This is a genomic window from Bacillus sp. MM2020_4 (genome assembly GCF_011250555.1).
In the GTDB taxonomy this organism is placed as follows: Bacteria; Bacillota; Bacilli; order Bacillales; family Cytobacillaceae; genus Neobacillus.
The window spans coordinates 115,344-173,014 of the sequence record NZ_JAANMZ010000003.1 but is presented as its reverse complement, the minus strand read 5'-3'; the positions used below and the strand labels follow the sequence as shown (position 1 = coordinate 173,014).

Annotated in this window: 58 protein-coding genes, 1 other RNA gene and 3 other annotated features (1 of these 62 only partly in view); of the genes, 13 read left to right on the top strand and 46 right to left on the bottom strand. The window is 40.0% G+C overall.

Features of this window, described 5'->3' with window-relative positions; genetic code table 11:
• Positions 1 to 107: 107 nt before the first annotated feature.
• Both rnhC and G6554_RS04595 read left to right on the top strand, forming a co-directional pair.
• Complete coding sequence (gene rnhC, locus G6554_RS04600) at positions 108 to 1,064, top strand: ribonuclease HIII (RefSeq protein WP_166239214.1); 957 nt, start codon at positions 108 to 110, stop codon at positions 1,062 to 1,064.
• A gap of 40 nt (positions 1,065 to 1,104) precedes the next feature.
• Positions 1,105 to 1,395, top strand: coding sequence for a 4a-hydroxytetrahydrobiopterin dehydratase (locus G6554_RS04595; RefSeq protein ID WP_166239212.1), 291 nt, complete (start codon positions 1,105 to 1,107; stop codon positions 1,393 to 1,395).
• A 256-nt stretch (positions 1,396 to 1,651) separates the two neighbouring features.
• Here the strand turns inward: G6554_RS04595 and pheT are convergent, their stop codons facing one another.
• The 3 genes from pheT to G6554_RS04580 all read right to left on the bottom strand — a co-directional run bounded on the left by pheT (position 1,652) and on the right by G6554_RS04580 (position 6,401).
• Positions 1,652 to 4,066 carry a phenylalanine--tRNA ligase subunit beta gene (gene pheT, locus G6554_RS04590; RefSeq protein WP_166239210.1) on the bottom strand — a complete coding sequence of 805 codons (2,415 nt, stop codon included), beginning with the start codon at positions 4,064 to 4,066 and terminating at the stop codon, positions 1,652 to 1,654.
• A 127-nt stretch (positions 4,067 to 4,193) separates the two neighbouring features.
• Entirely contained in the window at positions 4,194 to 5,231 is a 1,038-nt protein-coding gene (gene pheS, locus G6554_RS04585) for a phenylalanine--tRNA ligase subunit alpha (protein ID WP_166239208.1), read from the bottom strand.
• Positions 5,232 to 5,342: 111 nt separating this feature from the next.
• Positions 5,343 to 5,591 (bottom strand) — a binding site (T-box leader).
• A gap of 60 nt (positions 5,592 to 5,651) precedes the next feature.
• A complete protein-coding gene (locus tag G6554_RS04580; protein WP_166239206.1) occupies positions 5,652 to 6,401 on the bottom strand; it encodes a TrmH family RNA methyltransferase in 750 nt (249 codons plus the stop codon).
• A gap of 108 nt (positions 6,402 to 6,509) precedes the next feature.
• Between G6554_RS04580 and sspI the strand changes: the two genes are divergently transcribed.
• Positions 6,510 to 6,716 carry a small acid-soluble spore protein SspI gene (gene sspI / locus G6554_RS04575; protein WP_166239204.1) on the top strand — a complete coding sequence of 69 codons (207 nt, stop codon included), beginning with the start codon at positions 6,510 to 6,512 and terminating at the stop codon, positions 6,714 to 6,716.
• A gap of 91 nt (positions 6,717 to 6,807) precedes the next feature.
• On the opposite strand, the gene G6554_RS04570 is transcribed toward sspI, so the two are convergent.
• The gene (locus G6554_RS04570) at positions 6,808 to 7,893 is read right to left on the bottom strand and encodes a M42 family metallopeptidase (RefSeq protein ID WP_166239202.1); all 1,086 of its coding nucleotides are present in this window, start codon (positions 7,891 to 7,893) and stop codon (positions 6,808 to 6,810) included.
• Positions 7,894 to 7,965: 72 nt separating this feature from the next.
• A complete protein-coding gene (locus tag G6554_RS04565; protein WP_166239200.1) occupies positions 7,966 to 8,457 on the bottom strand; it encodes a dUTP diphosphatase in 492 nt (163 codons plus the stop codon).
• A 105-nt stretch (positions 8,458 to 8,562) separates the two neighbouring features.
• Between G6554_RS04565 and G6554_RS04560 the strand changes: the two genes are divergently transcribed.
• Positions 8,563 to 8,937: a sigma-w pathway protein ysdB gene (locus G6554_RS04560; protein WP_166239198.1), complete on the top strand. Its 375-nt coding sequence runs from the start codon at positions 8,563 to 8,565 to the stop codon at positions 8,935 to 8,937.
• 22 nt (positions 8,938 to 8,959) lie between these two features.
• On the opposite strand, the gene G6554_RS04555 is transcribed toward G6554_RS04560, so the two are convergent.
• From G6554_RS04555 to G6554_RS04470, 18 genes are all read right to left on the bottom strand, one after another.
• Positions 8,960 to 9,220, bottom strand: a complete 261-nt coding sequence (locus G6554_RS04555) for a DUF1294 domain-containing protein (RefSeq protein ID WP_166239196.1) — start codon at positions 9,218 to 9,220, stop codon at positions 8,960 to 8,962.
• A 61-nt stretch (positions 9,221 to 9,281) separates the two neighbouring features.
• Complete coding sequence (gene rplT, locus G6554_RS04550; protein WP_007087364.1) at positions 9,282 to 9,641, bottom strand: 50S ribosomal protein L20; 360 nt, start codon at positions 9,639 to 9,641, stop codon at positions 9,282 to 9,284.
• A gap of 33 nt (positions 9,642 to 9,674) precedes the next feature.
• Complete coding sequence (rpmI, locus tag G6554_RS04545) at positions 9,675 to 9,875, bottom strand: 50S ribosomal protein L35 (protein ID WP_007087365.1); 201 nt, start codon at positions 9,873 to 9,875, stop codon at positions 9,675 to 9,677.
• A 17-nt stretch (positions 9,876 to 9,892) separates the two neighbouring features.
• A complete protein-coding gene (gene infC / locus G6554_RS04540) occupies positions 9,893 to 10,411 on the bottom strand; it encodes a translation initiation factor IF-3 (RefSeq protein WP_347564277.1) in 519 nt (172 codons plus the stop codon).
• Between the two features lie 92 nt (positions 10,412 to 10,503).
• Positions 10,504 to 10,631, bottom strand: a sequence feature (ribosomal protein L20 leader region).
• A gap of 166 nt (positions 10,632 to 10,797) precedes the next feature.
• Complete coding sequence (thrS, locus tag G6554_RS04535) at positions 10,798 to 12,729, bottom strand: threonine--tRNA ligase (protein WP_166239194.1); 1,932 nt, start codon at positions 12,727 to 12,729, stop codon at positions 10,798 to 10,800.
• A gap of 87 nt (positions 12,730 to 12,816) precedes the next feature.
• Positions 12,817 to 13,067, bottom strand: a binding site (T-box leader).
• A gap of 88 nt (positions 13,068 to 13,155) precedes the next feature.
• Positions 13,156 to 14,037: a putative sporulation protein YtxC gene (locus G6554_RS04530; RefSeq protein WP_166239192.1), complete on the bottom strand. Its 882-nt coding sequence runs from the start codon at positions 14,035 to 14,037 to the stop codon at positions 13,156 to 13,158.
• 142 nt (positions 14,038 to 14,179) lie between these two features.
• Positions 14,180 to 15,106 (bottom strand): primosomal protein DnaI, encoded by a 927-nt coding sequence (gene dnaI / locus G6554_RS04525; protein ID WP_166239190.1) that lies wholly within the window; start codon positions 15,104 to 15,106, stop codon positions 14,180 to 14,182.
• Between the two features lie 12 nt (positions 15,107 to 15,118).
• Entirely contained in the window at positions 15,119 to 16,510 is a 1,392-nt protein-coding gene (locus G6554_RS04520) for a replication initiation and membrane attachment family protein (protein WP_166239188.1), read from the bottom strand.
• A gap of 59 nt (positions 16,511 to 16,569) precedes the next feature.
• A complete protein-coding gene (gene nrdR / locus G6554_RS04515; protein ID WP_088089213.1) occupies positions 16,570 to 17,031 on the bottom strand; it encodes a transcriptional regulator NrdR in 462 nt (153 codons plus the stop codon).
• A gap of 84 nt (positions 17,032 to 17,115) precedes the next feature.
• The gene (locus G6554_RS04510; protein ID WP_166239186.1) at positions 17,116 to 17,493 is read right to left on the bottom strand and encodes a hypothetical protein; all 378 of its coding nucleotides are present in this window, start codon (positions 17,491 to 17,493) and stop codon (positions 17,116 to 17,118) included.
• 112 nt (positions 17,494 to 17,605) lie between these two features.
• Positions 17,606 to 17,980, bottom strand: coding sequence for an adenosylmethionine decarboxylase (gene speD, locus G6554_RS04505; RefSeq protein ID WP_007087373.1), 375 nt, complete (start codon positions 17,978 to 17,980; stop codon positions 17,606 to 17,608).
• A gap of 359 nt (positions 17,981 to 18,339) precedes the next feature.
• Positions 18,340 to 19,371: a glyceraldehyde-3-phosphate dehydrogenase gene (locus G6554_RS04500; protein ID WP_166239184.1), complete on the bottom strand. Its 1,032-nt coding sequence runs from the start codon at positions 19,369 to 19,371 to the stop codon at positions 18,340 to 18,342.
• 174 nt (positions 19,372 to 19,545) lie between these two features.
• Entirely contained in the window at positions 19,546 to 20,151 is a 606-nt protein-coding gene (coaE, locus tag G6554_RS04495) for a dephospho-CoA kinase (protein ID WP_166239182.1), read from the bottom strand.
• Between the two features lie 20 nt (positions 20,152 to 20,171).
• On the bottom strand, positions 20,172 to 20,807 hold the full coding sequence (ytaF, locus tag G6554_RS04490; protein ID WP_166239180.1) for a sporulation membrane protein YtaF: 636 nt from the start codon (positions 20,805 to 20,807) through the stop codon (positions 20,172 to 20,174).
• 110 nt (positions 20,808 to 20,917) lie between these two features.
• Positions 20,918 to 21,745: a DNA-formamidopyrimidine glycosylase gene (gene mutM / locus G6554_RS04485; protein WP_166239178.1), complete on the bottom strand. Its 828-nt coding sequence runs from the start codon at positions 21,743 to 21,745 to the stop codon at positions 20,918 to 20,920.
• 23 nt (positions 21,746 to 21,768) lie between these two features.
• Positions 21,769 to 24,408: a DNA polymerase I gene (gene polA, locus G6554_RS04480; protein WP_166239176.1), complete on the bottom strand. Its 2,640-nt coding sequence runs from the start codon at positions 24,406 to 24,408 to the stop codon at positions 21,769 to 21,771.
• 17 nt (positions 24,409 to 24,425) lie between these two features.
• Positions 24,426 to 25,838, bottom strand: a complete 1,413-nt coding sequence (pnpS, locus tag G6554_RS04475) for a two-component system histidine kinase PnpS (protein ID WP_166239174.1) — start codon at positions 25,836 to 25,838, stop codon at positions 24,426 to 24,428.
• Entirely contained in the window at positions 25,835 to 26,551 is a 717-nt protein-coding gene (locus G6554_RS04470) for a response regulator transcription factor (protein WP_166239172.1), read from the bottom strand. The genes pnpS and G6554_RS04470 overlap by 4 nt, the downstream gene beginning before the upstream one ends.
• A 182-nt stretch (positions 26,552 to 26,733) precedes the next feature.
• On the opposite strand from G6554_RS04470, the gene G6554_RS04465 reads away from it, so the two are divergent.
• The gene (locus tag G6554_RS04465; RefSeq protein WP_166239170.1) at positions 26,734 to 27,651 is read left to right on the top strand and encodes a nuclease-related domain-containing protein; all 918 of its coding nucleotides are present in this window, start codon (positions 26,734 to 26,736) and stop codon (positions 27,649 to 27,651) included.
• A gap of 209 nt (positions 27,652 to 27,860) precedes the next feature.
• Here the strand turns inward: G6554_RS04465 and G6554_RS04460 are convergent, their stop codons facing one another.
• The 5 genes from G6554_RS04460 to G6554_RS04440 all read right to left on the bottom strand — a co-directional run bounded on the left by G6554_RS04460 (position 27,861) and on the right by G6554_RS04440 (position 32,759).
• Entirely contained in the window at positions 27,861 to 28,337 is a 477-nt protein-coding gene (locus G6554_RS04460; protein ID WP_166239168.1) for a MaoC/PaaZ C-terminal domain-containing protein, read from the bottom strand.
• A gap of 102 nt (positions 28,338 to 28,439) precedes the next feature.
• Positions 28,440 to 29,378: a malate dehydrogenase gene (mdh, locus tag G6554_RS04455; protein WP_166239166.1), complete on the bottom strand. Its 939-nt coding sequence runs from the start codon at positions 29,376 to 29,378 to the stop codon at positions 28,440 to 28,442.
• Positions 29,379 to 29,475: 97 nt separating this feature from the next.
• Positions 29,476 to 30,744 (bottom strand): NADP-dependent isocitrate dehydrogenase, encoded by a 1,269-nt coding sequence (icd, locus tag G6554_RS04450; RefSeq protein WP_166239164.1) that lies wholly within the window; start codon positions 30,742 to 30,744, stop codon positions 29,476 to 29,478.
• A 132-nt stretch (positions 30,745 to 30,876) separates the two neighbouring features.
• Complete coding sequence (gene citZ / locus G6554_RS04445; protein WP_166239162.1) at positions 30,877 to 31,995, bottom strand: citrate synthase; 1,119 nt, start codon at positions 31,993 to 31,995, stop codon at positions 30,877 to 30,879.
• Positions 31,996 to 32,285: 290 nt separating this feature from the next.
• Complete coding sequence (locus G6554_RS04440) at positions 32,286 to 32,759, bottom strand: DUF441 domain-containing protein (RefSeq protein WP_207342991.1); 474 nt, start codon at positions 32,757 to 32,759, stop codon at positions 32,286 to 32,288.
• A 181-nt stretch (positions 32,760 to 32,940) separates the two neighbouring features.
• Here G6554_RS04440 and ytvI point away from each other — a divergent pair, with 181 nt between their 5' ends.
• Positions 32,941 to 34,056, top strand: coding sequence for a sporulation integral membrane protein YtvI (ytvI, locus tag G6554_RS04435; protein WP_166239158.1), 1,116 nt, complete (start codon positions 32,941 to 32,943; stop codon positions 34,054 to 34,056).
• A 36-nt stretch (positions 34,057 to 34,092) separates the two neighbouring features.
• Here the strand turns inward: ytvI and pyk are convergent, their stop codons facing one another.
• From pyk to dnaE, 7 genes are all read right to left on the bottom strand, one after another.
• Positions 34,093 to 35,856: a pyruvate kinase gene (gene pyk / locus G6554_RS04430; RefSeq protein WP_166239156.1), complete on the bottom strand. Its 1,764-nt coding sequence runs from the start codon at positions 35,854 to 35,856 to the stop codon at positions 34,093 to 34,095.
• Positions 35,857 to 35,898: 42 nt separating this feature from the next.
• Entirely contained in the window at positions 35,899 to 36,858 is a 960-nt protein-coding gene (gene pfkA, locus G6554_RS04425; protein ID WP_166239154.1) for a 6-phosphofructokinase, read from the bottom strand.
• A gap of 285 nt (positions 36,859 to 37,143) precedes the next feature.
• Positions 37,144 to 38,121: an acetyl-CoA carboxylase carboxyl transferase subunit alpha gene (accA, locus tag G6554_RS04420; protein ID WP_166239152.1), complete on the bottom strand. Its 978-nt coding sequence runs from the start codon at positions 38,119 to 38,121 to the stop codon at positions 37,144 to 37,146.
• Entirely contained in the window at positions 38,106 to 38,993 is an 888-nt protein-coding gene (gene accD, locus G6554_RS04415) for an acetyl-CoA carboxylase, carboxyltransferase subunit beta (protein ID WP_166239149.1), read from the bottom strand. The genes accA and accD overlap by 16 nt, the downstream gene beginning before the upstream one ends.
• 198 nt (positions 38,994 to 39,191) lie before the next feature.
• The gene (locus tag G6554_RS04410) at positions 39,192 to 39,770 is read right to left on the bottom strand and encodes a FadR/GntR family transcriptional regulator (protein ID WP_207627519.1); all 579 of its coding nucleotides are present in this window, start codon (positions 39,768 to 39,770) and stop codon (positions 39,192 to 39,194) included.
• A 56-nt stretch (positions 39,771 to 39,826) separates the two neighbouring features.
• Positions 39,827 to 41,065, bottom strand: a complete 1,239-nt coding sequence (gene ystJ / locus G6554_RS04405; protein ID WP_166239145.1) for an NADP-dependent malic enzyme — start codon at positions 41,063 to 41,065, stop codon at positions 39,827 to 39,829.
• A 114-nt stretch (positions 41,066 to 41,179) separates the two neighbouring features.
• Positions 41,180 to 44,545 carry a DNA polymerase III subunit alpha gene (gene dnaE, locus G6554_RS04400; protein WP_166239143.1) on the bottom strand — a complete coding sequence of 1,122 codons (3,366 nt, stop codon included), beginning with the start codon at positions 44,543 to 44,545 and terminating at the stop codon, positions 41,180 to 41,182.
• A gap of 165 nt (positions 44,546 to 44,710) precedes the next feature.
• Between dnaE and ytrH the strand changes: the two genes are divergently transcribed.
• Positions 44,711 to 45,049, top strand: a complete 339-nt coding sequence (gene ytrH / locus G6554_RS04395; protein ID WP_166239141.1) for a sporulation membrane protein YtrH — start codon at positions 44,711 to 44,713, stop codon at positions 45,047 to 45,049.
• Complete coding sequence (gene ytrI / locus G6554_RS04390) at positions 45,046 to 45,546, top strand: sporulation membrane protein YtrI (protein WP_166239139.1); 501 nt, start codon at positions 45,046 to 45,048, stop codon at positions 45,544 to 45,546. The genes ytrH and ytrI overlap by 4 nt, the downstream gene beginning before the upstream one ends.
• 42 nt (positions 45,547 to 45,588) lie before the next feature.
• Here the strand turns inward: ytrI and G6554_RS04385 are convergent, their stop codons facing one another.
• The gene (locus G6554_RS04385; protein ID WP_166239137.1) at positions 45,589 to 46,533 is read right to left on the bottom strand and encodes a DHH family phosphoesterase; all 945 of its coding nucleotides are present in this window, start codon (positions 46,531 to 46,533) and stop codon (positions 45,589 to 45,591) included.
• Positions 46,534 to 46,623: 90 nt separating this feature from the next.
• Here G6554_RS04385 and G6554_RS04380 point away from each other — a divergent pair, with 90 nt between their 5' ends.
• Positions 46,624 to 46,935 carry a YtpI family protein gene (locus G6554_RS04380; RefSeq protein ID WP_166239135.1) on the top strand — a complete coding sequence of 104 codons (312 nt, stop codon included), beginning with the start codon at positions 46,624 to 46,626 and terminating at the stop codon, positions 46,933 to 46,935.
• 62 nt (positions 46,936 to 46,997) lie between these two features.
• Here the strand turns inward: G6554_RS04380 and G6554_RS04375 are convergent, their stop codons facing one another.
• The 3 genes from G6554_RS04375 to G6554_RS04365 form a co-directional block, all read right to left on the bottom strand.
• Positions 46,998 to 48,317: a CBS domain-containing protein gene (locus G6554_RS04375; protein WP_166239133.1), complete on the bottom strand. Its 1,320-nt coding sequence runs from the start codon at positions 48,315 to 48,317 to the stop codon at positions 46,998 to 47,000.
• Positions 48,318 to 48,442: 125 nt separating this feature from the next.
• Positions 48,443 to 48,676, bottom strand: a complete 234-nt coding sequence (locus G6554_RS04370) for a hypothetical protein (protein WP_166239131.1) — start codon at positions 48,674 to 48,676, stop codon at positions 48,443 to 48,445.
• A gap of 86 nt (positions 48,677 to 48,762) precedes the next feature.
• Positions 48,763 to 49,443 carry a metal-dependent hydrolase gene (locus G6554_RS04365; protein ID WP_166239305.1) on the bottom strand — a complete coding sequence of 227 codons (681 nt, stop codon included), beginning with the start codon at positions 49,441 to 49,443 and terminating at the stop codon, positions 48,763 to 48,765.
• A 181-nt stretch (positions 49,444 to 49,624) separates the two neighbouring features.
• Between G6554_RS04365 and G6554_RS04360 the strand changes: the two genes are divergently transcribed.
• The gene (locus G6554_RS04360) at positions 49,625 to 50,725 is read left to right on the top strand and encodes a M24 family metallopeptidase (protein WP_166239129.1); all 1,101 of its coding nucleotides are present in this window, start codon (positions 49,625 to 49,627) and stop codon (positions 50,723 to 50,725) included.
• Between the two features lie 51 nt (positions 50,726 to 50,776).
• Positions 50,777 to 50,972: non-coding RNA, 6S RNA (gene ssrS, locus G6554_RS04355), on the top strand.
• A 94-nt stretch (positions 50,973 to 51,066) separates the two neighbouring features.
• Here the strand turns inward: ssrS and ald are convergent.
• The 3 genes from ald to G6554_RS04340 form a co-directional block, all read right to left on the bottom strand.
• Positions 51,067 to 52,185: an alanine dehydrogenase gene (gene ald / locus G6554_RS04350; RefSeq protein ID WP_166239127.1), complete on the bottom strand. Its 1,119-nt coding sequence runs from the start codon at positions 52,183 to 52,185 to the stop codon at positions 51,067 to 51,069.
• A gap of 148 nt (positions 52,186 to 52,333) precedes the next feature.
• Positions 52,334 to 52,642, bottom strand: a complete 309-nt coding sequence (locus G6554_RS04345) for a hypothetical protein (RefSeq protein WP_207342990.1) — start codon at positions 52,640 to 52,642, stop codon at positions 52,334 to 52,336.
• A 197-nt stretch (positions 52,643 to 52,839) separates the two neighbouring features.
• A complete protein-coding gene (locus tag G6554_RS04340; protein WP_166239125.1) occupies positions 52,840 to 52,998 on the bottom strand; it encodes a hypothetical protein in 159 nt (52 codons plus the stop codon).
• Between the two features lie 104 nt (positions 52,999 to 53,102).
• On the opposite strand from G6554_RS04340, the gene G6554_RS04335 reads away from it, so the two are divergent.
• Both G6554_RS04335 and G6554_RS04330 read left to right on the top strand, forming a co-directional pair.
• Complete coding sequence (locus tag G6554_RS04335) at positions 53,103 to 53,561, top strand: universal stress protein (protein WP_166239123.1); 459 nt, start codon at positions 53,103 to 53,105, stop codon at positions 53,559 to 53,561.
• Positions 53,562 to 53,687: 126 nt separating this feature from the next.
• Entirely contained in the window at positions 53,688 to 53,999 is a 312-nt protein-coding gene (locus G6554_RS04330) for a hypothetical protein (protein ID WP_166239121.1), read from the top strand.
• Positions 54,000 to 54,032: 33 nt separating this feature from the next.
• On the opposite strand, the gene G6554_RS04325 is transcribed toward G6554_RS04330, so the two are convergent.
• The 4 genes from G6554_RS04325 to G6554_RS04310 all read right to left on the bottom strand — a co-directional run.
• Positions 54,033 to 54,545: a MogA/MoaB family molybdenum cofactor biosynthesis protein gene (locus G6554_RS04325; protein WP_166239119.1), complete on the bottom strand. Its 513-nt coding sequence runs from the start codon at positions 54,543 to 54,545 to the stop codon at positions 54,033 to 54,035.
• A gap of 2 nt (positions 54,546 to 54,547) precedes the next feature.
• Entirely contained in the window at positions 54,548 to 55,384 is an 837-nt protein-coding gene (locus G6554_RS04320) for an EcsC family protein (RefSeq protein WP_166239117.1), read from the bottom strand.
• A 104-nt stretch (positions 55,385 to 55,488) separates the two neighbouring features.
• Entirely contained in the window at positions 55,489 to 56,685 is a 1,197-nt protein-coding gene (locus tag G6554_RS04315; RefSeq protein WP_166239115.1) for an acetate kinase, read from the bottom strand.
• A 240-nt stretch (positions 56,686 to 56,925) separates the two neighbouring features.
• Positions 56,926 to 57,671: the 3' portion of a class I SAM-dependent methyltransferase gene (locus G6554_RS04310; RefSeq protein ID WP_166239113.1), read on the bottom strand. The gene runs 238 nt beyond the window's last position; only the last 746 of its 984 coding nucleotides appear in the window; the start codon falls outside the window, past its right edge; it ends in the stop codon at positions 56,926 to 56,928.

Here is a 57,671-nt window from a genome sequence, read left to right as displayed (position 1 = left end):
CTCCATTCCAGAATCCTACTCCATATCATAACACGAATTGATAGAAATCGAAAAGTCAAACAAATTCAAAATGGAAATCTATTTTTTAGAAATGTGGTGCATTTATAATGGGAAACGTAGTTCTGAATTTGGAAATGTCCAAAATAAGCGAAATGAAAAGCTATTATGGGAAGCAGCTATTAGATAAAAACATACCTGGAAGTGTGTTTGCAGTGAAAACTCCTTCATGCATGATCACAGCATATAAATCTGGGAAAGTCTTATTTCAGGGGAACAATAGCGAGAAAGAAGCCAGTAAGTGGAGTGCCGGTGTTTCTGTTAGTTCCCCCGGGAATAAGCCGGCTGCTGCTAAAGGAAAATCAGTGGCTAAGGGAGATCTACCAGTCGGAATAGGTGGAATGTCTGCCATCGGGTCAGATGAGGTTGGCACGGGCGATTTTTTTGGCCCCATTACCGTTGTAGCTGCCTATGTAAGAAAAGAAGATATCCCGTTATTAAAGGAATTAGGGGTGCGTGATTCCAAGGACTTAAATGATGAAAAAATTAGTGCGATTGCTAAAGTCATCAAAGATGTCATTCCATTTAGCCTAATGACATTGAAAAATGAAAAATACAATCAAGTGCAAAAGTCGGGAATGTCCCAAGGGAAGATGAAGGCGCTTCTCCATAACCAAGCGATTTTAAATGTGTTGGATAAAATTGCCCCTGTAAAACCAGAGGCGATTCTGATCGATCAATTCGTGCAGCCAAGTACCTATTTTCAGCATATTAAGGGGCAGAAAGCCATTGCCAAAGAAAATGTTTTTTTCAGTACGAAAGCGGAAGGTATTCATCTGGCAGTTGCTGCCGCCAGCATCCTTGCCCGGTACGCATTTATTCAATATATCGATAAGCTTAGCGAGGCAGCTGGTTTTAAAATCCCAAAAGGTGCCGGTGCACAGGTTGATATCGCAGCTGCCAAGCTGATTATGAGTAAAGGCCGCGATATTTTACCATCCTTTGTGAAGCTGCACTTTGCGAATACAGATAAAGCAATGGTGATTGTAAATAAAAAGCGGGGCTGAGGAATAAATATAAGTTAAATGGAGTTGGGGGGCGGTATGGGTGGTAAAAAGACTTACTTTAACAGAAATTGATGACTCTCTGGCTGAATTACCCGGCTGGAAACTGGACGGTAAATTCATTGTGAAAAAGTATCGCTTTCAGGAGTTTTTGAAAGGGATTGCCTTTGTAAATGAAATTGCAGCACTTTCGGAGGAAAAAAATCATCACCCGTTCATGGCGATTGACTATAAATTAGTAACGCTAAGGCTCACCTCCTGGAATGCGGGAGGTCTAACCGATTTAGACGTTGCCTTGGCGAAAAACTATGATGAAATTTATGGGAAAATGTAATTGAAAGAGGCTGCCCGAAGTTTTTGATTATGGAGCAGCCTTTTTTGTTATTCTTATGGAGGGTTTACATTAAATTGGCTGCCTTCCAACCAATTTGATTTGTCCTTTTGGGAAAAAATTTTTTTATTTGCGAAAGTTGATCATTTATTTGCGAAACAGGATAGTTATTTGCGAAAGAGGCCGTTTTATTTGCGAAACTGAAATCCTATCGAAAAAAAAACCTGCCCGAAAATCTTTCGAGCAAGCCTCAATAAAATTAACCTCTAAGAACCGCGCCTGCCTTGTCTTTCAAGGCACCCAACACACGCTCGTGAACCTTTGTAACTTCTTCGTCCGTCAACGTACGTTCCGGATTAGCATATTTAAGAGCGAAAGCAATTGACTTCTTACCTGCCTCCATCTTATCACCCTCATACAAATCAAACACCTGCGCCTCTTTTAACAAAGGTGCCCCAGCCTCAATGATAATGTTTTTCATGGTGCCTGACACCGTTTCACTGTTTACCACAAGGGCAATGTCTCTTGTGATCGATGGGAAGCGGGGAATGGCTTCGTATTGTAATATTGGTGTGTCCGCTTCAAGGACTGCTTTTAATGATAGTTCAAATACATAGGTATCCTTTAAATCAAGTTCTTTTTGGACGCTTGGGTGTACTTGACCGACGAAACCGATCTTTTCACCATTCAAGCGGATTTCTGCGGTACGGCCGGGGTGCATGCCGTCTACCTGCGCTTGGACATATTCAACTTGTTCAGAAAGCCCAATCTTAGCAAACATGCCTTCTAAGATTCCCTTCACAACATAGAAATCGACAGGCTTCTTCTCTCCTTGCCAGGAATGACTATGCCATAAGCCAGTAACTGCTGCAGCTAAATGCTCCTTTTCTTCCGGTAGCACTTCCACACCATTCGCTAAGAATACGGCACCCGTTTCATAAACGGCTAGGCTGTCATTTTGACGGGCACTATTGTATTTTACTACCTCTAAAAGTTGAGGCAAGATGCTAAGGCGAAGGATACTGCGCTCCTCACTCATTGGCATTGCAAGACGGATCGTATCCCGTTTTTCTAATGCAAATTGTGCTGCCTTCTCCTCACTTGTTAAGGAATAAGTCACAGCTTGGTACAACCCTGCTCCCTCAAGATACTGTCGAACTTCACGACGTTTCTTCTGGTATTCGGACAATTTCCCGGGTGTCGAAGACCCAATTGGAAGTGTTTTAGGAATATTGTCATATCCATAAAGACGGGCAACTTCTTCCACTAAATCTTCTTCGATTCTAATATCACCGCGGCGTGTTGGCGCCGTTACTGTAATCAAATCTCCTTCTATACTCACAGCAAATTGCAAGCGGTCGAAAATTTCTTTTACATCCTTCATATGCAACTCTGTGCCAAGGACACGATTAATTTTTTCCAAAGTAATCGAAACAACTGCCGGTTCAACAGTAAGTGTATCAGCTTCAGCAGCACCAATTAAAACTTCACCGCCTGCAAATTTTGCCATTAAATAGGCAGCACGTTCTCCTGCTGCACGAACGCGGTTAGGGTCGACACCTTTTTCAAAACGGGCACTTGCTTCACTTCGTAAACCATGATCCTTGGAAGCCTTCCTAACAGTTCCCCCGTTAAAATAAGCGGATTCCAGTAAAACCGCCGTTGTATCTGAAGTTACCTCTGAATTCGCTCCCCCCATCACACCTGCAAGGGCAACTGGTTCCACCCCATTTGTAATCACAAGATGGTCAACGCTTAATGTCCGTTCAACGTCGTCAAGTGTTACAAATTTTTCACCGTCAACCGCACGGCGAACAAGGATTTCTTTCGATCCTAAACGGTCGTAATCAAACGCATGTAGCGGCTGACCGTATTCTAATAAAATATAGTTCGTAATATCGACCACATTATTGTGCGGACGAATCCCCGCAGACATAAGACGTGCCTGCATCCAAAGCGGAGATGGTCCGATTTTTACATTTTTGATCATTTTTGCTACATATAATGGATTATCTTCTTTTGCCTCAACAGTAATTTTCACATAGTCTGAAGCCTTTTCTGCCCCAGGGTCTAGGTTTGTTTCCGGAAGTTTAACCTCTCTTCCAAGAATAGCCGCCACTTCATAGGCAACCCCAAGCATGCTCAAGCAATCGGCACGGTTTGGTGTCAAGCTTAGTTCTAAGACCTCATCGTCTCTGCCTAATAATGCAAGTGCGTCGGCACCAACTTCAGCAGCTGCTGGAAAAACAAAGATCCCTTCAGAATATTCTTTTGGAACGACCTTTCCTTCCAATCCTAACTCAGTAAGAGAACAAATCATTCCGTTCGATTCTTCGCCGCGAAGCTTAGCCCGTTTAATTTTAAAATTACCTGGTAAAACCGCACCTACTTTGGCCACGGCAACCTTTTGTCCTTGAGCTACATTCGGTGCGCCGCAAATAATTTGAATAGGCTGATCTTCACCAACATCGACAAGGCATTTGCTTAATTTATCGGCATTCGGATGCTGCTCACGCTCTAGTATGTGACCGATAACAACACCTTTAATACCTTCGTTTAAAACCTCAACACCTTCAACTTCGATACCGCTTTTGGTAATCTTTTCAGCTAATTCATCTGCTGTTACTCCAGTTAAATCGATATAATCTTCGAGCCATTTATATGAAACGAACATGTCGTCATCTCCTTCTATTATCCATTTTCAGCGCCTAGTAAGCCAATCCGGCAAAAAGGGTACAGAACAACCTTACTGCCGGCTGCTCGTCTTATGCCTGTCGCCCCATATCAAGGTGCATTTTGTTTTATTCATGTTTTGAAAATTGTTTTAAGAACCGAACATCATTTGTATAAAAATGTCTGATGTCATCGACACCGTATTTTAACATGGCAATCCGCTCAGGTCCCATACCGAAGGCAAATCCTGTGTATTTTTTAGAATCATACCCAGCCATCTCAAGAACGTTTGGATGAACCATGCCAGCACCAAGAATTTCAATCCAGCCTGTTTGTTTACACACACTGCAGCCTGAACCACCGCAGATTTTGCAGGATATATCCATTTCAACAGATGGCTCTGTAAATGGGAAGAAACTTGGTCTTAAGCGAATTTCACGGTCAGCTCCGAACATTTTTTTCGCAAAAACCTCTAACGTTCCTTTTAAATCACTCATGCGGATATTCTCGCCAACTACGAGGCCTTCAATTTGCATGAATTGGTGTGAGTGTGTCGCATCGTCATTGTCCCGGCGATAGACTTTACCCGGACAAATAATTTTGATCGGCCCCTTCCCTTGATGTTTCTCCATTGTCCTTGCTTGGACTGGTGATGTGTGAGTTCGCATCAAAATCTCTTCGGTGATATAGAACGAGTCTTGCATGTCGCGAGCAGGGTGACCTTTCGGTAAATTAAGTGCTTCGAAGTTATAGTAATCTTGCTCAACCTCTGGCCCTTCAGCAACTTGATAGCCCATGCCAATAAATAAGTCTTCAATTTCTTCAATGATTCTTGTTAACGGATGGTGATTTCCTTGCCTAACTGGGCTTCCAGGAAGTGTCACATCAATACTTTCAGATGCTAGCTTTTCAAGAACAGCAGCCTCTTCTAACCCCTTTTGTTTTGCCTCAATTTTTACCGCAATCGCTTCACGGACTTCATTCGCGAGTGCTCCCATCACTGGGCGCTCTTCAGCAGACAATTTGCCCATCCCGCGAAGTACTTCAGTGATTGGGCCCTTTTTCCCTAAATAGGCAACACGGATGTCATTTAATTCTTTTAAGCTTGCAGACTGCTCAATTTTTTGAATTGCCTCTTCCTGCAATTCCTTTAAACGTTCTTGCATGATCAATTCCTCCTTATTCATAGCCGGTAAGATTGGTGTCAGGCACCATTACTAATACGGTGATAGTACAAAGGGTGTCAGGCACCAAAAGACAAAAAAACCCCATCCCTGGTAAGGGACGAGGTTTGTTATTCGCGGTACCACCCTTGTAAACACGATATGTATAGAAACATTGTGTTCGCTTCATTCGGATAACGGCATATGCCGGTGCATCTTTACATTTTTTTCGCAAAAAATGGTCCCGATGCCAACTCGGGAGGTGAACTTCTCTTGTCCTGAACCATAAAAGTGCTTTCAGTCGAGGCACTTTCTCCCTACATGGTCAATTGACATGATACTTTTCTCCGTCATCGTTTTTATAATAATCAATTGTTCACTATTATATAATAATTTTCCTCAAAAGGTCAAACCAGTTTGCATCTATTTTTTCAAATAATAGAGCAGAATTCCTGTTGCGACCGCGACATTTAGCGACTCGCTTTTCCCGTATATCGGAATATAAAGATTGGCTGTGGTGCTTGAAAGAATATCTTTTCCGACACCGTTTCCCTCGTTGCCAACAATCAGCGCAAATGAATCTCCACTTGATATATCAGTGTATGCTGAAGCCCCTTCTAGTGCCGTTCCGTAAACTGGAATATTTTTTTCTTCAAGTTTGTTGATCCATTCATGCAAATCACCTCTAATAATCGGAAGATGAAAGTGGCTTCCTTGTGCAGATCTAAGTACCTTGGAGTTAAAAATATCAACACTGCCGCGACCGACAATAACTGCATCAATACCAGCGGCATCCGCTGTCCGAATCATCGTACCCAGATTTCCCGGGTCTTGGACAGCATCGATGAATAAAAAGGTTTTTGCCTCACCAGCTTCGGAAACAGTTTGTCGGCAAACGGCATAAATCCCTTGCGGTGCTTCAGTCTCGGATAACAAATTCGAAATCTCGTCTGTGACGAGTGTGACAGGTGTACCGGCGGGATCCCAACGGGGCGGTAAGTCCACTTTTTCCGAAACAATCACTTCTAAAATTTGCTCACCCTGCTTTAATGCCTCTTCCACTAAATGAAACCCTTCGATTAAAAATGTTCCCGACTTATCTCGCTCTTTTTTCGTTAAAAGTTTTTTCCATTGTTTTACCTTAGAATTATTGACAGATTCTATATATTTCAAAACTCGGTCTCCTTTAAAAAAACTCATGTAATGATAACAATAATACATAATTAAACCAAAAATAGAAAACATATTAAAGAAATACAGGATAAAAAGGAGTGTGTGGATATGAACCTAAATTTGCGTAATGCTATTATTCACAATGTTTCAGGCAACACACAAGATCAATTAGAGGATACAATCGTTGATGCGATTCAAAATGGGGAAGAAAAGATGCTCCCAGGACTAGGCGTTTTATTTGAAATCATTTGGAAAAACGCATCTGAAGAAGAGAAAAAGGAAATGCTTTCCGTCCTTGAGAGCGGACTAAAGTAACCCTCCTATCCAAGCTGCCATAATCACCCCAGGCAGCTTTTTTTATATAAAAAATCCTCGACCAAAACCTTCAGCCGAGGATCTAATACTTTTATTCAAATGTAATCTTATCAACCGTTTCACGGTCTAAGCGTTTAATCACTTCGACAATTAATTTAACCGCATTTTCATAATCGTCACGGTGAAGCATCGCTGCGTGTGAATGGATATAACGGGTAGCAATGGTAATGGCCAATGCCGGTACGCCATTGTGTGTCAAATGAATGGAGCCTGCATCAGTTCCACCACCAGGGATGGATTCGAATTGATATGGGATATTCAATTCATCCGCTGTATCCGTGACTAAATCACGCAAGCCTTTATGAGCGACCATCGAAGCATCATAGACAACTACCTGAGGTCCTTTACCCATTTTACTCATCGCTTCTTTTTCGGAAATCCCAGGTGTATCGCCAGCGATACCGACATCCACTGCAAAACCGATTTCTGGCTGGATTTTATACGTTGCCGTCTTGGCACCACGTAATCCAACCTCTTCTTGAACCGCCCCAACACCGTACACCTCATTAGGATGTTCGACGTCCTTTAATCGCTTCAAAACATCAATCGCAATTGCACAGCCAATCCGATTATCCCATGCCTTCGCCAACAGCATTTTCTCATTATTCATAACCGTAAATTCAAAATATGGGACAACCATATCCCCAGGACGGACGCCCCATTCTGAAGCTTCCTCACGGCTTGATGCACCGATATCAATAAACATATCTTTAATCTCAACCGGCTTTTTGCGGGCCTCAGCCGACAGAACATGCGGCGGCTTAGAGCCAATGATACCTGTTACATCACCCTTCCTCGTCACAATGGTTACCCGTTGTGCGAGCATAACCTGCCCCCACCAGCCACCGACCGGTTGGAAGCGCAGAAAGCCTTTATCATCAATTTGGGTGATCATGAAGCCAACTTCATCTAAGTGACCCGCCACCATAATCTTCGGTCCGCCGGCTTTCCCGACCTTTTTTGCGATTAAACTGCCAAGGCCATCCGTTGTTAATTCATCGGCAAATGGTTCTATGTATTTCTTCATCACATCGCGGACTTCGCGCTCGTTGCCGGCAATTCCTCTGGCATCCGTTAATTCTTTTAACATCGTTAATGTTGCGTCTAATTGCACCATTAATAAGCCCCCTTTATGTATGTACTACATTCTTTATTATACAGAAGGAATCTGCAAATTCACAATTTCCTGCTAATAGTTATTTTGTTGTCTTTGATAATTCACTTCGTTTTTATCAAAATATGCCTTTTCGATTTCCTCATCTTTGAAACCTAGCAACAAGGCCAGCCGCAAGTATGACTCGAATAAATATCTAAAGTCAGTCAAGTCTTTGCTTTTGTGAAAGATGGTGATCCTTTCATAAACACGAAGAAACTGCTCCGTTACATTCAAATTAGACTGACTGATATCTACTTCAACTCGCTGGCGGTCAAAGCCACACTCAATCCCGAGCGACAAAATAAAATGAACCCCATCGACAAACTCTTCTAAAATCACTTCTTTAGCGGAAGATGGTCTCACACTCCAAAACTTAAAACAGCGGGTTTCATTCGCCAATTCCCCGATTTCCACAAGCAAGGCAAGAATTTTCCTTTCGAATAAATCCTCTTCCTGTAAATTGTGCTTTTCCTCAATATGGGTATCCAACGCCGCTTGCATCTTAAACAGTTTTTCAAGTTGCATTCAACTCACACTCCTTATGGAAAAATTATAGCAAAGTGAGAAATAATTGAAACCTTTTTGCAGCTGAGTCGTAATACATAGAAAATAGGTGTAGGAGGCTTAGCCATGATTTGGTTACTGCGCTTCGTATTATTATTTTTCATCATTTTTGCGGTTTACATGGGGGTTAAATTACTATTTCAATCGTCCCGAAAGCTTGAATCGGCACGTAAACATAAACGGTTCTTACTACTTGATCATGATGATGTGAGAAGGAATTTTCACCTCACCTATAAAGGTGCTGTGTTTGCCGGTGAAAAATACATGGGAACTGCTAATAATACTTTTGATGTTGTGTCCATCTCCATTTGGCCGGAAAACACGGCTTCGTTAAAAGGGATGGTAAAAGATGATTTTTACTATATGGATAAAAAAATACGCGAGTACTATCCGAATGCCGAAATTAGTTGGAAAAGTCCGGTGAAGGAATTCTTACAATGACAGCCGCTATGTAAGCGGCTTTTTATAATAGTATTTTTATAAAAAGAACGAACTCTATAATAGCAAGGACAGGGAAGCCAACTTTAAACGAGGTATGCTTCGTTTTGTGGCGGTAAATCTGCATCCCTGCCGTCGTCCCAATTGCTCCCCCAAATAGAGCTACAAGCCACAAAGTCCGCTCCCTTATTCTATATTGATGTTTTCTCGCCCGCTTTTTATCCACTCCCATAATGAACAGACCAGCGATATTCATAACAACAAAGATTGCTAACATCATCGTCATCCTCTAAATCCCCCTTATAGAAAAAGCCATCCTCATCGATGAGAATGGCATTTATCAAAAATTATTTGTTGTTTTGTTGCTTAGCAACGTTAGCTAATTCAGCAAATGCGTTTGCATCGCTTACCGCTAATTCAGCAAGCATCTTGCGGTTTACTTCGATACCAGCAAGCTTTAAACCGTGCATTAAACGGCTATAAGAAAGACCGTTCATACGAGCTGCTGCATTGATACGAGTAATCCAAAGTTTGCGGAAGTCGCGCTTTTTCTGGCGACGGTCGCGGAATGCATACATTAATGATTTCATAACCTGTTGGTTAGCAACTTTATATAATGTATGTTTTGAACCGTAATAACCTTTTGCTAATTTAAGAACTTTTTTACGACGCTTGCGCGTAACTGTACCGCCTTTAACACGTGGCATGTAATTTCCCTCCTAGATATCGATCACTTGAGATTACTTCATGTAAGTTAATAATTGACGAATGCGTTTGAAATCGCCTTTAGAAACAAGAGTTCCTTTGCGAAGTTTACGCTTAGCTTTTGTAGATTTGTTCGCAAATAAGTGGCTTGTATAAGCATGGTCACGTTTTAATTGACCAGAACCTGTTTTCTTGAAACGCTTTGCAGCGCCGCGGTGAGTTTTCATTTTAGGCATTGTGATTGTCCTCCTTATTACTTCTCTTGTTTTGGTGCTAAAACTAGGAACATGCTTCGTCCATCCATTTTAGGATGTGATTCAATCGTTGCAACTTCCTTGCACGCTTCGGAAAAACGGTCTAACACACGTTGACCGATTTCTTTATGGGTAATCGCCCGGCCCTTGAATCGGATTGAAGCTTTTACCTTGTCGCCTTTTTCCAAAAACTTAATGGCATTGCGCAGCTTTGTATTAAAGTCATGCTCATCAATCGTTGGGCTGAGACGTACTTCTTTTGTCGTAATGATTTTTTGATTCTTTCGAGCTTCTTTTTCTTTCTTTTGATTCTCGAATTTAAATTTGCCATAGTCCATAATTCGGGCTACTGGAGGCTTCGCATTTGGTGCTACAAGTACCAAATCAAGATTCACTCTTCCAGCAATTTCTAACGCTTCAAACTTGGTTTTAATTCCTAATTGCTCGCCGTTTTGATCAATTAAACGAACCTCGCGAGCGCGAATGCCCTCATTTAACAACATGTCTTTGCTAATAATTAGCCACCTCCAAGGATTTATCAGAATACAACTTCCGGGTCAAGACACCTTACTTGAATCAACAGGTTTGAAAATCTTTTTATCAATGTTACACAAATAAAAAAGTGCGGATGAATACACCCACACTTTACGAAACAAATGTAATAAAAAAGTTCACGTAAAACCTGCCAACTGCCAAATGCGTCAATCAGGTGAGAAGCGGGTGCTTCTTCTTTTCCCCAAAATAAGTATTCAATTTTCACCTTAGTAACTATACCACAAACAAAGATATGATGTCAACGAACCATTTCCTTGATGACAACGAAATTTATTGTAGCAAGAAACTAAAAATTATTCAACATTTTTTTTAATAAAAAGGGAAGTCTCCCTCCCTTTTTTAAAAACTTTTATTTTTTCACTTCAGCATTAAGTGCTGTAAGAAAGTCCGCGAATGGCTTTGTTTCTGAGTTTTGTTCACCATATTTACGAACGTTGACTGCTTGATCCTCAACCTCTTTGTCACCAACAACAAGCATATATGGTATTTTTTGCATTTGCGCCTCACGGATTTTATAGCCGATTTTTTCATCACGGCCATCCAATTCAACACGGAAGCCCTCGTTTTGCAATTGCTCCTGAACCTTACGTGCGTAATCATAATGTGCGCCCGGCGATACAGGGATCACCTGAACCTGAACTGGCGCAAGCCATGTTGGGAAGGCTCCTTTGTATTCTTCAATTAAGAAGGCTACAAACCGTTCCATGGTTGACACGACACCGCGGTGGATGACGACTGGACGATGCTGTTTGCCGTCCTCACCCACATATGTTAAATCAAAGCGCTCTGGGAGTAAGAAGTCTAATTGGACAGTAGATAAAGTTTCCTCTTTACCTAAGGCCGTTTTCACTTGAACATCAAGCTTAGGACCGTAAAAAGCCGCTTCACCCTCTGCTTCATAATAATCAAGTCCAAGGTCATCCATTGCTTCTTTCAGCATACCCTGCGCTTTTTCCCACATCGCATCATCATCAAAATACTTTTCAGTATCCTGTGGGTCACGGTAAGAAAGACGGAATGAATAATCAGTAAGGTTAAAATCTTTATAGACCGCTAGAACGAGATTCACTACTCGTTTGAATTCATCCTTAATTTGATCTGGACGAACAAAAATGTGGGCGTCATTTAACGTCATGCCGCGAACACGCTGTAATCCAGATAAGGCACCGGACATTTCATAACGGTGCATTGTACCAAGTTCCGCAATCCGAATTGGCAGTTCACGATAACTGTGAATGCTGTTTTTATACACCATCATGTGATGCGGGCAATTCATTGGTCGAAGAACTAATTGCTCGTTGTCCATGTCCATGACCGGAAACATGTCTTCTTGATAATGATCCCAGTGGCCGGAAGTTTTATAAAGCTCAACACTTCCCATCACAGGAGTATATACATGGTCATAACCAAGACGAACTTCTTTATCAACGATATAGCGCTCAACAATACGGCGGATTGTTGCACCTTTAGGAAGCCATAACGGTAACCCTTGTCCAACTAATTGGGAATTAGTGAAAAGGCTCAATTCTTTCCCAATTTTGCGATGATCACGTTCTTTCGCTTCTTCAAGCAAGCGAAGGTGCTCTGCTAAATCCTCTTTTTTGAAAAAAGCAGTTCCATACACACGCTGCAGCATTTTATTGTCACTATTGCCGCGCCAATAAGCACCGGCAATACTTAATAATTTAAATTCTTTAATCTTCCCAGTAGAAGGAACATGGATACCACGGCAGAGGTCAACGAATTCACCCTGTTGATAAAGTGTTACTGTTTCCCCATCTGGAATCGCTTCGATTAATTCAAGCTTATAAGGATCATCCATTTCTGTAAAAAGCTGAACCGCCTCATCCCTGCTTACTTCTTTTCGAATGATTTCAAGATTTTCGTTAACAATTTTCATCATTTCCTTTTCAATCTTTGGAAGATCTTCAGGTGTTAAAGAAACCTCAAGATCCATATCGTAGTAAAATCCGCCTTCAATAACAGGTCCCACACCAAGATTTACATCAGGATAAAGGCGATTGACCGCTTGTGCCATTAAATGGGCAGTACTATGGCGTAAAACTTCAAGCGCATCACTTGATTCCGGTGTAACTATTTCTATAGATCCGTCTTCGATAATGGGACGGCGAAGATCAAATAGTTGGCCATTCCATTTGCCGGCAATGGCTTTTTTCTTTAAGCCCGGGCTGATGGAAGCAGCAATATCCTCCGTTGTTGTCCCCCGTGCAAACTCCTTTACTGCCCCGTCAGGAAACGAAATCTTTACAACATCTGACATATAAATTCCTCCCTTTAATTTAAAGTGTCCAGCTTCAGCACCTAGGCGCTGAAGCTTTTCTAATAAAACAAAAAAACCCGCCCCTGGAATAGGGACGAGTTTTGAAAACACGTGGTTCCACCCAATTTTTCATTTTCAGGTACATAACACTGAAAAATGACTTTGGTCAGGTAACGGCTGTAGACCGTCAACCATTACTTACTCCATAGAAAATGCAGTGTTCACAGTTGAAGTTTAAAGGTGGTAAGTATTTTTTTCGTGTTAGGAGATTTTCAGCCGGCGCTCTCCCTCTCTAAAAAACCGTAAAGAAATACTATTGTCCTTATCATTACTTTTAATAAATATAATTGCTATGTACGTTATTATAATCAGTACAAAATAAAAAATCAAGGTACGCAAAACTAACTATTCCCATAATATTATTTTTTATGCATGATTTTCGGAGGATTTCTCACCCACAGACAATTTCTTTACCTCTCGGAGTGCCGCAAAGGTTTTAATAGTTACCCGCTCTTCAAAGATATTTTTAATGGTTCTAACGAGTGGCTCGTTAGGGACGTTTGTATAAATAAAAATAGAAGTCGGTGCCAACGACAACAGCGGTGCAATGGAGGCAGAATCGACATATACAGGATGATTCACTAATAATTTACGGTCAATCATTTTTGTTAATTCCCCTCGTTTGATCTCCTTTAACTCTTCATTATAGAAAGTAATTTCCTCATCAAATAATACATGAAGAATGTCCATTTTCGGTTCCCGATTCATCAAAAAATCCCTAAGCATTTGCACAAACATTTGATATTCCTGCTCCATTTTATACTCATCAATAGCCAGCTCTACGTAACCCTCAAGCATTTGAAGATAGGGGCGCAAACGAAATTTATGGAACGAGTCAAATGATAAAGAAACATGATCTTGAAACACATGGCTGATGGCAGCCTTAATCATATCGAGCTCTTCACTTGTTTCTTTTAAGAAAACAGCTAAGTCGTCTCTCTGACCCTCAAGTACAGAATAAATGATTTCCATAATTTGCTGCTGCTCTTCTAAATCCTCATAATAAAATTGATTCTTAATAATCTCTCTAAACCAGTCATTTCGTTTTATTATTGTAATAAAATCAAAAAAAGCCGTTTTCAGTGCTTCAAAAATATCAACGGAACATTCGCTATCTAAAATTTTTACTATATGTCGATCTTCAAGTAGAAGAATAGTTTCTTTTTCCGGTTTATATGGAACATACTTTAGCAAGTGGGCATAAAATCTTTGTGCATCCAGCTTGCCTTGGAAGATGATTTCCGCCAACCAAATCCCCCCTTTTTGTCAAATCACTGTTTTAAATATATATGGGGGTCTTGGCCAAAATAGAAGTTAGCAGACCAAGGCTTTTTGTATTTAAATAAAAAAAGGATCGCCGTTTTAGTACGACAATCCTAAACACAGTTTATTATCTTCGATTTCTGCCATCTACAAGCACAGGTTCGCTCAAGGTTCGAATTCGTTCCATAATTCGCATGGCCTTCATCTTTTCTTCTTCACCGCGCTGGCTGTATGTTAAGTGATGCTCGAGCCCTTTAAAATCAAAATTCGAGGTGAAAAAGGTTGGAAGACTTTCGAGCATCCGGAATTGCAATATTGGCCCGAGAATTTCGTCCCGTGTCCAGCTTGACATGGCTTCAGCACCAATATCATCTAGCATTAAAATGGGTTCTTTCTTTAATGCTTCAATTTTTTCATTAAGTGTTGAGTCGGCTATGGAGCTTTTCATTTCCCTCAGTAATTCCGGAACATAAACAATCATTGATGAAATTTGTTTTCTTGCCAGCTCATTGGCAATGGCACCTAATATATACGACTTACCTACACCGAATTTCCCGTATAAATAGAGGCCTTTGGCTTTTTTACCTGCTTCATAATTCATTAAAAAAGTTGCCGCTTTATCGCCCGCATCAAGCCGGCCCGTATCCCCTTCGAAGTCCTCAAAGGTCGCCTCAAGGATATCCCTTGGTACATAGAGACTTTTAATAAGCTTTTCATTTTTCTTTTTCTCATCTGCTATGACCTTCAGCTTGCATCGCTTATAGACCACATCAATGGAGTTTCGTGATAGAACCAATTCAGGTTCATATCCCTTCATAAAGTTTATACATTTTTCAAGACTCTCACAGCGGTTGCAGTCCTGACTTTGGTTCGTGTATTCGTATAGTTTACTCATGCTCTTTTCAATCATTTCTTGGGTAATTTCATCTTCATGCTCAGATAAAAATACTTGAACTCCCCGATTTTGCAGGACTTTCTGACGCTGTTCTTGATAGCGCTTTTGAAAGTTCTGATTCGAGGCAAGCCGCTGTAAGGTTTTATTTATCTTTTCCATACGATTCACATCCTACTTCCTAAAGGCTTTTAATTTCTCTTCAATCGCCCGCTTTTTCTCTTCGTCTTCGGTTTTGTTTTCAAGGGAAGAATCTTTAACCGGTGTATTCGGACTTTCTTCAAACCAATCAGGGATTAACTCGGTTCGAATGGGCTTTTTATTCCCTCTTGTTCTAGCCTTTTTATTTTCATTCTGAGCCGTTTCATTATTTTTGGCGAGTTCCATTGCTTCTTTCACCGTTTTTATTTGCAATCGTGCCCACGTACTTGCGACCGCATCAACATAATTCTTGGAAAATTGCATCTTCGTTTTTCTCATGACAAAATCAATCAAAACATTTACCACACCGGGAGAAAGCTTATATTTTATCATCACTTCTTCTAAAACTTTTAAGTTAGCATCAGACGGTTCCACACCACCTGAGATCTCTTTAAAGACAGTTAGCGGTGGGGTTGTTTCATATGATCGAATCAAATTTTCTTCTGGTGTTTTCGGTTCGGTTAATTGGGTTTGAAGAGCGGCCGGTTGGATCCGATTAATCAGGCTTGGCAATTGGTCATAATTCTCAAATTGATACCAATCGCGCGCACCTTTTCTCAAGTCCTCAATATCAATTTCATCATTCGGATTGATCGCACCTAAGATAAAATTTTTCATTTCAATCGGGTCGATATTATATAAAAATGCAAGATTGCTAATTACATTCTTCACTTTAGATGTCAGTGCTTTTTTAGGAACTAAGGATTCATTCAGACCCGCTTCTAACAAAGCAAAATCGAACGAACCCGTATCAATTTGAATAGGATTTGATTCATTTCGGCCAATAAACTGATTATGGTCCCCTGACCATTCAATATCTTCTGAAACATCCTGAAGGTATTGCAGGCTTCCGGGAGCAGCCGATGCAAACACGTCCTGAAAAGCCCTCGTCACATCTTGGTATTCTTTTTCCCCCGGCTTTTGCTGGACAGTAAAGAAGCGTTTTAGTCTTGCAAAATGATTTTTGCCAATTTTTCTGTAAAGATAAATATTTAACATCCCATCTAAGAAGAATTGCTCAGGATTTAATGGGGGATACAGTTCGTAAATAAAGGAACGATCCTCGCCATTCGTTTTAACAAAGGTCTTTAATAAACCAATTCCCTCTAACTTTAATCGAGCCTCATATATATCATTTAAATTCATTTCCATTATGTTCATCAAAAGATGATGTGTGGAAGTTTCAGACCAAAGGCGGTTTTCCTCAAGCTCCATCCAGAGAGTCATATACAAACTAAAACAAGTTGATCCTATCAAAGGCTGATATAAAAACGTCAGCACTTTACGGTCATACTCATGTAAAAGCCCATTGGCCGCTACCATATACCGGTCGATAGGAAGAATTTCCTGCCAATGCTGCGCCATATCAATCCAACACTCCTTCGTTAGTGAAAAAAGAGCCAAAGATTGACCCTTTAGCTCAGTTAAGATTTTTCCTTTTTGATTAATTCTTTTAATTCATCGATAAATACATTGATATCTTTAAATTGGCGGTAAACAGAGGCGAATCTCACATATGCGACTTCATCGACATGCGCCAGCCTGTCCATCACCATTTCACCAATGGCATCACTTTTGATTTCTGAAATACCCTGACTGCGAAGATCCTTTTCAACACCATGAGTGATATCTTCTAACTCTTTTAAGGCTACAGGTCGTTTTTCGCACGCCTTAATCAAGCCCCGCAATATCTTATCACGGCTGAATTCTTCTCTCGTTCCTTCTTTTTTCACCACAATTAAGGGGATCTCTTCAATCTTCTCGAAAGTGGTAAATCGATATCCGCATTCTTCACATTCCCGCCTTCTCCGTGTTGCACGTCCTTCATCAACAGGCCGGGAATCCAGAACACGTGTACCATAATTTTGACATGAAGGGCATTTCATTGTTTAATCAGCTCCAAATCGACAAAATCCTTATCTTTATCTTATTAAATAGCAGCCCTTTGTACAAGTAGAAGTGTACGAGTTTTATTTCGTTCCAACAAGATTATGTAATTGGCCAATCCGCTTATAATAAGCAGTAATACGGGTTTTTAAAACGGGATTTATGCCTATTAATGAAAATCTTTCTGATGAAATATTAAAATCAACCGCTGTTTCCATCGGTTTTACCGAAACAATTGTGATAATCAAGAAACAAGGTATTGGTTTTTTGACTTCAACCGCAATCTCTCCATGGTCCTTAGATACGGTTATGACCTGACAATCGGCATCATCATGGAAAATTTTTTCGACTGATTGAAATAACTGATTAAAAGTGGCCTTATAATAATGCGTTTTCAAGGAATCATCCGTGTTTTGGTCTGAAGTTTCTATTTGCTTTTTAAACCGTGTAAAAATACCCATACTACCCCTCCAAATATCTACTCTTTAACTTAGTTTACAACATTTCCAGCAAAATATAAAAAGAGATGTACAAGTGGTACACCTCTAAGCTAATTGTTTTTATAAAGATTGATTATAGAACTTTCGCCTGTTTTACATGTACAGGCCCCATTCCGCGCGGAATTTCAATATTTTCACGCGTTTCGGCATTTAACGCTTCAGCAATATAGTCAGCTGCCACATTCGGGTTTAAATCACCGCATGTATACACATCAATGCTGGCATAGCCGTGCTCAGGGAAGCTGTGGATAGTAAGGTGTGATTCAGAAATAATGACTACACCGCTGACACCTTGTGGCGCAAATTTGTGAAATGCTACTTCACGAACTTCAGCACCGGATTTAAGAGCAGCTTCGACAAACGTGGTTTCAATAAAGTCCATATCATTTAATTTTTCAAAGTCGCAACCCCAAAGTTCTGAGATTACATGACGTCCCATTGTTTCCATATTCATTTTTCCCCCTTTTACCTTTTATGATGGTTTCTTGAAATCCTATTATTGACGGCATCTTCTAACTACCACGGGGGAAAGTTAGTCCAAAGAGGTCCTAACCCTTTAAGTAATTTATCGCTACCTGATTTCAAGAAGTTCACGATGACTAGTATACTTGGTTTATATTTTTTTTGCAACCTATCAAAATAAATTTTTTTCATGATTAATTTTCATAATAATGGCTACTGGTCATTTTTCATTATATCTGCGCATAAATGATTCTTTCGGTAAAACTATACTATGCGAAAAAGCCCGCAATGGTACAACCCAATCAAAAAAAAAAGCCGTCAAATGACAGCATTTTTTTATGATGATTATCCAACCTTTACCTTAGCGGCATTCGCAATTTCGTCTGCGACATATAAAGCTAGCTCAACAACTCGTGTTGAATAGCCCCACTCATTATCGTACCAGGCTAAAACTTTCACTTTCCTTTTGCCCATTACCATTGTAGAGAGGCCATCAATAATTGCTGAATGCTCGTTTGTATTAAAATCAACAGAAACCAATGGTTCCATAGTGAAATCCACAATACCCCGTAGCGATCCGGTAGATGCTTCAATAAAAGCGTGATTAATTTCATCAACGGTTACATCTTGGTTAAGGTCGACCACTAAGTCAACAAGCGAAACGTTCGGCGTAGGTACTCGAAGTGACATTCCATGTAATTTTCCCTTTAACTGCGGTAATACGAGTGACAACGCCTTTGCAGCTCCTGTTGTGGTAGGAATAATAGATTGTCCACATGCACGTGCTCTCCGTAAATCCTTATGCGGATTATCAATGTTCTTTTGATCATTTGTATAAGCATGGATGGTAGTCATTAACCCGCACTCAATTCCAAATTTTTCATCTAACACCTTTGCAACAGGTGCAAGGCAGTTGGTTGTACATGAGGCATTGGAAATAATATCATGCTTGGAAATATCCAGCATTCCGTCATTAACACCCATAACAATTGTTATATCTTCATTTTTTCCTGGTGCCGTCAAAAGTACCTTTTTGGCTCCAGCGTCTAAGTGCAGGGCAGCTTTATCTCTGTCATTAAATTTTCCTGTTGCCTCAATCACAATATCAATACCAAGCTCTTTCCATGGAAGTTCTTCAGGATTACGCTTATTTATTAGCTTAATTCTTTTCCCATTCACGACCAATTCATCGTCCAATGGAATGACATCGCCCTGGAATGGCCCATGGGTCGTGTCATATTTAAGTAAATGTGCTAAAGTTTCTGCTGGATAGCTCGCATTTATAGCTACAATCTCCATTTTATTTTCAAGTATTGCTTTTCGAAAGACCATCCTTCCAATTCTCCCAAATCCATTAATCGCAATTTTCGCCTTCATTTTACGGCCCCTTCCGTATTAATGTTATACTGTTAACTCGTATTATTGCAATTAGTATAACATATTTAGGTATAATTGTGATGAATAAATAGCGGATTTTTTAATGTTTTATAATTCTGATAATTATTAATTAAAAAAGAAGAGTTCCCTAAGGTAACCCTTCTCACATTTCGATTATTTCATTCCAATTCCCCATTCTGTTAAAACATTAATGAGCTGTTTCCTCGTATCAGAGATTGTTCCATTATTATTAATTACCGCATCTGCGAGGGTAACCTTGTCAGACAGCGGCATCTGAGAACGGATTCTTGCTTTGGCATCGTCAACGGAGAGGTCATTTCTCTCAATTAATCTTCGTAATTGCGTTTCATTATCCACAAATACCAAAATGGTTTTATCCACCATAAACGTTAGTTTACTTTCAAATAATAATGGGATATCAAGAACAACAACTTTTTCATTGTTCTTTGTTGCGTTATCTATTTGTTTCCTCATTCTTTTTCTTACTTCCGGGTGGGTAATTTCATTTAAGAGCTGTCTTTTCTCTGCTTGATGGAATATAATCGAGCCGAGCTTTGGACGATCGATTTCCCCGTCCTCCAATAATATTTCCGTGCCAAATTCGGCAATAATTTTAAGGTACGCAGGTTCTCCTTTTTTCACCGCCAGGCGGGCCTCGATATCTGCATCGACCACTGTGATATCCATTTCCTTAAACATAGTTGAAACTGTACTTTTTCCACTGGCGATTCCGCCTGTTAAACCAATAACTAGTGACATGGTTGTTTCCTTTCAATCGATTAAATTTTCCAAATACCTATTATTATTAATAAAATCCCTGGCAAAAAGGTAAACTTTTGAATCCATTCAAACTTATGAAAGAATGTTCCGCTTTTGATCCCAAAGAGAACAAATAACGAGCTCATGATCGCAACTGTTGCAGCTAGATAAAAGGGGGAGAAGCCAAGCATCGCTGCCCCAATTCCTGCTCCAAATGAGTCTAACGATAAGGCAAATCCCAGCATAAGCGCTTCAATTCCTGTAATTGTGCCTGATTGGTCAAAATCAGCAGACATTGGTTTTTTCAGGATATTAATGGCAATTCCAAGGGAGCGTATTTCAAAATTCACAATCGTCTTTTCGTGTTTTAAAATTTCCTTTTCTTTTTCAGGACGGAAAAATTGGTACACTACCCAGGCGCCAAGGGCAATTAGAATAAATCCACCAAGGCTTGCCGTAATAGCTGGCGAGAGTACTCTTTCTAGTCCATGTCCAATTGACACAGCTATCATTAAAGAGACAGCCGAGCATGTTGCAATAATCAAAATTGACTTAATCGGCATTACCATTTTCCTCAAACCATAGGTAAACCCAACACTAAAGCTGTCAAGACTGAGAGCAAATGCTAATACGAGTAGCGAGAACAAGTGAACCATATGATCTCTGACTCCTTCCTCCAAATCACTATGATAGTATATGGAAGGAGCCCATCCGATGTTAACAGAAAAGCGAAAGTGCCTTGGTTAAGGGCGACATTTCTTAAAATTTAAAGTTTTTGACAGGTAGGACAGTAATGCGTTCCTCTGCCACCTACAGTCGTTTTCTCAATAGGAGTGCCGCATTTTTTACAGGCCTCCCCTTTTCGGCCATACGCATATAATTCAAGTTGAAACATGCCGATCTCTCCCTGTGAATTCACATAGGAACGAATCGTGCTGCCGCCTTTTTTAACGGCCTCGCTTAATGTTGCAACAATTTCACGATGAAGGACAGTCATTTCCTTTTCATTAAGCGTATTCGCTAAACGTTCTGGATGGATTTCAGCTCGAAAAAGCGCCTCGTCTACATAAATGTTACCGAGCCCCACAAAAAGTTTTTGATCAAGTAAGGCAGGTTTAACTTTCCTGGTTGTCTTATTCAACTTCTCAGCCAAATATTCTACAGTAAATTCCTCTGAAAAAGGTTCCGGTCCGAGTTCAATCAACGGTGCCTTTAAAAATTCCTCCCCTTTCTTATATAGGTGCATCGTTCCAAATTTCCGTACATCCCGATACCTCAGTTCCGTACCATCGGTAAAACGGAAAATCACATGCGTATGTTTATCAAACGGCTCGTTCTTCGAGTGGAGTCCATATTTACCTTCCATTCGCAAATGCGAGACTAATGCATAATTACCCGTATAAATAATTAAAAATTTCCCTCGTCTGCCGACATCCATGACTGTTTCCCCTTTTAAGGCATCAACGAATTGCTCCACGTCGGCAGGGTTTTTTATGATTTTCGGCCAGTAAACGGTTATGTTTTCAATTGTTTTCGTAAGAACTAATTTCTTTAACGTCTTTCGTACCGTTTCAACTTCAGGAAGCTCTGGCATGTCCAGGATCCCCCTTTGCTCTTTTATTTCGCGTCAAACCATGTTGGACCATAAGCATAATCTACCTTTAACGGTACCTTCAATTCAAGTGCATTCTCCATCACGTCGGGGACTAATTTTTTTAGAATCTCCACTTCCTCTTCAGGAGCTTCAAAAATCAATTCATCGTGTACCTGGAGCAATAGTCGGGTTCTTAACCCTTTGTCCTTTAATGCTTCATCCATATCAATCATGGCTTTTTTTATGATATCAGCGGCGCTGCCTTGAATAGGCGTGTTCATCGCTGTTCTTTCAGCAAAACTTCTGATGTTAAAATTTCGGCTTGTTATTTCAGGGATGTATCTTCTCCTATGTAATAAGGTCGATACGTATCCTTTTTGTCTTGCAGAGTGAATGATGTCATCCATATATTCCTTTACACCAGGATAGCTATTAAGGTAACGATCAATGAATTGACCAGCCTCTTTTCTTGTGATTCCTAATGATTGAGAAAGACCGTAATCACTAATACCATATACAATCCCAAAATTTACTGCCTTGGCATGTCGTCTCATATTTGAAGTTATCTCTTCCTTATCAACGTGGAAGACTTCCATGGCTGTTTTCGTATGAATATCCATGTCATCCTTAAAGGCCTGTATCAGTTTTTCATCGCCGGCTATATCCGCAAGCACCCGAAGCTCAATTTGCGAATAATCCGCGGCAAAGATCACCCAGCCCTTTTCCGATGGAATAAATGCTTGGCGAATCTTCCGTCCTTCTTCAAGGCGGATTGGAATGTTTTGCAGATTCGGATCAATGGAGCTTAATCTTCCTGTTGCCGTTAAGGTCTGTTGGTACCTTGTATGAACCTTTCCAGTTTTAGGATCAATTACTTTTAACAAGCCCTCAATATAGGTTGACTGAAGCTTTCCAAGCTGTCTGTAGAGCAGAATATGTTCAATGATTTCGTGGTCATCGGCTAATTTTTCTAATACATCCGCAGATGTCGAATGGCCTGTTTTTGTTTTCTTAAAAGAATGCAGACCTAATTTTTCAAATAAAATAACGCCAAGCTGTTTTGGTGAGTTGATATTAAATTTTTCACCGGCTAATTCACATATTTTTTCTTCAATTTCGATGAGACGGTCATTCAGTTCTTTCCCCATCATCTGGAGACGTTCCTGCTCCACCATAATACCGCATGATTCCATATCGGCCAAAATAAGTGATAACGGCATTTCTAGCTCTGTAAACAATTCATATTGTTCATTTTTTCTTAATTCATCTTCCAGTTTCTCTCTCAGGTCAGACATCGCTAGGCTTTTACGAACAAGATGCTCGGCAAGCTTAGACGACTCTGGAACTTTCCGTTTGGCACCTTTGCCATAAAAGGATTCATCGGATTGGATATTGTGGATATCATATCTTTTTGCTATTGCTGCCAAATCCTCAATATTTTCTGATGGATTAATAAGATAAGATGCCATTAATATATCAAAGTTTGAGCCTTTTAAATGGATGTCCCGCCTTCTTAAGGAAACTTCAGAACGTTTAGCATCATAAACAATTTTCTTTTTTTCATCATCTTCCGCCCATTTTTTAAAAGCTGCTGATTGGATGGCTTGCTCCGTGGGCAAGTAATAGTGCCCATTTTCGTTTACGAGCGAAAAACCAATAATTTCGGCAAAATGATAATTATCATCGAGCATTTCCACATAAAAATAATTGATATCAGCGAAAATATCATCCGTTATTTCATTTGGAATGACATATTCAACCTCTTCTAGTGCTTGCTCCTCGATAACAGATGTATCTTCACCAAGCCTATCCAATAAGGAATGAAACCCTAATTCTTTAAAAAGAGCTACTAATTTTTCACGTGTAAAGCCCTCGTAGGAGATTGTTTCTAACGCAACTTTTACCGGCGCTTGCCGCTCAATGGTGGCAAGTTCCTTGCTCATTAAGGCCTGATCCTTGAATTCTTCTAGTTTTTCCTTCAATTTGTTTCCACTGACTTGATCAATTGATTTGAGTAGATTTTCTAGGGTTGAAAACTCTTTTAACAGCTTAATCGCTGTCTTTTCCCCCACACCAGGAACACCTGGAATATTGTCAGAGGGATCCCCCATTAAACCTTTCATATCAATAATTTGTTCTGGCGTTAACCCGTACTTTTCCGCAATATGTTCTGGTGTATATTCTTCAATATCAGTAATCCCTTTTCGAGTAATACCGACCGTTGTTGTTGGGGAGGAAAGCTGGGTTAAATCCTTGTCCCCAGATATTACTTTTACCTCATAACCATCCTTTTCCGCTGATAATGAAAGGGTCCCGATAATATCATCTGCCTCGTAGTTTTCAAGCTCGTATCTTGAAATGCTGTAAGCGTCTAATAATTCGCGAATAAACGGAAATTGCTCTGATAATTCAGGCGGTGTTTTTTGCCTGCCACCCTTGTATTCGGTAAAAGTTTTATGTCGAAAGGTGGTTTTTCCAGCATCAAAGGCAACAAGCATATGTGTCGGCTTTTCATCCTCCAAAATTTTCATCAGCATCATCGTAAAACCGTATACTGCGTTCGTATGAATCCCTTTATCATTATTAAGTAGGGGTAAGGCAAAAAACGCACGGTAAGCAATACTATTCCCGTCAATCAACACAAGTTTTTTCTTTTCCACCATCGTCACCATCCAAAAATTTAATTCTTTTGTAGTTCAATAATAAATTCACTGCCTTCGCCCACTGTACTTCTGACACTTATGTTCCCATGATGAGCTTCAATTAAATGTTTAACAATCGCTAAACCCAAACCAGTCCCGCCTGAATTCCGGCTTCTCGCACGGTCAACCCGGTAAAAACGCTCAAAAATCCGCGGTATTTCTTCCTCATCAATTCCCACACCCGAGTCTTTTACATGAATCCGCACATTCTTTTCATTTTCTAAGAGGATAATTTTCACATCCCCCTCAACTGGAGTATAGGTTATGGCATTGCCTATTAAGTTGATAAATACTTGTTTTAGGCGGTCTGTGTCACCATTCATGATCACTTGGTTCCGGTTGCAATAAAATTCGAGACGGATGTTCTTCTCCTCTGCTTTCCCGGAAAGGAGTGTGATCACATCTTCTAGAAGTGTACGCAACTCAAATTCTTGTAGATTTAATCGAAAGCCTTGCTGCTCTATTTTGGAAAGCTCCAGCAAGTCTTGAATAAGTGATTGAAGCCGATCGCTTTCTTTTAAAATGATCGAAAGGAATGCTTCTAATGTTTCATGATTGTTCATCGCCCCATCCAAAAGTGTCTCGGTAAACCCTTTTATGGAGGTAACGGGGGTTTTTAGTTCATGGGAAACATTAGCCACAAAATCCTTGCGCATTTGCTCAAGTCTTTTTAATTCGGTAATGTCGTGAAATACGAGCAATACCCCTTTCCAAACCTTATTAGTTCCAATAATCGGGACTCCGTAAACAACAAAATATCGACGCTCAATCAAAAATGAAAGGAGTAATTGTTTACTTGCATTTTGCTCAGTCCGGAATACTTCTTCAACTAATCGACAGATTTCCTCATTTTCTATGACCTCGTAATAAAGTTTATTTAAGTAATCTTTCGAATCTATATGAAAGATCTCAATATAGCCTTTATTGATTAGGTTTATGTACCCGCGACTATCGATTAACACTAACCCTGCTCCCATGTTCTCAATCAAAACACTTAGGCGGTCCTGTTGCATTTCATGTGACTTTGTGAGTTCTTGAAGGTTTTCCGCCAGCATATTAATCGACTTTCCAAGCATTCCCGCATCATCAAAACGATTCACCGTTGTTCTGGCACGGTAGTTTCCATGTGCAAGTTCAATTGCGACCTCTGTAGCCGCTTTTATTGGCTTGGTATACCTTGTGGTAATTCGGATGCCCAATATGATGATGACAACCACAGCAATTCCCAGACCACTAGTAAGGATCCACCATATTTCAACTTTTATCTGTTCATTAAGTGATTCTAAAAAGTCATATTTAAATAACTGCCCAAGCAGTATACCTAATCCGACTAAAACGAGAATCATTAAAAAGATTAAGATAATAAATATCCTTGTGCGGAACTTTGTCATTCTCCTTTAGGTTCCTCCAATTTGTAGCCAAGGCCGCGAATGGTTTTGATATATACAGGCTTTTTAGTTTCCTCTTCAATTTTTTCTCGAAGATGTGAAATATGTACATCCACAATTCTAGTATCGCCAGCAAAGTCATAATTCCAAACGGCGCTTAGTAATTGATCCCGAGTTAACACCCGGCCTTTATTTTGTGCAAGGTAGAGAAGTAATTCAAATTCCTTAAGTGTTAACTCAAGATGTTGATCTCTAAAGTATGCCTCGTATTTTTCGGGGAAGATGGTTATTTTCCCTATTTGAATTTGCTCTTCTGTAGTATCATTTTCCACCGTTATTTCTGTTTGTATTTGTGTTCTTCTTAAAATAGCTTTCACACGGGCGATAACTTCACGCGGGCTGAATGGTTTTACCATGTAATCGTCTGCCCCAAGCTCAAGGCCCAAAATTTTATCAAGTTCGTCATCTTTTGCCGTCAGCATTAAGATGGGAGTCATGATATTTTTTTTGCGAAGCTGCTTACATACTTCCATTCCATCTAACTTTGGCAGCATTAAATCCAAAACGATGATATCAGGTGTCTCTGTTTCAGCTAACTGTTTCCCCTCTATACCGTCCATTGCTGTTATAACTTCAAAGCCTGCTTGTTCTAAATTATATTGCAATAAGGTGACAATTGACTGTTCATCATCGACAACAAGTACTTTATTTTTCATATATTCCCCACCCTTGCCCTTCATAGCGTAGTTACCTTCATTATATAGGTAAGGAATAAAGATTATCTAGTTTTATGGGCTGAACGATTTTTATAAAAGTTAACAAGATTGACATGTTTCTGTTCGGATGATAAGTGCATTTTTTGTAAAATAAATTTAGATAGGTAGAAAGGAAGTGGAATATGGCCTACAAACCTCGCTTTGTCCCTATGGATTTATTAGCTCTTAGAATTTTAGACATACGAACGAAATTGTCTCAAGAGGAGCATAGGTATTATTTAAATAAGGAAAAGGGTTTTGAAGGTGAAGTTCAGTTTGACTTATTGACTGAGCAGCTTCAAAGTGATTGCCTCATTCTAAATGATTTGCTGCTTGAGGTTGACAACTCGTCTTTCCAGCTTGATACCACAATCATATACCAAGATACCATTTTCCCTTTTGAAGTAAAAAACTTTGAAGGAGATTTCATTTACAAACCTGACAGTCTGGAAGCAACTTATGGAAAGGAATATAAGAATCCTCTTGACCAATTAAAACGAAGCAAATTCTCGCTCGGCCAATTACTCATAAAGCTTGGCTATCATTTTGCCATTGAGGGATCCGTTGTGTTTATTAACTCCGAATTCACCTTATTCCAGGCACCCCCAAACGAACCCTTTATTTTCCCAACACAGTTAAATGCATTGATGAAAAAATTAAATGCCCGGCCATCAAAGCTTTCTAATAAGCACAAGATGCTTGCTGATAAGCTGGTATCATTACATCATACCAAATCATCATATACAAAGTTACCGGCTTATAATTATGGTAAATTGCGAAAAGGCTTCACATGTGCAAAGTGCAAATCGTTTAACGTTTCCAACCCGGATGGTGAAAGGAAGATTGTGTGTACTACATGCGGGAATGTGGAAAGTATTGAGGCTGTGGTATTGCGGAATGTAAAAGAGATTAAGCTATTGTTTCCGGATATGAAAATTACGATTACTTGTGTTCATGAGTGGTGTGGCGGGGGTGTTTCTATGAAGGCAATAAATAGGATACTTACAAAAAAATTTAGAAGAGTGGGTCATGGTAAATTTTCATACTATGTAAATGATTGATGAGGACGTTTTGGGTTTTTCATTAACAGTTTCTGTCCTCATGAATCTCTCATGAGGACACTTTTGCTTTTTTATTCATGGTTTCTGTCCTCATGAACCTCTCATGAGGACACTTTTGCTTTTTCATTCATGGTTTCCGCCCTCATGAACCTCTCATGAGGACACTTTTGCTTTCTCATTCATGGTTTCCGCCCTCATGAACCTCACTATTAAAAATTCTCCAAGGCCTTCCCATGAATTTCTTCTAATTTATGCGGCGGGCATACCTTGAATTTCCCACTAATGACGGTTTCCTTTTTTTCATTAGAACCTAAGACGCTCACCACAGCTGTATGCTCATAATGATCCACGTCAATCACTTCAAGCAATAGCTCGACCGTTCCGTAATGATAGACAGGTTTTGGAAACTCAATCTCTTGGCCTAAGACATGGCTTCCTGGCCCTGGTAAATATTTTGAAATGGCAGAAGTGATCATTCCTATTAGCATAATACTAGGAACAAGTGGTCTCTCGAACGGAGTTTGTGATGCATAGTCATGTTGAATATAGAGAGGGTTGGCATCATCGGTTAATCCCAGATAGAGAAGAAGATCCTTGTCTTCAATTTTCTCTGTTAGGACTAATTTTTCACCTACGGTTATTTCCTCAATTCTTCGCCCTAGTTTTCTCTTTTTTCCTAAAAGCATCAAATTTCACCTCTTTTATTGTAAGCGATTACAAAATAAATGATAGAGAAATTCGAGGGCGCCGTCTTGACGCCGCCCCCGAATTTCAGAAAAGTATAAGCATTACACCAATACTTGCATTACATTACGAACAGATTCAACAGACTTGTCTAATGCAGCTTTTTCGTCTGCTGTAAGATCTAATTCAATTATTTTTTCGATACCATTTCCACCGAGAATAGTTGGAACACCAAGGTAAATGCCTTCATAGCCAAACTCGCCCTCAAGGTATGCAATGGATGGTAATACACGACGTTGATCTTTAAGGATTGCTTCACACATCTCAACTAAAGAAGCTGCAGGGGCATAATAGGCACTTCCGTTACCAAGAAGGTTAACGATTTCGCCGCCGCCTTTACGAGTGCGCTCAACAATGGCCTCAAGACGATCTTTAGGAATTAAGGTTTCTAATGGAATTCCACCGGCATAGGAGTAACGCACAAGCGGTACCATATCATCGCCATGGCCGCCAAGAACAAAACCAGTTACATCTTTTACAGAAAGATTTAATTCTTGCGCAACAAATGTACGGAAACGAGCAGTATCAAGTACACCAGATTGACCAATTACCCGGTTTTTAGGGAAACCAGACTCTTTGAATACGGTGTAAGTCATCGCATCAACAGGGTTTGTTAAAACAATAATTGTACTGTTTGGAGAGTATTTCACAATCTCCTGTGTTACACTTTTCATTACCTTTTGGTTTGTTTGCACTAAATCATCACGGCTCATGCCTGGCTTGCGGGCAATTCCGGCAGTAATGACAACGATATCAGAATCGCGAGTATCTTCATAATTTGAAGTACCAGTGATATTCGCATCAAAGCCTTGAACTGGGCTAGCTTCAAGCATATCTAATGCTTTACCTTTTGTAGGGTTTTCCATTGGAGCGATATCAACTAAAACAACGTCTCCAAGTTCTTTTTGAGCAAGTAAAAATGCAGTTGTAGCACCAGTGAATCCGCCGCCGATTACAGAAACCTTTTTACGTTTTAATGACATTTTAAGCCCTCCCCTTATATGTAAAATGACTTGAGCTGTCTCCGAAAAAACAGCTCAAGTAAAGCCTCAGCGCGTGGCGCATCCGCTTTTTAATTTCTTATTTCATATTTTTGATTAATTCATTTGCAAATTCAGATGTTTTAACTTCTGTTGCACCTTCCATCAAGCGTGCGAAGTCATATGTGACAACCTTAGAAGCAATTGTGTCTTCAACTGATTTAATTACCATAGTAGCTGCTTCATTCCAGCCTAAGTGCTCAAGCAATAACACACCGGATAAAATGACAGATGATGGATTTACTTTGTCTAGACCTGCGTATTTAGGTGCAGTACCATGTGTTGCTTCAAAAATAGCATGTCCCGTTTCATAGTTAATATTTGCTCCAGGAGCAATGCCAATTCCACCAACTTGTGCTGCAAGTGCATCAGAAATGAAGTCGCCGTTTAGGTTCATTGTAGCCACAACATCAAACTCACGTGGACGAGTAAGGATTTGTTGTAAGAAAATGTCAGCAATCGCATCTTTTACGATGATTTTTCCAGCAGCCTCTGCATCGGCTTGTGCCTTGTTCGCAGCATCTGCTCCTTGCTCTTCCTTAATGCGATCATATTGAGCCCATGTAAAGACTTTATCGCCAAATTCCTTTTCTGCAAGCTCATAGCCCCAATTTTTAAACGCGCCTTCAGTAAATTTCATGATATTTCCTTTATGCACGAGTGTAACGGATTTACGGCCTTCTTTGATTGCATAATTAATGGCAGCACGCACAAGACGATTTGTACCTTCTTCAGAAACAGGCTTAATACCAATACCTGAAGTTTCAGGGAATCTGATTTTCTTAACACCCATCTCGTTCTGTAAGAAGTCAATTACCTTTTTAGCCGCTTCAGTGCCTTTTTCGTATTCAATACCGGCATAAATATCTTCAGTATTTTCACGGAAGATGACCATATCGGTATCTTGTGGACGCTTAACTGGGGATGGAACGCCTTCGAACCATCTTACAGGACGTAAGCAGACAAATAAATCTAATTCTTGGCGAAGTGCCACATTTAACGAACGAATACCGCCGCCAACAGGTGTTGTTAATGGACCTTTGATGGCAATCAAATATTCATTGATTACATCAAGAGTTTCAGAAGGAAGCCATTCACCCGTTTGGTTAAAAGCCTTTTCTCCCGCTAAAACCTCTTTCCATACTAATTTACGCTCACCTTTATAGGCTTTTTCAACTGCTGCATTTAAGACTCTTTCAGAAGCAGCCCAAATATCTGGTCCGATACCGTCCCCTTCAATAAATGGGATAATTGGATTGTTTGGTACGTTTAATACTCCGTCTTTAACCGTGATTTTTTCGCCTTGCATAGTTGTTCTCCCTCCTATTATGTAAAAAACTTGTTCGTGTTATTTCAAAAGACTGAATCAAAGGTTAGTGAGCAGTACCCCTAACCTTTACTCCTATCTTATTGAATCAATTTTTTGAATAAAAGTAAACTATTATCCTCTTTGCTCGATTGGAACATATTTTTGCATTCCAGGTCCAGTATATTCCGCACGCGGACGGATTAAACGATTATTTTCATATTGTTCTAAAATATGTGCAAGCCATCCAGAAACGCGGCTTATCGCAAAGATCGGTGTCATTAAGTCGTGATCAATTCCTAAGCTGTGATAAACAGAGGCGGAATAGAAATCTACATTTGGCGGTAGATTCTTTTCACCTGTTACGATGTCTTGAATCTTGACGGACATATCGTACCAATGCGGTTCACCAGTAAGCTCAGTTAACTTTTTAGACATTTCTTTTAAATGCTTGGCACGAGGGTCGCCTTTCCGATATACCCTGTGGCCAAAGCCCATAATTTTTTCTTTATGTTCAAGCTTACCGCGGATATATGGATCGACATTTTCAAGTGTGCCAATTTCAGACAGCATTTTCATAACTGCCTCGTTCGCACCACCATGTAGAGGTCCTTTTAATGCGCCAATAGCAGCTGTTACGCCAGAGTATACATCAGATAATGTTGCCACACATACACGTGCAGTAAATGTTGAAGCATTTAATTCATGATCTGCATGTAATACGAGCGCCTTGTTCATTGCTTCAACTGCAATGGAATCAGGTTCTTTACCAGTAAGCATGTATAAGAAATTAGCTGCAAAACTTAAATCTTGTCTTGGTGGGATTGGGTCCAGACCTTTTCTTACACGAGCAAAGGTTGTGACAATCGCTGGCATTTTTGCTTGAAGACGTACTGCTTTACGATAATTGGCTGCTTCGTCCATTAGGTCTGCTTCGTCATCATATAAGCCTAGTAAAGAAACTGCTGAGCGAAGTGCTGCCATTGGATGTACTTTTTGAATTGGGTACATCTTAAAGTGTTCAATCACTTCTTGTGGCAATGCATAGTTTTCAGCTAGTTGTTGTTTTAACTCAACTAATTGTTCAGCATTCGGTAATTTACGATGCCATAATAAGTAGATTACCTCTTCAAAGCTAGCATTTACAGCTAAATCATCAATATCATAGCCAACGTATGTTAGCGTATCATCAATAATTGAACTGATGGAGGAAGTTGTTGCCACTATTCCTTCTAGACCTTGTTTTACTGTCATAATAAATCTCTCCTTTACATTCTTATTTCCCCAATATTCTTTTTGCAATCAAGAAAATTGCATACTAGCGACATTCTTTTAATATTGACTGAGCGATTGCTCGGGATATCCACAAACATTGTGATTGCCTTTTCATTCATCAATAGAAAAGTTTTTACAAGTAATTAAGCATATATATACGGTTTATGTAAAAAAAGGATACGCTTACAAGCCTATTATAAACAATTATCAAATTTTTGTGAACGAAAAGGAGTGGAAAAATACAAAAAAAATATTATTTTACAAAAAATCTAGCTAAAAAAACTGAAAATTCTCATAGCAACGTATGCAATTCCGGCTCCAATTAAAGGACCAACCGCCACACCTTTAAAAATAGAAACAGAAAGAATAGTTCCAAGCACTAATGCCGTTGTAATTTGCGGATCATCGGCTAGTAATTTAACTCCACCCTTTGCAAGCATAGCGACTAACATCCCTGAGATGAGAGCTATCCATGCAAATGGTGTTTTAAATGCTCCGGATAAATCTTTAAACCCTATTTCTCCGCTGGCAATTGGAGCTAAAACAGCAATAGTGATCACGGTGACTCCCCAATTAATTCCCTTAGATTGTAGTAATGAAAAAAATTTTGTATCCAATCCACCGACTTTCAATACAAGCAATACTTCGATAGCAACTATTAATGAACTATTTTTAGCAATAAGGCCAATCGCAAATAGTAGTAATAGAAATAATATGGGCTGACTTGGCAATCCTTTCACCATCCTGTCAAAAAATTATCGTACCATAATAGTTTTTAACTAGGTAGAAAATACGTTTTTCCGTCTGTAGTTATGAAACTTCTACCCTGGTTATCCGTAATAATAATCTAATTGGAAAAATATGCGGTTTTATTCATAAAATGTTAAACTGAAACTATTAATTAAATGTAAAGGAGGGTTGCTTTTGGATCTTACGTACATATACCGGACCGTTCGATTCCTACTTGTGATTGGTGCTGTTGTTTTGACACTCTACCTATTTTATTTCTTATCAACCGTAACCTATCCATTTTTAATTGGTCTTATCATTGCCTTTATGATTAATCCGCTAGTAAACTTTCTTGAAAAAAAAGCGAAAATGCCGCGCGTGCTCTCAGTTCTTGTCACACTTATCATTATTTTTGCTTTATTTGCGGGGTTAGTGACTTTATTAGTCGCAGAAATTGTCTCCGGCGCTGCCTATTTGGCAAAAGTCGTCCCAGAACATCTTGATACATTAATTAATTATATCGAGGATTATTTTACGGCTCAAATCATCCCCTTATACAATCAATTAACAAGTGTATTTAATAAGCTTGATGCCGGTCAGAAGGATACCATCATCGGAAATATTCAAAACGTGGGAACAAGAGTTGGAACAACGATTGGAACGTTTATTAAGAATTTATTTGGGAATATCCCGAATATCTTATCTTGGTTCCCAAATGCTGCAACGGTTCTTATATTCTCGCTATTGGCCACCTTTTTTATTAGTAAGGATTGGTACCGCTTGTCGGCAATGGGAGGAAGACTCTTGCCTGAAAAGGCAAAAAGGAGCGGTAGAACCGTTTTTATCGACCTAAAAAAAGCATTATTCGGTTTTATTAAAGCACAAGTTACGCTCATTTCGATTACAACAGTAATCATTCTGATTGGTCTTTTAATTTTACGGGTTGATTATGCCATTACGATTGCATTAGCTACAGGTATTGTCGATATTATTCCTTACCTTGGTACCGGTGCTGTGTTTGTCCCTTGGATTATATATGCAGCGATTGGCGACAATACAGGTCTTGCCTTAGGTTTAGGTGTTCTATATATGATCGTCCTCGTCCAACGGCAAATCATGGAGCCGAAGATCCTTTCATCAAATATTGGTCTCGATCCATTAGCAACACTCATTTCCTTATTTGTCGGATTTAAATTAATCGGCTTTCTAGGATTAATTGTTGGGCCCGTCACACTCGTCATTATCAGCACCCTTTACCGTGCAAATGTATTTCATGATGTTTGGGCATTCATTAAAGGAAAAGAGACATAAAAAAACGTCAGCTCTCATACGGAGCTGACATTTTTCTTATAACACGCTGGCATGACCGTTATAAATAATTCCTCTAGCTGCGTCTACCGTTACTTCTTGACCCTCTTTAAACAATTCTAACGCATTGTCTACGCCAACAATGACGGGAATGCTGAGGCTTAGACCAACCACAGCTGCATGGCTTGTTAAGCCGCCTTCTTGGGTAATAAGGGCAGCGCATTTTTCAATTGCCGGTACCATATCACGGTCAGATCCGATTGTCACAAGAATCGATCCTGGTTTTACTTTTTCCAAGGCTTCTTTGGCATCATGGGCAATAACCACTTTTCCAAATGCTGATCTGCGGCCAATTCCCTGCGCCTTAGCGAGAATATCACCGACAACATGAATCTTCATTAAATTAGTTGTGCCCGCTTCACCGACAGGAACACCCGCTGTAATGACAACCAGGTCACCATGCTTCACAATCCCGCTATTTAAGCTTTCTTCTACGGCAATATCAAGCATTTCATCAGTGGTTGTACAAATTCTACCAAGCTGCGGATATACCCCCCAAACAAGCTGTAATCGGCGGCGGACATGTTCATTTGCTGTCACTGCCACAATCGATGCCTTTGGGCGATACTTGGAAATCATTCTTGCTGTATGACCGCTTTCTGTTGGTGTAATAATCGATTTCACTTCAAGATTTAATGCTGTGTGGGCAACAGATTGACCAATTGCATCTGTAAGATTATGTTCCGTATCTTTGCTGCGGCTTGATAAAATTTCCTTATGATCTAAGGCAGATTCTGCTCTCGAAGCTATATTATGCATCGTTTGCACAGCTTCTGCAGGATAAAGACCTGCAGCCGTTTCGCCAGAAAGCATGATCGCATCCGTGCCATCAAAAATAGCATTGGCGACATCGCTTGCCTCAGCACGAGTCGGTCTTGGATTACGCTGCATCGAATCAAGCATTTGTGTTGCCGTAATAACCGGTTTTCCAAGTGCATTACATTTCTTTATTAACATCTTTTGTACTAGTGGAACCTCTTCTGCCGGGATTTCCACGCCAAGATCCCCACGAGCAACCATCAGACCATCAGAAATTTCAAGGATTTCATCGATGTTATCTACGCCTTCTTGGTTTTCAATTTTGGGGATAATGTGGATATAGGTGGCATTGTTTTCTTCTAATAACTGGCGGATTTCTAAAACATCTTTGGCACGGCGGACAAATGAGGCGGCAATAAAGTCGACCCCCTGTTCAATACCAAACAGAATATCTTGTCTGTCCTTTTCGGTAATCCCCGGTAAGTTAACTGAAACACCTGGAACGTTCACACCTTTTTTATTTTTTAAGATGCCAGTATTTAATATTTTGGTGTGAATTTCATTAGCGGTCTTATCTATTTCCGTTACTTCAAGTCCAATTAATCCATCATCCAAAAGAATTCTAGAGCCTACATGGACATCATCAATTAACTCATTGTATGTAACAGAGAATTTCTGGGTGGTCCCTTCCACTTCTGTCATAGAGACAATCACGTTTTCTCCAGCCTGAAGCTCAATCGCACCATTTTGCATGTTATTTGTTCGAATTTCAGGACCTTTCGTATCGAGCAAGATGGCAACCGTTTTTCCCGTTTGCTTTGACGCCTCACGAATATTTTGAATCCGTGCACCATGCTCTTCAAAATCCCCATGGGAAAAATTCAAACGGGCAACGTTCATCCCCGAATTGATTAAATCAGTTAATTTTTCTATGCTTTCACTAGCAGGACCAATCGTACAAACGATTTTTGTTTTACGTAACATCCTTTTTTTCCTCCCATTTTAGAAAAGGCTAAACCTAATTTCTTATATTGATAATTCTTTGGATAGGTTGAATAGATCAAGATCTAACGTGTGTTTTCTTTCCAGGGCTTCGATAATGTCATAATCAACAAGCTTATTTTTTTCAATTCCCACGGCACGACCGCCTTTACCTTCGATTAAAAGCTCGACTGCCCTTGCTCCTAATCTACTGGCAAGCACCCTATCGGCTGCAGTTGGCGAGCCACCTCGCTGGATATGTCCTAAAACAGATACTCTCGTATCCATGTTCGTTGCTTCTTGCAGCAGACTGGCAAATTCGTATCCACTGCAAACACCTTCTGCGACAACAATGATACTATGCTTTTTCCCACGCTCTTGACCGCTGCGTAATCGATCGGCCACTTCATTCATATCATAATTTTCCTCTGGAATCAAAATGGTTTCCGCTCCGCCTGCAAGCCCTGCCCATAAAGCAATATCTCCGGCATCCCGGCCCATTACTTCAATCACAAATGTTCTTTCATGTGATGTAGCCGTGTCACGAATTTTATCGATTGCATCAATAACTGTATTTAAGGCCGTATCAAACCCAATTGTTTGTTCTGTTCCCGGAATATCATTATCAATCGTTCCAGGGACACCCACACACGGGAAACCTTGTTCTGTTAATGCCTTTGCACCTCGGTAAGAACCATCGCCGCCAATGACAACAAGCCCTTCTATTCCATGGGCTTTTAACTGCTCAATTCCAATTTGCTGAACTTCTTTCTTTTTAAATTCAGGACAGCGTGCTGAATGAAGCATCGTTCCGCCACGATGAATAATATCCCCAACAGAGCCAAGTTCAAGCTTTTTTATATTTCCGGCAATTAGTCCAGAATACCCACCATATATACCGTAAACTTCTATATTATGAAAAATCGCCTTCCGGACAACAGCCCGAATCGCTGGATTCATCCCCGGGGAGTCACCACCGCTTGTAAGTACTCCAATTTTTTTCATCCTATTCACCTCTATCATTGATTAAGAAAGTCTATGTACCTTTTCTAAAAAGTAAATAAAATCAACTGCAAGTAGCGCTTCTCTTATTATCTACATAAAACCTTTGAATATTAATAAAATAACATGAAGAAATGCCTATAACAACCGATTCAAATCAGTAATTAAAATAGACGGAATAATTAGTTAAATGAAAGCGATTTATTTTGAACTGAAAGCGCAAACATCACTTTTTTAATGAATTTTTTGTGAACATCATAAAAAAAGTGCTCAACCTGAGCACAATCTCTAATTTACACCAATATAATCCTTCATTTCCGTATATTCGCCAATTGTTCTAAAACGGTTATAACGGTCCGCTATTAATTCTTCCTCTGAAAGTTTAAGCAGTTGTTGAAGGGAATCTTTTATCACTTTTTCGATTTCTGTCGCTTGCATTTTCACATCTTTATGTGCCCCGCCTTTGATTTCGGGAATAATGGCATCAATGATTCCTAATTCCTTCAAGTCAGGAGCAGTAATCTTCATTGTTTCGGCCGCATTTTTGGCAAGGGCTGCATCCTTCCACAAAATAGCTGCCGCTCCTTCAGGAGAAATAACAGAATAAGTTGAGTTTTCGAGCATGTAGATGCGGTTTCCGACACCAAGTGCCAAGGCACCACCACTTCCGCCTTCACCAATTACAATACAAATGACAGGAACCTTTAGACCCGCCATTTCAAAGAGGTTTCGGGCAATCGCTTCGCTTTGACCACGCTCTTCGGCAGCTTTACCGGGATAGGCACCTTTCGTATCAATAAAACAAATGATTGGTCGATTAAACTTATCCGCCTGTTTCATTAAGCGTAAAGCCTTGCGGTACCCCTCAGGATGAGGCATTCCAAAGTTGCGGCGGATATTCTCCTTCGTATCTTTTCCCCGCTGATGACCAATCACGGTGACAGGAAGCCCCTTAAATTTAGCTACACCGCCAACGATGGCCTCATCATCCGCAAACGTTCGGTCACCATGGCATTCAAAGAACCCTTCAAAAAGGAAAGAAATATATTCAAGAGTTGTCGGCCTGTTCGCAAGACGCGCAATTTGTACGCGATCCCATGGCTTAATATTTTCATATATTTCCTGCTCTAGCTTAACTAGCCTAGTCTCTAATTTAACAATTTCAGCACTTAAATCGACTTCGGCTGTTTTTGTGAACTCTTTTAATTCAGTGATTTTCTTTCTTAGCTCCACAATTGGTCGTTCGAATTCTAATTCCCCTGCCATTCGAGTTCACCTCCCGGATTATGAATATCTAAAATGTTCGTGATCTTCTCCACCAAATCTATTCGTGAAATAATCGCATCTAGCTGGCCGTGTTTTAACAGGAATTCCGCTGTTTGAAAGTCCTCCGGTAATTCCTCACGAATCGATTGTTCAATGACCCTGCGGCCGGCAAAAGCAATGAGCGCCCCTGGTTCAGCAAAGTTGTAGTCACCCAATGAGGCGAAGCTTGCAGAAACACCTCCCGTAGTCGGGTGTGTCATAATGGAAATAATTAAGCCGCCGTTATTACTAAATCTCTTTAACGCAACACTTGTTTTAGCCATTTGCATTAAGCTCAGGGCTCCCTCCTGCATTCTAGCACCACCTGATGCAGTGAAGATGATGAAGGGAATCGCAAGTTCATCTGCCTTTTCGATCGCAAGGGTAATTTTCTCACCCACGACAGAGCCCATGCTTCCCATCCGGAAAGTAGCATCCATAATCGCCACAACTATTTTTTGACCATTAACCGTCCCCATTCCAGTGACAACAGCCTCATTTAATTTACTTTTTTGCCGATCCTTTTCAAGCTTTTCTAGATAGTCTGGAAAATTTAGTGGATTTTTCGAAACCATATTTTCATTAATTTCTACAAAACTGCCCTCATCAATAAAGCTATCAATTCGCTCTTTTGCATTCATCTGGAAATGATAACCGCAATGAAGGCAAACCTTTGCATTTTTCACTAATTCCTTTGTGTACATGATTTTCTTACATGAAGGGCATTTGGTCATAATCCCTTCTGGAACGTCATGTTTAGCCATGTCTTTTGAAATGGTTGCATATTTTTTCTTTTTCGGTTGATTTTTTGAAAAAAGATCTTTAAGCGCCAAATTAAAACCTCCCTAGTGTAACGCACCTTGCCTTAACGGCAAGATTCTCCATCTTTTGCTATTCAAAAGTCTTTCTATCCTAAGGTAACTTCATACCTAGAAACTCCTAAAAGTGGTCAGACCACCGGGGATTAAAAATACCCTTTTTCCATGGGCTTGTATAACTTACACTATAAAATAAAAAAAGTTCAAAATCTGTTAGTATTTGTCGGTAAAGTCAGACAAATTTCGTAGTTTGCCATAGGCCGAAAGTGTCTTCTCTTCATTCTTTTCTGCTATTGCTCCCAATATAACCAGATAGTCTTCGCGCTGATAGTCTACAGAATAATCCTCTAATGAATAATAATATTCTTTTAAAATCAACCACATTCTTAAGAATAAGTGGTTATCTGAAACCTCGATAATTCGTTGAAAAAACTCATCATCCGTAAAGCTATCCGTTTTAGTTACCCATTCCTGCAGGGATTCAACCTGCTGCTTGCTGACCCTTTTCAGTGCTAACCGGAGGCAATCCATCTCAATATAGTTTTTGGTTTCGAATACATCCTGCTTTGCTTTTTCATCTTGCAAAATAAATGTACTGAGAAGCTGAACCAATTGATGACCTCGGAAGTCCCGAATAAACGTCCCTTCGCCTCGCCTTGTTTCTATTAAGCCAAGCAGTTCTAGTGCTCTAAGTGCCTCCCGAACGGAAGAGCGCCCGAAATTCAGGCGCTCCGACAATTCCCGTTCTGAAGGAATCTTATCTCCAGTTTTCAGTCCATCACTGCTAATCATTTCTCGTAACTGCTTTACAATCTCTAAATATACTTTAGAATTTGTCACTACCTTAATCACTCACTTTTGCCAATTATCGCGAGCCTTTGCGTTTTTTCCTTAATATCATCAGGATCTACCTTAATACGGGCCACACCGGTTTCCATTGCTGCTTTTGCGACAGCCGCTGCTACATTTGGTGCTACCCTTGGATCAAATGGTGCAGGAATGACGTAATCGGCATGAAGCTCGTCCTCACTGATTAGGCCGGCAATGGCTTCTACTGCAGCTACTTTCATTTTTTCATTAATATGCGTCGCGCGAACATCAAGTGCTCCACGGAAAATTCCTGGGAAAGCAAGGACATTATTGACCTGGTTTGGAAAATCAGAGCGACCGGTTCCAACTACTTTTGCCCCAGCTGCTTTGGCGTCATCAGGCATTATTTCGGGATCCGGATTTGCCATGGCAAAAATAATCGCATCCGTATTCATTGATGCCACCATTTCTTTTGTAAGTGCTCCTGCAACGGATACCCCAATAAATACATCCGCACCTTTAATTACATCCGCGAGACTGCCTGTTAAATTATCGCGATTGGTAAATTTGGCTACTTCTGCTTTGACTGAGTTCATTCCTTGCGGGCGGCCCTCGTAAATCGCACCTTTTGTATCACACATAATAATATCTCTAACACCATAGCTATATAGCAATTTAATAATGGCAATCCCAGCTGCACCAGCACCACTTGCCACTATTTTAATTTCAGTCATCTTTTTTCCAATTAATTTAAGGGCATTGACAAGACCCGCTACCGTAACAATGGCTGTGCCATGTTGGTCATCATGAAAAATCGGAATATTTGCTTCCTTCTTTAATCTTTCCTCAATGACAAAACAATTAGGAGCGGCGATATCCTCGAGATTAACTCCCCCGAAAGTTGGTTCAAGCAACTTAACCGTTTCAATAATTTTCTCCACATCCGTTGTATTTAAACAAATGGGAAACGCATCAACACCGGCAAAGCTTTTAAACAAAACGGCCTTGCCTTCCATAACAGGAAGTGCTGCCTCAGGTCCAATATTACCAAGTCCAAGGACCGCCGTACCATCGGAAACCACAGCAACCATGTTTCCTTTCATGGTATAATCGTATACCGTTTCAGGTTTTTCATAAATATCTTTACATGGCTCCGCCACACCCGGTGAATAGGCTAAACTTAAATCATGTGCATTTCTAACTGGAACTTTTGATTTCGACTCTAATTTCCCCTTATTAATCCGATGCATATGTAATGCTTCTTCACGTAAAGTCAAGTCTGTCACCCCTCATATTTATAAAAACATTCTCACTTAAAAACGTCCCGCTTTAGTGGTCAGACCACACAAGTCTCTTTACCAATATAACATATCTTCAAAAGTTGTAAAGAATTAATCTTTTAGAACAACATTTTTTTCTCCAAGTAAATTTCTTAATTGCTGAATGACCGCAGGGGTTGGATTGACGTTGTTTTCTGCTCCTAATTTCACTGACTTTCTAGTCCCCTCATCATGTAAAACAACCACAGCGTCCCCTTTACTCGCCTGTAATAGCTGCTTTATTTTTGGCAGTACCAGCTGATCTTGCTGAGTGGAGGAAATTTTAATATATAAGACTGGCTGGTTTACCATTTTTGTTTGTAACCACTGCTCTAATTCTGTTATCTGCTGAATGATAAATTGTCGCTTTTCATCGCGATCTTCTATTTTCCCTTCGATCAGTAGAAAGTTCCCTTGCCGTAATAATGGCTGGTACCTCTTATATACAGTAGGAAATACCACTGCCTCCATTTCACCGCTGGCATCACTTATCGTTAAAAATGCCATCGAATCACCCTTTTTGGTACGAATCGATTTCAGCGTGGAAAGATATACACCCGCGATGGCCCTTTTATTATCACTTCTTAATTGGTATAACAATGATGCCCCAACCCGGGTGAGATTCTTTTCATAAATAGAAATAGGATGATCAGAGAGATAAAGACCAAGCGCTTCTTTTTCAAATATCAGCTTATTTTCTAAACTTATCGGGTCAACTTGAACATATTTCGGTTTCGGGATCATTTCATCGTCGAATAAATCAAATTGGTTGGAATCATCCGGCTTGAAAATCTGGGCATGCTCGATAGCTACATCCAAGCTTGCCAACAGAATGGCACGATCTTCGCCAAATTCATCAAAACAACCGGAATGAACAAGAAATTCAAGTGTCTTGCGGTTAATCGCCTTCTGAGAAACTCTAATACAAAAATCAAAGAGGTCATCAAATTTTTTACGTTTCCTTGATTGAAAAATTTCCTTTAAGGCGGCACCCCCAACACTTTTGATGGCGGCAAGACTAAAGCGGATCGCATCCGTTTTTTCTACATGGAATGAGTACGTACTATGATTTATGGATGGAGGCAGTACAACGATTTCCTTTTGCCTCGTCTCCATAATGTATTGGGCGATTTTTGTGTCATTACCGATGGCCGAGGTTAAGAGACCCGCCATAAAATGGACCGGAAAATTTGCCTTTAAATAGGCGAGCTGGTAAGCAATCATACTATAGGCAACCGCATGGCTCCGATTAAAGCCGTAGTTTGCAAATCTAACAATTAAATCGTATATATCATTCGCAAGTCCTTGGTTATATCCCTTTTTCAAAGCCCCTTGGACAAAATGATTTCGCTCTTTATCAAGAACTTCCTTTTGCTTTTTTCCAACCGCCCGTCGTAAAAGATCTGCTTCACCAAGTGAAAATCCTGCCATCTTCGAAGCAATTTGCATGATTTGTTCCTGGTAGACAATGACCCCATACGTATTTTCCAGAATAGACTCTAAATCCGGGTGTGGATATACTACCGGCTCTCGACCATGTTTTCGTTCAATAAACAGAGGGATATTTTCCATTGGGCCCGGACGGTACAAAGCATTGACGGCGACAATATCCTCAAATCGCGATGGTTTTAATCGTGTTAATACTTTCCGCATTCCTTCTGATTCTAACTGAAATATGCCTGTTGTTTCCCCTTTAGCCAATATTTCGAATGTCTTTGGATCATCTAATGGAACCCGGCCAATATCTACTTTTCTTCCGGTATTTCGGGAAATAGACGAAAGGATAGTTTCAATGAGTGATAAATTTCTGAGGCCAAGGAAATCCATTTTTAAAAGCCCAATTTCTTCGAGGTATTCCATCGAGTATTGCGTCAAGTACACATGGTTGGATCCACGTTGAATTGGGATTAAGTCAATGAGCTGCTTTTCACTGATGACGACACCTGCAGCATGCGTGGAGGTATGCCTTGGCAAACCTTCAAGCTTTAACGCAGTGTCAAAAAGTTTACGGTTTAGCGGGGTCTCATTGATAAACCTTCTTAACGGTTCGGATTCTTTGTAAGCTCCTTGCAGGTCTATACCTAAATGTGGTGGAATCATTCTTGATAATTGCTCAAGTTCCTTTGAATTTAACCCAAAGGTCCTGCCGACATCTCTTAGGGCTGCCTTTGCAGCAAGTGTTCCAAAGGTAACAATCTGTGCAACATGCAGTTCTCCGTATTTCTGTGCCACATATTCGATTACTTCATCACGGCGATGGTCGGGAAAGTCAATATCAATATCAGGCATCGAAATACGCTCAGGATTTAAAAAACGTTCAAACAATAAGTTATGTTCAAGTGGGTCGACATCTGTAATATATAAAACATAGGCAACAAGTGATCCTGCGGCTGAACCCCGACCCGGGCCAGTTAAAATCCCCTTCGATCGTGCATATCTCATAAAATCCCAAACAATTAAAAAGTAATTACTAAATTTCATCCGCTTGATGACTGCTAATTCAAAGGCTAACCTGTCAAGATATTCCTTGGTTGGCTTGGGAATGCGTTCACGAAGACCCTTTTCACATAACATCTCGAGATATTCCTCTGCCGGCATGTTATTTTCGGTTGGAAAGGTTGGTAAATACGTTTTATTTAATTCAATATTTACGTTGCATCTACTAGCGATCCGCAGCGTATTTTCTAGTGCATCGGGGACTTCGGAAAAGCAATCGACCATTTCCGCAGCCCTTTTTAAATAAAATTGATCACTGTCCAGTTTTTCGCGATGCTCATCCTGTAATTTGTCACCATTTTTTATGGCCATCAAACATTCATGCGCAAACGTATCTTCCTTTTCCAAATAATGTACTCTGTTGGTTGCAACAACGGGTACATGTAACTCATTTGAAATAGCGAGAAACTGTTTTCCAATGGTCGCTTCCTGTTCAAGCTGATGATGTTGAAGCGAAAGAAAAAAGCTGCCGTTACCAAAAATGGCAACTAACTTTTTAATCAGCTTTCTGGTCATCTCCTCGTTTCCGTTTAACACAGACTGTTCAATTTCCCCTTCAAGGCCTGGTGTTAAAGCAATTAGCCCCTTTGCGTAATGTTTTAGCCATTTTAATGGGATCCCATGATCAGTCTTAGTTTGAACGGCACTGGAAATTTTCAAAAGGTTTTTAAAACCGTCCTCATTTTCAGCCAATAGGACTAGCGGATAGCATTCGTTCGGAGTGATTTCACTTTCCACATCTACTGTTAGCCCAATAATTGGTTTAAGATTATTTTTTTTACAAAGTTTATAAAATTCAATTGTTCCATGCATCACATTTCTGTCGGTTAAGGCGATCGCCGAAAAACCTTTACTCTTTGCATTTTTGATTAAATCTGGGACAGACGCGGTGCTTGTCAACAAACTATAGGCAGTATATACATGAAGGTGAATAAAAGACATTTTGCCTCACCTTTCCTTAATCTTATTATCTATTATTTATTATAAATCTTAATCGCAAAAAAAGAAAATATGTTCTCGTTTTTAACTATTGCTTTGCAAATAACATATTCCCCAACCTTTGTCCATATAAATGAATAGAGATTATCTATGAAGGCGGTTGAAGGAATGAAAGAAATTGGTTTTTTTCCTGCTTTTATCGAAAGCTATTTTATTGCCTTAGGAGTCGTGCTTGGTGGTTCATTAATTGGCGGAATCGCCTCTTTCTTAACTGGACAACCACCGCTCACGACAGTCTACCGCTTGTCATCAGCACTTAGAATCTGGGCCATTGTGGCAGCGATTGGCGGGACGTTTGATACGGTTTATACCTTTGAAAGAGGTTTATTTAATGCAGATACAAAGGATCTTTTTAAACAATTTTTATTAATTCTTTCTGCCTTAGGCGGTGCCCAGACAGGAGCACTCATCATAAATTGGCTGACACAGGAGCATATATCATCATGAGAATCCCTCCCTACTATCATCGACCCGCATGGCAGCGATTTTTTTCTGGGATGGCAGTTGGCGGCGCCATCAGCTGGTGTATTTTTCTATATATTTATGGCGTTTGGCAAGAGGAGAATACCGAAATGATTCGTAAGCAGCAGGAGAACATTGTTGATTTAAATAATGAGAAAAAGATATGGCAGGAAGAATATAAGGAAATAAACAAGCGGAATATCGAAAACTTGACTGTTCAGAATTTTAATATAAAAATAACAAACTTTGAAAAATACAAACTGGATTCATTAAGTGTTCTTGAAACGGAAAATGCGGTAAGGGATGATCTCAGTTCATTGCTTGCTAAGGACTTAGAGACTGTCTATAAAAGCAGGGATTTACTAAAAAAAATAATTGAAAATAAACCGGTAAAAATCAATGAAAAAAGATACAAACTGAAGGTAAAAGAAATGGTTATTTATACAAATGTATCGATACAGCTTGAAATACAGTTTGAATAGAAAAGCGGAACGACCCTCCTTTAATAGGTCGTTCCGCCTTTTCTATTTTGAATACTGTTCACATACCGCGTCTACTTCCCGCAAAACATCCTTTACCGTCTCCCAAGAGTAAATCGACGCTCCCGACGCAAGAGGATGGCCCCCGCCATTAAACTTTCTTGCAACTCCATTGATAACGGGCCCTTTCGAGCGCAGCCGCACACGGATTTGATCGTCTTCCTCAATAAAAAAGACCCATGCGATAATTCCTTTTACATCTCCTAAAATCCCCACAAGCAGGGATGCCTCTGCGGGCCTTGCATCATATTCTTTTATTAACTCTTTCGTAAGTTTGACGGAAGCAACTCCGTTTGGCTGAAGCTCAAAATTTTGCAGGACATACCCCTTCAACTTAATGATATTTGGTTCTAATTCATACATCCTATCAAATAGTTCAGTCCGTGAAAAATGATAGTGAATCAATTCCCCTGCATAGGCGAATGTCTTATCTGTGGAACTAGGAAATAGAAATCTTCCCGTATCCCCGACAATCCCGGCAAATAGAAGTCTTGCCGCTTCATCGTTCATTTTTAGTCCTTTATCTTTTCCTTTTAAGTAGAACTCATAGATCATTTCACTGCACGAGCTTGCTGATGTGTCCACCCATAACAAATCCCCGTAAGGGTCTTCGTTTGGATGATGATCTATTTTTATAAGCTTATCTCCCAATGTGTATCGCCCATCACATATTCTCTCGGCATTGGCGGTATCACATATAATGACCAATGCCCCGTTATATACCTCATTCTCAATCACATCTAATCTGCGCATGTAATGTAAGGTCGGCTCTTCTTTCCCAACCGCAAATATCCTTTTTTCGGGATAGGATTCTTGCAGAATGGCAACCAAACCGCCTTGCGAGCCATAGGCATCAGGGTCTGGACGGACGTGACGATGAACAATGATGGTATCATATTGTTCGATTGCTGCGATAATTTGCTCAATCATGGACAATGCTCCTCATGAACCAATAATGGCTTTTTTTTTAAATACAGGTTAAAATAATAGAAGATTTTTAGAAACTTGGAGGAACCAATCATGTTTGTACTCGTTGTATTAATTGTCGTTTTATTTGCTTTCTATTTATTTTATAAAACAAAATACATTAGAAGCAACCGTCAAGTTGAAAAGAAATGGCTTTCAGCAAAATCAAATATTGCTCTTGGACTTTTTGTCTGTCTGTTTGGTATGAATCACTTACTATTTATTTCAGAATCGACTGTTTCCTATATTGTGGCTGCCGTATTTAGTATTTACGGAGCCGTATTTAGCTGGATTGGATTCAAAAAATATAAACACTACCATCCATTTGCAATTGAAGAAGCTCATATGCTAGATGCCCAAAAATAATAGGAAGCCGTTTCTCAAGTTGAGAAGCGGCTTTTTTTATTTACTACAGCTTGGATCAAAGGCTAGTTTCTGTCAATCAATTGGCACATCATCATTGCTTTTCCAACTAAAATTCCCTCATTGAAAACTTCCACATCTACCTTCCCAAATTTACGTCCTACTTCCAGTATTTTCGGGAAAATTTCTAAGGTGCTTTCCATTTGAACCGGTTTAATAAAGTAGATCGACATATTTTCCACGACCAGGTCGCCTTTTTTATAGCTGCGTAAAATCCGGTTGGCTGCATCCGCGACAATGGTTGTAAATACGCCATATGAAATAGTCCCAAGGTGATTGGTCATTTGCGGTGTCACTTCGCATGAATATACTTCTTCACCTTTTGGTTTACCCTGCATTAACACCATTTGATTGGTCACAATGTCATCAATGGTTTCGCCAACCTGCGGCTGCCGTTGGTTCATTTGCAATGCCTTTAATACATCCTGCCTGCTGATAATCCCTTCTAAACGGTTCGAGTCATCGGCAACGGGGAGAACCTCTATTCCCTCCCAGACCATCGTATGTGCAGTCGATGCAACACTTGTTTTCCCATGCACCGTCATTGGATTTTTGGTCATAATCTTATCGATGGAGGCTTCCATATTCTGACCCAAAATATCCTTACTTGTGACAATCCCCTGAATTTTCAAGTTTTGATCGACTACAGGATAACGGCTGTGCGTTGTCCTTTGATTAAGTTCATGCCATTTTGACACTTTATCAGATGTTTTTAAGTAAAAGGTATCTGTGAGAGGGGTTAAAATATCCTCTACTAAAATAATTTCCTTTTTAATTAATTGGTCATAGATTGCCCGGTTAATCATCGTAGCGACAGTAAAGGTGTCATAACTTGTTGAAATAACCGGCAGTTCTAATTTATCTGCCAGCTTTTTTACATGGTCCTCGGAATCAAAACCACCGGTAATCAACACCGCAGCGCCGGCTTTTAAAGCTAACTCATGCGCCTGGGTACGATTTCCAACAATCAACAGATTTCCAGCTTCCGTGTACCGCATCATGGCCTCTAGCTTCATGGCACCAATCACAAATTTATTGAGGGTTTTATGCAAGCCCGTCCGCCCGCCTAAAACTTGCCCGTCCACGATATTAACCACTTCGGCAAACGTTAGCTTTTCAATATTTTCTTTCTTCTTCCGTTCAATTCGTATAGTACCTACTCGTTCAATCGTACTGACATAGCCTTTATTTTCAGCCTCTTTAATTGCCCGGTAAGCTGTCCCTTCACTCACGGTCATCGCTTTGGCGATTTGCCGCACTGATATCTTTTCCCCAATAGGGAGTTTATCAATGTATTGCAATATTTGTTCATGCTTAGTAGCCAAGACCTTCACCCTTTATAATTCGAATTCCTAGTTATTTAGTCAGTTTAATTTATTCCCTAAATTCTATTATAAAGTTTAAAGGTCCTTGATTCAACGAAGTACTCTAGATTATCATTCAATTCTTATTAATATGACCGGGTTTTTCTCTTTGCACTCTGTTGCAGAGGCTTTTTTACTAACTTTTTCGGGCTATAGAGAAGACCGGTAAGATTCCCAGCAATCACAATTAATGCAAATGAAAGCCAAACAATCGCGAAAATCCCTTGTGTCCCTTCTGCTGTCACTGATAATTTTGGCACAGCAAAATAAAGCATAAAACCACAAAGCAGCAAGCAAAGTAAATACCTGTTTTTTTTCATTTCTTTTACCTCCTTTGTTAAAAAGACTGCTTGTTTCATCTTTATGCATACAGGAGGAAAAAAAGTATGTGAAACCACTAAATCAGCTAAATTTCAATTGCCTCACCTGGAACGAGCACTTTTCCATTTTTCCCCTCCAACCTATCAATAAATTGATAGGGGTCTTGTTTAATTGGCGGGAAGGTATTGAAGTGAATCGGTACAACTGTCTTTGCATTCAGTAGTTTAGCTGCATAAGCCGCATCCTCAGGCCCCATTGTAAAGTTATCACCTATCGGTAGGAAGGCTACATCAATTGGATGGCGTTCGCCAATCAACTTCATGTCGGAAAACAATCCAGTATCGCCAGCATGATAAATTGTCTTGCCTTCATTACTGAACAAAATCCCCGTTGGCATTCCACAATAAACGATCTCATTTTTATTTGTTACATAACCAGAGCCGTGAAAGGCCTGAGTGAGTTTAACCGTTCCAAAATCAAATTGACAGGAGCCGCCAATATTCATTCCGTGTGTTTTGACACCCTGCCAGCTAAGGAAAGTAGTCAGGTCTGCATTCGCAACCACAAGAGATCCGTTTTTTTTCGCTATCGCAACCGTATCTCCGACATGATCGTTATGACCGTGCGATAAAATAACCACATCAGCATTTACTTCATCAGCCTTTAAATCAGTTAAACTATTTCCTGTAATAAAAGGATCAATTATAATAGTTTTTCCATTTGTTTGAATTTGAATAACTGAATGTCCATGGTATGAAATCTTCATCATCCCAACTCCTTTTAAATTATTATATATGTACTTCAATAAATCATATGGAAATCCTTCTACATTTATTTCCATAACTCTTTTGTTTTAGCACTAAAGTAGGAATAGTTATTTTACATTCCTTTATAAAATTGTTACTCTCAAATAGGATCTAACATTACTAAAAAGGGGAGCCCTACATATGAATCAACGATTACTAAAGCTTCAAACATGGATGAAGGAAAACGGGATTGAAGTCAGCTTTCTTACTTCTACCGAGAATGTATTTTATTTAAGCAGTTATTTCACAGACCCGCATGAACGTTTACTGGCGCTGGCTGTTTTTCAAGAGGAAGAGCCATTCCTCGTCTGCCCGGCAATGGAAGTACCTGATGCCAAGCGCTCCGGCTGGGATCATGAAATCATTGGCTATAGCGATATCGAAAACCCATGGGAAATGATTCTTACCGCCATTAATAAAAGAATCAACGGGGTTTCAAAAGTGGCTATTGAAAAAGAACATATGAATGTCGAACGCTACGAGCATCTTACACAGTTATTCCCTAAGGCGTCATTTGTTTCTGCAGAAGAAAAATTACGACTGCTCCGGATGATCAAGGATACCAAAGAATTAAAAATCATTGAAGAGGCTTGTGCCCTTGCCGATTATGCCGTTGAATTCGGTGCAAGTGAAATTAAGGAAGGCAAAACAGAACTGGAGGTCCTCAATGCCTTAGAGTACGCCCTAAAGCAAAAGGGTGTGACCGAAATGTCATTTTCAACCATGGTGTTAACCGGTGCAAACGCGGCTTCCCCACATGGAAACCCAGGGGAAACGAAAATTCGCAAAGGTGATCTTGTTTTATTTGATTTAGGTGTTGTTGTTGACCGGTATTGTTCTGATATTACAAGAACCGTTGCATATGGGGACATCAATGACAAGCAAAAAGAAATATATGATACGGTATTAAAGGCACAACTCGCTGCCATTGAGGCAAGTAAACCGGGCGTTACAGCTGCAGAAGTTGACCTTACAGCAAGGCGGATTATTGCTGAAGCGGGATTTGGCGACTATTTTCCACACCGATTGGGTCATGGACTTGGAATTGGCGTTCATGAGTACCCTTCTATGACCGAAACCAACCAGCTGGTAATCGAAGAAGGAATGGTCTATACAATCGAACCAGGGATTTATGTGCCTAATGTGGCTGGCGTCCGAATTGAGGATGATATTTATATTACCGCTGATGGGGCAAAGGTGTTAACCAAGTTTCCAAAGGAATTACAAATAATCAAATCATAATTTTACACTTTTTTACATTGAACTCTTATCGTTTTTGATGTAGTATACAAATACAGGCTGCGTTGTACGTAATCATAATAAAGTTTTAACCTTTAAGCTGTAAAAGGGAGTTTAACTATCGAAGCCAGAATGACAAGCCTCCGTCTATAAGACATGGAGGACATGCAGAAAGGTTTCTGAGAACACCCACTTTGAGGAGTGGTGGTTTAAAACTTTCTTATATTCACTACGGCAAATGCGGCTGTATAGGTAGTATTTCAACCCAACTTCATTTTGGAAGTTGGGTTTTGTTTTTGATCACATAAAAAGAAGAGGACCACATCCTCTTCTTTTTACTTTTATTATTTTGTTAACAATGTTTTCGTATCTATAAACTCGACTCCATGTGCTTCGGCAACTGCTTGATAGGTCACATAGCCGTCGAGAGTGTTGATTCCTTTTAACAATGCCTCATTATCTAAACAAGCCTTTTGGAAGCCCTTATTGGCAATTTGCAGCGCATATGGAACAGTCACATTTGTTAATGCAATCGTAGAAGTTCTTGGGACGGCACCAGGCATATTGGCCACAGCATAATGGACAACACCATGCTTTACATATGTTGGATGATCATGTGTGGTAATCCGGTCGGTGGTTTCAAAAATTCCACCTTGATCAATGGCAATATCCACCACAACACTGCCAGGCTTCATCGATTGAATCATCTCTTCACTGACTAGTCTTGGCGCCTTTGCACCGGGGATTAACACAGCACCAATAACTAAATCAGATTCCTTAACCGCTTCAGCGATATTAAAAGGATTAGACATTAATGTCGTCACATCGGAACCGAATATATCATCTAATTGGCGAAGACGGTCCGGGCTTAAATCAATGATGGTAACCTTTGCACCCAAACCAATTGCCATTTTCGCTGCATTTGTGCCTGCTACTCCGCCGCCAATAATGGTAACGACACCTCGTTGCACTCCTGGGACACCAGAGAGGAGAATTCCCTTGCCGCCGTAAACCTTTTCTAAAAATTGGGCACCAACCTGAGCAGCCATCCTTCCAGCCACTTCACTCATAGGGGTCAATAATGGCAGAGTTCTATTCGCCAATTGGACGGTTTCATAGGCAATGCCAACTACTTTATTATCAATTAGTGCCTTCGTTAATTCTGGCTCAGGCGCTAGATGTAAATATGTAAATAATAGTAACCCTTCACGAAAATATTGATATTCAGTTGGGATCGGTTCTTTTACCTTCATAACCATATCCATTGACCATGCTTCCTTAGCAGTTTCCACCAGCATCGCGCCTGCAGTACTATAGTCTTCATCCAAAAAGCCTGAACCAAGCCCTGCTCCTATTTCAATAAAAACCTCATGACCAAAGTTCACCAAATTTGTCACTCCGGCTGGTGTCATTGCTACACGGTTTTCATTATTTTTGATTTCTTTTGGTACCCCAATACGCATGCACTTACCTCCAATTAATATCCTTAATAGAAAGACCTATATACCTTTATTATATCCATTATTACCAGGAAAATGAAATAATGGAGAATCTTTATGAATCATTATCCGAAGAGCCTTACCCAATGGGCAAAGCTCATTTCGTAACCTGTTAATAATAATAAGGGTACGGATATGGGTACCCGTAATATGGATATGGATATGGATATGGATATGGATATCCATACGGAGCAGCTAATAATGCACCGGTTGCTACCCCACCCAGAAACGGCAGCCCGTATCCAAAACCTGGGCGACCATACCCGAAGCCCGGTCTTCCAAATCCGTAGTGCCCGTACCCGTGGCCGAATCCACCGTGTCCATAACCACCGCCATGGCCAAAGCCGCCGTGACCAACGCCGCCATGTCCATGAACCCTCTCATCAAAGTTAATAGGCATCCCATACATTTCGGTATTCATTTTGTTTCTCCTCGCTTCACTTAGGTTTACATTTTTTCTATTTAAATGAACTTTACACCTTAAGAATATGCATGATTGAAAACAAATTCTTGGGCAAACGCCCTGTATGACTGAATTTCTTAGACAAATAACTATAAGTTCAAAAAGAAAAGACTGTCCCATGTTTAGGACAGTCTTTCCTATTTGTTTACATGCACCTAGTCCTCAGCTGCTGCATAATCCTCGCTGTCAGCTAAAGCAGTTCCTTCCCCCATAAAACCACTATTATAGGAATTCATAATTTGTTCACTTATCTCATTTAAACCTTGTTCATCATATTCAAAAGAATATTTGTTATTTGGATCCCGCTTTTCCATCGTGGCAATCCCCTTCCTTTGTAAGTTACTTCATTATTGTTCGAAAAATTGCAACAGTTATACGTTGTTAAATATTGTATAATCAGGGTAAGGAGATGATAATCATGGGACTTAAATATCAAAATATTTTAGTCGCAATTGATGGATCAAAGGAAGCAGATTGGGCATTTCAAAAGGGGATTGAAATCGCAAAGCGAAATCAAGCGGGACTCTTATTAGTTCATGTGATTGACACAAGGTCGTTTGCCTTAATTGAAGCCTATGATACTGTTATTGGTGATCGGGCAGAAACACTTGCAAAGGAAATGCTTGAAAATTATCATAAGCAAGCTGTGGATGCGGGGTTAACAAATGTCCAATACGAAATTGAATTTGGCTCACCTAAAATACGAATTCCAAGAGATATAGCTAAAAAACACAAGGTGGATTTAATTCTTTGCGGTGCCACTGGAATGAATGTAGTCGAAAGATTTTTCATTGGCAGTGTATCAGAACATATCGTTCGTTACGCTCCATGTGACGTTCTGATCGTTCGAACGGAAAAAGATATTGACGAAGAATAGATAGCTGATTCATGCACGGAGCCCTTTGCCCCGTGCATTTTATTTTTCTATTACTAATAGGTTTCTCGTGTATGGCTAACGAAACTATAGTAAAATAAAGCAATAACACGCCATGGAGGCTTTCGAATGATAGAGCATTTTTCTTTTGATCAACGTCTTGGTATTGCGATTCCTGATTTGACTATGGAATGGGATGAATATAGCGCGGAAATACAGCAGGGGATTCTGTTAACCTGGGAGCAAACCCGCGGTTCCATTCCTGACCGTATTGCTGAGCTTGAGGAGGAGATCAATGATAAACAAGCACAGCTTTCAGATGAAAGTGATTTCCCACGCTCCTGTCAATTAAACTCTGAAATAGCGGATCTCGCTTCAATTATCAATGATTTATGGCTTTGGTACAGGGCAAACCAGGTAGTTAGCAAGGTACATCTATAAGAAAAACTCCCTAATGCAGGGAGTTTTCGTTGTTTATATATCCTTTCTAATTTCCCTCACCACATGTCCAAGCTCAGGTAAGATTAACTTATTCATGGCCAACTTGACAGCTCCAGTTGAACCAGGAGTGGAGAATACAGCCTTATTTTTAACGACTCCGGCAATTGCTCTCGAAAGGATTGCGCTTGAGCCGATATCCTCTTGATAGCTTAGCATTCTGAACAATTCACCAAAACCAACGATTTCTTTTTCGAGAAGATTTTGTACGGTTTCAATCGTTACATCACGCTTGGCAATTCCAGTGCCGCCATTTGTCAGGATGACATCAATATCCCCTCTGTCACACCCTTTTACAATTTCGTTTTGAATCTGTGCTGCTTCGTCCTTAACAATAACATAATCAACAATCGTATGCCCTGCCCCTTCAAGCAGTGTAATCATCAGCTTACCACTTTTGTCTGTTTCTTTATCTCTTGTATCACTAACGGTTATGACTTTACAGTGAACTGACTTTGGTGCTTCTTTTTTATGCTCTTGCGTACTCATCGTTAAAACTCCTCTTTTTCCTTGAGATAACGAAGTTGATAATATCTATGCGCAACATCCGTTACTTTTCTCGTTAATTGATAATTAGCCCCTGCCCCTATTGCCATGCTGATTAGCGGGATCCCCTGAATGACCTTTTTTCGAAACAGAGCAATGACCATAGCTTTTAATAATTGCTGAACGGGCTGTTCCAGCCAAGTGATATCGGTAATCTGCTCGTTCCCTTGATAAAAATATGACTCATCATTTCCGGCTAAATCCGCCATTAACGAGTTCCATCCCTCTATTTGAATTCGTGGCGGCAACGTCGCCGTATGAAAAACCTTTAGTGATGTCATCATTTCATAGGGGGTATTCACTTCAAAACCGTAGGTCATGGCAATTAATTGAACGATTCTTAAATTAATGACTGCCATCGCCGGAATATCGGCCCCTAAGAGAAGCGTGCCTCCAGTCCCCGCAAGTCCCCCTTGGGCAAATGAATATAAACGGTGCCTCGCTATTTGCTGCTCTGCTATGTATTGTAATTGGTCAATCGTTAAGTTTCTTATATCCGCTATTTCTTCGATATCTTTACTAAAAATTCTTCCTGACGTAAGAATTCTTTCCTTTGCGTCCATTTGAAGCTGTGAGCCTTGAATCATCCCATGTAAATGAAATAACCATGTATCAATAAGGGAAAAGAATTGTTGTTGCACCTTTTCAGGCAGTAACAAAAAAGAACGTTCTAAATATTTTTCATACGTCAATTGAAACTCATTTGCCTCGTAATTTAGTAACTTTTCTTCCCATAAGCGTATTTCATTTAAGACACTTGCTTCCCGCTCTGTCAATGGCATCTATTCTGACCTCCTCCGGCTACATTTCTTTTTCCAGTATATCACAAAAAAATTAGACTTAAAAAAGGCAAAAGCCATTTAAAATAGCTTTTGCCTTTTTTAGATTATGAACGTGTTCCTGCTAAACGAACAACGTCGCGAGCAATCATGACTTCCTCATTTGTCGGAATGATAATAACTTTAACCGGCGAATGCGGATAGTTAATGAATGCTTCTTCGCCTCTCACCTTATTTAGAGCGGGATCCCAATAAACACCCATAAATTCAAGACCTTTAAGAACATTTTCTCTAATCGTGTCACTATTTTCACCGATTCCGGCAGTGAAAATAATCGCGTCAACACCGAACATACGCGATGCATAGGAACCAATATATTTATGGATTCGATTAGCAAACACATCCAATGCCAGCTGTGCTCGTTCATTACCCTTATTCGCTTCAATTTCAATATCTCGAAGATCGCTAGAGAAGCCGGAAACGGCTAACATACCGCTCTTTTTGTTCAATACGTCTAGAACTTCTTCTGCCGTTTTACCGGTTTTCTCCATGATATATGGAATTAGTGCCGGGTCAATATTACCTGAACGGGTACCCATTGTGACCCCTGCAAGTGGTGTAAAGCCCATCGAGGTATCAATTGATTTTCCACCTTCAATGGCCGCAATACTTGCACCGTTCCCTAAGTGACATGAGATTAAACGAAGCTGTTCAACGGGGCGTCCCAATAGTTCAGCTGCACGCTGGGAAACATATTTATGGCTTGTGCCATGGAAGCCATACTTCCTGATTCCATATTCTTTGTAGTATTCAAATGGCAGACTGTATAAATAAGAACTTTCCGGCATCGTTTGATGAAAGGCTGTATCAAAAACAGCAATGGCTGGGACATCGGGAAGCACCCGCCTAAATGCCTTTATCCCTGTTGCATTTGCTGGGTTGTGCAATGGTGCAAGTTCTGATAGCTTTTCAATCTTGTTAAGTACTTCATCCGTAATAAGAGCTGAATCATCGAAAGTTTCTCCTCCATGGACAACACGGTGACCGATTCCATCAATTTCAGTTAAGGATTTAATGATGCCTAATGTAGTTAATTTATCTAGCAGCATTTGTACCGCGACTTCATGGTCAGGAATATCAATAATTTCTTGGATCTTTTCCCCATTGGCCATGATAGTAAAAATTGAATCATTAAGACCAATTCTTTCAATTAGCCCTTTTGTAATAACTTCTTCACTTGGCATTTCAAATAATTGAAATTTTAAAGAAGAACTTCCCGCATTAATTGCAATGATTTTTGCCATTTTGCTACCGCTCCTTTTATATAACAACATCGATTTAGGATGTGATTTGAATAGTACACCTTATTTTGTGCAAACCAACCTTGTTTATTTCCCTCAATTCCTCATTTAATCATTGAAAATCGGACTTTTCAAGGGATATTTCCAGTGGTAGCGGTTCCAATGTAAATGTTCATATATTCACAGTTTTCTTACTCTTGTAACCCAAAACAAAAAGGATAAAACCGGTAATCAAAACCAGCTTTATCCTTTACTATCTTGAAACCATTTTTCAATTTTGGCTAATATTTTATCCATTGCAACGGCACTTGACAGACTTGGTAAATTTACGAGTAATGCTTCCTTTGGCGGCTTGACACTTTCCCCCTTTTTCTGTAAAACCAAAATACTTTTAGCCGATTGTTTATTTTTAAACATGGTCGTCGGTAATTGAAGCAAGCCCTGGATAATCAGATTTTCCTTGATAAATTCATGAAGCTGTGGTGCCTGTTCACTTTCAAACAAACCATTCGGAATGAGGAAGAATAAGTATCCTCCCGGTTTGGTATGTTTCACACTTTGTTCAATAAATAAATGATGAGCATACGAGTGGCCCTTCGAAGCTTTTAATTGATAATCTTCCGCCCTTATATCATTGGGATAGAAGCCAATCGGTAAATCGGCAATGACAGCATCAACAGGATCGATAAACAAGGGCTCCAAACTATCTTGATTGAAAAACTCAACAGGATGCTGCTGTAAATTTGCATTTACGTAGGCAAGCTTAATTAAAATATCGTCAATCTCGGTACCAATAGCGGTAATATTTTTATGTACGTGGTTTAAAACGGTTGTAACTAAATTCCCTGTTCCAACAGCGGGGTCCAGGAGGCGGAAAGATGGCTGCTTAACAAATCGTTCCACTAAATAGCCTATTAGCATCCCTACAGAATCCGGAGTCATCTGGTGGTTAGGCTGGACATTTTCCTTCATCCCTTTTAAGATCACAA

Excerpts from the sequence above, each read along its gene's own strand:
- G6554_RS04330 (WP_166239121.1), top strand. The coding sequence starts at position 53,688 with ATGATAGAGCATTTTTCTTTTGATCAACGTCTTGGTATTGCGATTCCT.
- G6554_RS04315 (WP_166239115.1), bottom strand. The coding sequence starts at position 56,685 with ATGGCAAAAATCATTGCAATTAATGCGGGAAGTTCTTCTTTAAAATTT.
- pyk (WP_166239156.1), bottom strand. The coding sequence starts at position 35,856 with ATGTTACGTAAAACAAAAATCGTTTGTACGATTGGTCCTGCTAGTGAA.
- G6554_RS04325 (WP_166239119.1), bottom strand. The coding sequence starts at position 54,545 with ATGAGTACGCAAGAGCATAAAAAAGAAGCACCAAAGTCAGTTCACTGT.
- G6554_RS04320 (WP_166239117.1), bottom strand. The coding sequence starts at position 55,384 with ATGCCATTGACAGAGCGGGAAGCAAGTGTCTTAAATGAAATACGCTTA.
- G6554_RS04465 (WP_166239170.1), top strand. The coding sequence starts at position 26,734 with ATGGCCTACAAACCTCGCTTTGTCCCTATGGATTTATTAGCTCTTAGA.
- dnaE (WP_166239143.1), bottom strand. The coding sequence starts at position 44,545 with ATGTCTTTTATTCACCTTCATGTATATACTGCCTATAGTTTGTTGACA.
- G6554_RS04370 (WP_166239131.1), bottom strand. The coding sequence starts at position 48,676 with ATGAAAAAAAACAGGTATTTACTTTGCTTGCTGCTTTGTGGTTTTATG.
- G6554_RS04380 (WP_166239135.1), top strand. The coding sequence starts at position 46,624 with ATGTTTGTACTCGTTGTATTAATTGTCGTTTTATTTGCTTTCTATTTA.
- G6554_RS04460 (WP_166239168.1), bottom strand. The coding sequence starts at position 28,337 with ATGCTTTTAGGAAAAAAGAGAAAACTAGGGCGAAGAATTGAGGAAATA.
- ytaF (WP_166239180.1), bottom strand. The coding sequence starts at position 20,807 with ATGGTTCACTTGTTCTCGCTACTCGTATTAGCATTTGCTCTCAGTCTT.
- G6554_RS04385 (WP_166239137.1), bottom strand. The coding sequence starts at position 46,533 with ATGATTGAGCAAATTATCGCAGCAATCGAACAATATGATACCATCATT.
- G6554_RS04335 (WP_166239123.1), top strand. The coding sequence starts at position 53,103 with ATGGGACTTAAATATCAAAATATTTTAGTCGCAATTGATGGATCAAAG.
- rplT (WP_007087364.1), bottom strand. The coding sequence starts at position 9,641 with ATGCCACGTGTTAAAGGCGGTACAGTTACGCGCAAGCGTCGTAAAAAA.
- dnaI (WP_166239190.1), bottom strand. The coding sequence starts at position 15,106 with ATGGAAAAGATAAATAAAACCTTACAGCGGCTTGCCTCGAATCAGAAC.
- icd (WP_166239164.1), bottom strand. The coding sequence starts at position 30,744 with ATGCAAGGCGAAAAAATCACGGTTAAAGACGGAGTATTAAACGTACCA.
- G6554_RS04360 (WP_166239129.1), top strand. The coding sequence starts at position 49,625 with ATGAATCAACGATTACTAAAGCTTCAAACATGGATGAAGGAAAACGGG.
- G6554_RS04470 (WP_166239172.1), bottom strand. The coding sequence starts at position 26,551 with ATGAAAAATAAAGTACTTGTTGTCGATGATGAACAGTCAATTGTCACC.
- G6554_RS04570 (WP_166239202.1), bottom strand. The coding sequence starts at position 7,893 with ATGGTGCAATTAGACGCAACATTAACGATGTTAAAAGAATTAACGGAT.
- pheT (WP_166239210.1), bottom strand. The coding sequence starts at position 4,066 with ATGTTCGTTTCATATAAATGGCTCGAAGATTATATCGATTTAACTGGA.
- nrdR (WP_088089213.1), bottom strand. The coding sequence starts at position 17,031 with ATGAAATGCCCTTCATGTCAAAATTATGGTACACGTGTTCTGGATTCC.
- mdh (WP_166239166.1), bottom strand. The coding sequence starts at position 29,378 with ATGTCATTAAAACGTAAAAAGGTTTCTGTAATCGGCGGCGGATTCACT.
- G6554_RS04500 (WP_166239184.1), bottom strand. The coding sequence starts at position 19,371 with ATGAAGGCGAAAATTGCGATTAATGGATTTGGGAGAATTGGAAGGATG.
- G6554_RS04510 (WP_166239186.1), bottom strand. The coding sequence starts at position 17,493 with ATGGGTATTTTTACACGGTTTAAAAAGCAAATAGAAACTTCAGACCAA.
- G6554_RS04560 (WP_166239198.1), top strand. The coding sequence starts at position 8,563 with ATGATTTGGTTACTGCGCTTCGTATTATTATTTTTCATCATTTTTGCG.
- rpmI (WP_007087365.1), bottom strand. The coding sequence starts at position 9,875 with ATGCCTAAAATGAAAACTCACCGCGGCGCTGCAAAGCGTTTCAAGAAA.
- thrS (WP_166239194.1), bottom strand. The coding sequence starts at position 12,729 with ATGTCAGATGTTGTAAAGATTTCGTTTCCTGACGGGGCAGTAAAGGAG.
- pfkA (WP_166239154.1), bottom strand. The coding sequence starts at position 36,858 with ATGAAAAAAATTGGAGTACTTACAAGCGGTGGTGACTCCCCGGGGATG.
- speD (WP_007087373.1), bottom strand. The coding sequence starts at position 17,980 with ATGGAAACAATGGGACGTCATGTAATCTCAGAACTTTGGGGTTGCGAC.
- accA (WP_166239152.1), bottom strand. The coding sequence starts at position 38,121 with ATGGCAGGGGAATTAGAATTCGAACGACCAATTGTGGAGCTAAGAAAG.
- pnpS (WP_166239174.1), bottom strand. The coding sequence starts at position 25,838 with ATGACAAAGTTCCGCACAAGGATATTTATTATCTTAATCTTTTTAATG.
- ald (WP_166239127.1), bottom strand. The coding sequence starts at position 52,185 with ATGCGTATTGGGGTACCAAAAGAAATCAAAAATAATGAAAACCGTGTA.
- rnhC (WP_166239214.1), top strand. The coding sequence starts at position 108 with ATGGGAAACGTAGTTCTGAATTTGGAAATGTCCAAAATAAGCGAAATG.
- G6554_RS04565 (WP_166239200.1), bottom strand. The coding sequence starts at position 8,457 with ATGCAACTTGAAAAACTGTTTAAGATGCAAGCGGCGTTGGATACCCAT.
- polA (WP_166239176.1), bottom strand. The coding sequence starts at position 24,408 with ATGGTGGAAAAGAAAAAACTTGTGTTGATTGACGGGAATAGTATTGCT.
- mutM (WP_166239178.1), bottom strand. The coding sequence starts at position 21,745 with ATGCCAGAGCTTCCTGAAGTTGAAACGGTACGAAAGACGTTAAAGAAA.
- G6554_RS04555 (WP_166239196.1), bottom strand. The coding sequence starts at position 9,220 with ATGACGATGATGTTAGCAATCTTTGTTGTTATGAATATCGCTGGTCTG.
- sspI (WP_166239204.1), top strand. The coding sequence starts at position 6,510 with ATGAACCTAAATTTGCGTAATGCTATTATTCACAATGTTTCAGGCAAC.
- G6554_RS04365 (WP_166239305.1), bottom strand. The coding sequence starts at position 49,443 with ATGAAGATTTCATACCATGGACATTCAGTTATTCAAATTCAAACAAAT.
- G6554_RS04520 (WP_166239188.1), bottom strand. The coding sequence starts at position 16,510 with ATGGCGCAGCATTGGCAGGAAATTCTTCCTATCGACCGGTATATGGTA.
- citZ (WP_166239162.1), bottom strand. The coding sequence starts at position 31,995 with ATGACAGTAAAACAAGGTCTAGAAGGAATAGTGGCAACAACTTCCTCC.
- G6554_RS04345 (WP_207342990.1), bottom strand. The coding sequence starts at position 52,642 with ATGAATACCGAAATGTATGGGATGCCTATTAACTTTGATGAGAGGGTT.
- pheS (WP_166239208.1), bottom strand. The coding sequence starts at position 5,231 with ATGCAAGAACGTTTAAAGGAATTGCAGGAAGAGGCAATTCAAAAAATT.
- G6554_RS04340 (WP_166239125.1), bottom strand. The coding sequence starts at position 52,998 with ATGGAAAAGCGGGATCCAAATAACAAATATTCTTTTGAATATGATGAA.
- ytrH (WP_166239141.1), top strand. The coding sequence starts at position 44,711 with ATGAAAGAAATTGGTTTTTTTCCTGCTTTTATCGAAAGCTATTTTATT.
- G6554_RS04440 (WP_207342991.1), bottom strand. The coding sequence starts at position 32,759 with ATGGTGAAAGGATTGCCAAGTCAGCCCATATTATTTCTATTACTACTA.
- G6554_RS04410 (WP_207627519.1), bottom strand. The coding sequence starts at position 39,770 with ATGATTAGCAGTGATGGACTGAAAACTGGAGATAAGATTCCTTCAGAA.
- ytrI (WP_166239139.1), top strand. The coding sequence starts at position 45,046 with ATGAGAATCCCTCCCTACTATCATCGACCCGCATGGCAGCGATTTTTT.
- coaE (WP_166239182.1), bottom strand. The coding sequence starts at position 20,151 with ATGTCACTAGTTATTGGTTTAACAGGCGGAATCGCCAGTGGAAAAAGT.